Origin of the sequence: Amycolatopsis dongchuanensis, assembly GCF_039542405.1 — a bacterium.
In the GTDB taxonomy this organism is placed as follows: Bacteria; Actinomycetota; Actinomycetes; order Mycobacteriales; family Pseudonocardiaceae; genus Amycolatopsis_E; species Amycolatopsis_E sacchari.
On sequence record NZ_BAABIB010000159.1, the window covers coordinates 1 to 55,864 of the forward strand.

55 protein-coding genes are annotated in these 55,864 nt (G+C 71.3%); 30 read left to right on the forward strand and 25 right to left on the reverse strand.

What is annotated here, in order from left to right; all coding sequences use genetic code 11:
* Positions 1-35: 35 nt before the first annotated feature.
* From bcp to ABFX51_RS36355, 3 genes are all read right to left on the reverse strand, one after another.
* Complete coding sequence (bcp, locus tag ABFX51_RS36345; RefSeq protein ID WP_346056510.1) at positions 36-503, reverse strand: thioredoxin-dependent thiol peroxidase; 468 nt, start codon at positions 501-503, stop codon at positions 36-38.
* Positions 504-521: 18 nt separating this feature from the next.
* A complete protein-coding gene (locus tag ABFX51_RS36350) occupies positions 522-1,052 on the reverse strand; it encodes a hypothetical protein (protein WP_245783384.1) in 531 nt (176 codons plus the stop codon).
* Between the two features lie 197 nt (positions 1,053-1,249).
* Entirely contained in the window at positions 1,250-1,429 is a 180-nt protein-coding gene (locus tag ABFX51_RS36355) for a hypothetical protein (protein ID WP_143249994.1), read from the reverse strand.
* Positions 1,430-1,570: 141 nt separating this feature from the next.
* Between ABFX51_RS36355 and ABFX51_RS36360 the strand changes: the two genes are divergently transcribed.
* The 6 genes from ABFX51_RS36360 (at position 1,571) to ABFX51_RS36385 (ending at position 8,660) form a co-directional block, all read left to right on the forward strand.
* The gene (locus tag ABFX51_RS36360; protein WP_346056511.1) at positions 1,571-2,353 is read left to right on the forward strand and encodes a hypothetical protein; all 783 of its coding nucleotides are present in this window, start codon (positions 1,571-1,573) and stop codon (positions 2,351-2,353) included.
* A 105-nt stretch (positions 2,354-2,458) separates the two neighbouring features.
* Positions 2,459-3,745: an FAD-dependent oxidoreductase gene (locus ABFX51_RS36365; RefSeq protein WP_346056512.1), complete on the forward strand. Its 1,287-nt coding sequence runs from the start codon at positions 2,459-2,461 to the stop codon at positions 3,743-3,745.
* A 4-nt stretch (positions 3,746-3,749) separates the two neighbouring features.
* Positions 3,750-5,417 (forward strand): dihydroxy-acid dehydratase, encoded by a 1,668-nt coding sequence (gene ilvD / locus ABFX51_RS36370; protein WP_346056513.1) that lies wholly within the window; start codon positions 3,750-3,752, stop codon positions 5,415-5,417.
* Positions 5,418-5,552: 135 nt separating this feature from the next.
* Complete coding sequence (locus tag ABFX51_RS36375; RefSeq protein ID WP_346056514.1) at positions 5,553-6,827, forward strand: aconitase X; 1,275 nt, start codon at positions 5,553-5,555, stop codon at positions 6,825-6,827.
* On the forward strand, positions 6,824-7,237 hold the full coding sequence (locus tag ABFX51_RS36380; RefSeq protein WP_346056515.1) for an aconitase X swivel domain-containing protein: 414 nt from the start codon (positions 6,824-6,826) through the stop codon (positions 7,235-7,237). Before ABFX51_RS36375 ends, ABFX51_RS36380 begins: the two co-directional genes overlap by 4 nt.
* 31 nt (positions 7,238-7,268) lie before the next feature.
* On the forward strand, positions 7,269-8,660 hold the full coding sequence (locus tag ABFX51_RS36385) for an MFS transporter (RefSeq protein WP_346056516.1): 1,392 nt from the start codon (positions 7,269-7,271) through the stop codon (positions 8,658-8,660).
* On the opposite strand, the gene dprE2 is transcribed toward ABFX51_RS36385, so the two are convergent.
* From dprE2 to ABFX51_RS36410, 5 genes are all read right to left on the reverse strand, one after another.
* On the reverse strand, positions 8,614-9,354 hold the full coding sequence (dprE2, locus tag ABFX51_RS36390; RefSeq protein WP_346056517.1) for a decaprenylphospho-beta-D-erythro-pentofuranosid-2-ulose 2-reductase: 741 nt from the start codon (positions 9,352-9,354) through the stop codon (positions 8,614-8,616). The genes ABFX51_RS36385 and dprE2 overlap by 47 nt on opposite strands.
* A 24-nt stretch (positions 9,355-9,378) precedes the next feature.
* The gene (locus ABFX51_RS36395) at positions 9,379-10,005 is read right to left on the reverse strand and encodes a DUF4383 domain-containing protein (protein ID WP_346056518.1); all 627 of its coding nucleotides are present in this window, start codon (positions 10,003-10,005) and stop codon (positions 9,379-9,381) included.
* A 92-nt stretch (positions 10,006-10,097) separates the two neighbouring features.
* Positions 10,098-10,919, reverse strand: a complete 822-nt coding sequence (locus ABFX51_RS36400; protein ID WP_091515367.1) for an ABC transporter permease — start codon at positions 10,917-10,919, stop codon at positions 10,098-10,100.
* A complete protein-coding gene (locus tag ABFX51_RS36405) occupies positions 10,879-11,676 on the reverse strand; it encodes an ABC transporter ATP-binding protein (protein ID WP_091515369.1) in 798 nt (265 codons plus the stop codon). The genes ABFX51_RS36400 and ABFX51_RS36405 overlap by 41 nt, the downstream gene beginning before the upstream one ends.
* Complete coding sequence (locus tag ABFX51_RS36410; RefSeq protein WP_425425883.1) at positions 11,673-12,122, reverse strand: MarR family winged helix-turn-helix transcriptional regulator; 450 nt, start codon at positions 12,120-12,122, stop codon at positions 11,673-11,675. Before ABFX51_RS36410 ends, ABFX51_RS36405 begins: the two co-directional genes overlap by 4 nt.
* A gap of 102 nt (positions 12,123-12,224) precedes the next feature.
* Here ABFX51_RS36410 and ABFX51_RS36415 point away from each other — a divergent pair, with 102 nt between their 5' ends.
* The gene (locus tag ABFX51_RS36415) at positions 12,225-13,709 is read left to right on the forward strand and encodes an AMP-binding protein (RefSeq protein WP_091515371.1); all 1,485 of its coding nucleotides are present in this window, start codon (positions 12,225-12,227) and stop codon (positions 13,707-13,709) included.
* A gap of 7 nt (positions 13,710-13,716) precedes the next feature.
* Here ABFX51_RS36415 and ABFX51_RS36420 read toward each other — a convergent pair whose 3' ends face one another.
* Entirely contained in the window at positions 13,717-14,250 is a 534-nt protein-coding gene (locus tag ABFX51_RS36420; RefSeq protein WP_091515374.1) for a GNAT family N-acetyltransferase, read from the reverse strand.
* An 83-nt stretch (positions 14,251-14,333) separates the two neighbouring features.
* Here ABFX51_RS36420 and ABFX51_RS36425 point away from each other — a divergent pair, with 83 nt between their 5' ends.
* Positions 14,334-15,752: a plasmid pRiA4b ORF-3 family protein gene (locus tag ABFX51_RS36425; RefSeq protein WP_346056519.1), complete on the forward strand. Its 1,419-nt coding sequence runs from the start codon at positions 14,334-14,336 to the stop codon at positions 15,750-15,752.
* On the opposite strand, the gene ABFX51_RS36430 is transcribed toward ABFX51_RS36425, so the two are convergent.
* On the reverse strand, positions 15,716-16,180 hold the full coding sequence (locus tag ABFX51_RS36430) for a MarR family winged helix-turn-helix transcriptional regulator (protein WP_091515376.1): 465 nt from the start codon (positions 16,178-16,180) through the stop codon (positions 15,716-15,718). The genes ABFX51_RS36425 and ABFX51_RS36430 overlap by 37 nt on opposite strands.
* Before the next feature lie 150 nt (positions 16,181-16,330).
* Between ABFX51_RS36430 and ABFX51_RS36435 the strand changes: the two genes are divergently transcribed.
* A complete protein-coding gene (locus ABFX51_RS36435; protein ID WP_091515379.1) occupies positions 16,331-17,278 on the forward strand; it encodes an alpha/beta hydrolase in 948 nt (315 codons plus the stop codon).
* Here ABFX51_RS36435 and ABFX51_RS36440 read toward each other — a convergent pair.
* Positions 17,268-18,227 (reverse strand): nucleoside hydrolase, encoded by a 960-nt coding sequence (locus ABFX51_RS36440; RefSeq protein ID WP_091515380.1) that lies wholly within the window; start codon positions 18,225-18,227, stop codon positions 17,268-17,270. The two genes, ABFX51_RS36435 and ABFX51_RS36440, sit on opposite strands and share 11 nt — an antisense overlap.
* 54 nt (positions 18,228-18,281) lie before the next feature.
* On the opposite strand from ABFX51_RS36440, the gene ABFX51_RS36445 reads away from it, so the two are divergent.
* Both ABFX51_RS36445 and ABFX51_RS36450 read left to right on the forward strand, forming a co-directional pair.
* The gene (locus tag ABFX51_RS36445) at positions 18,282-19,037 is read left to right on the forward strand and encodes an acyltransferase (protein ID WP_091515383.1); all 756 of its coding nucleotides are present in this window, start codon (positions 18,282-18,284) and stop codon (positions 19,035-19,037) included.
* Complete coding sequence (locus tag ABFX51_RS36450; RefSeq protein WP_346056520.1) at positions 19,037-19,972, forward strand: DUF2332 domain-containing protein; 936 nt, start codon at positions 19,037-19,039, stop codon at positions 19,970-19,972. The genes ABFX51_RS36445 and ABFX51_RS36450 overlap by 1 nt, the downstream gene beginning before the upstream one ends.
* Positions 19,973-20,445: 473 nt before the next feature.
* Here ABFX51_RS36450 and ABFX51_RS36455 read toward each other — a convergent pair whose 3' ends face one another.
* Positions 20,446-21,552, reverse strand: coding sequence for a glycosyltransferase (locus ABFX51_RS36455; RefSeq protein ID WP_091515388.1), 1,107 nt, complete (start codon positions 21,550-21,552; stop codon positions 20,446-20,448).
* A gap of 494 nt (positions 21,553-22,046) precedes the next feature.
* Positions 22,047-23,471 carry a short-chain fatty acyl-CoA regulator family protein gene (locus ABFX51_RS36460; protein WP_091515391.1) on the reverse strand — a complete coding sequence of 475 codons (1,425 nt, stop codon included), beginning with the start codon at positions 23,469-23,471 and terminating at the stop codon, positions 22,047-22,049.
* A gap of 225 nt (positions 23,472-23,696) precedes the next feature.
* On the opposite strand from ABFX51_RS36460, the gene aceA reads away from it, so the two are divergent.
* From aceA to ABFX51_RS36475, 3 genes are all read left to right on the forward strand, one after another.
* A complete protein-coding gene (gene aceA, locus ABFX51_RS36465; RefSeq protein WP_091515394.1) occupies positions 23,697-24,977 on the forward strand; it encodes an isocitrate lyase in 1,281 nt (426 codons plus the stop codon).
* A 72-nt stretch (positions 24,978-25,049) separates the two neighbouring features.
* On the forward strand, positions 25,050-26,651 hold the full coding sequence (gene aceB, locus ABFX51_RS36470) for a malate synthase A (protein ID WP_091515397.1): 1,602 nt from the start codon (positions 25,050-25,052) through the stop codon (positions 26,649-26,651).
* Between the two features lie 181 nt (positions 26,652-26,832).
* Positions 26,833-27,288 (forward strand): nuclear transport factor 2 family protein, encoded by a 456-nt coding sequence (locus tag ABFX51_RS36475; RefSeq protein ID WP_091515399.1) that lies wholly within the window; start codon positions 26,833-26,835, stop codon positions 27,286-27,288.
* Positions 27,289-27,537: 249 nt separating this feature from the next.
* Here the strand turns inward: ABFX51_RS36475 and ABFX51_RS36480 are convergent, their stop codons facing one another.
* The 6 genes from ABFX51_RS36480 to ABFX51_RS36505 all read right to left on the reverse strand — a co-directional run bounded on the left by ABFX51_RS36480 (position 27,538) and on the right by ABFX51_RS36505 (position 33,257).
* Positions 27,538-28,788, reverse strand: a complete 1,251-nt coding sequence (locus ABFX51_RS36480; protein ID WP_346056521.1) for a glycosyltransferase family 4 protein — start codon at positions 28,786-28,788, stop codon at positions 27,538-27,540.
* Between the two features lie 9 nt (positions 28,789-28,797).
* Positions 28,798-30,261: a 1,4-alpha-glucan branching protein domain-containing protein gene (locus ABFX51_RS36485; protein WP_346056522.1), complete on the reverse strand. Its 1,464-nt coding sequence runs from the start codon at positions 30,259-30,261 to the stop codon at positions 28,798-28,800.
* Entirely contained in the window at positions 30,258-31,034 is a 777-nt protein-coding gene (locus ABFX51_RS36490; RefSeq protein WP_346056523.1) for a class I SAM-dependent methyltransferase, read from the reverse strand. The genes ABFX51_RS36485 and ABFX51_RS36490 overlap by 4 nt, the downstream gene beginning before the upstream one ends.
* Before the next feature lie 242 nt (positions 31,035-31,276).
* Complete coding sequence (locus tag ABFX51_RS36495) at positions 31,277-32,095, reverse strand: ATP-binding protein (protein WP_346056524.1); 819 nt, start codon at positions 32,093-32,095, stop codon at positions 31,277-31,279.
* Positions 32,096-32,180: 85 nt separating this feature from the next.
* Complete coding sequence (locus ABFX51_RS36500) at positions 32,181-32,348, reverse strand: hypothetical protein (RefSeq protein ID WP_177228966.1); 168 nt, start codon at positions 32,346-32,348, stop codon at positions 32,181-32,183.
* Between the two features lie 66 nt (positions 32,349-32,414).
* The gene (locus ABFX51_RS36505; protein WP_346056525.1) at positions 32,415-33,257 is read right to left on the reverse strand and encodes a DegV family protein; all 843 of its coding nucleotides are present in this window, start codon (positions 33,255-33,257) and stop codon (positions 32,415-32,417) included.
* 215 nt (positions 33,258-33,472) lie between these two features.
* On the opposite strand from ABFX51_RS36505, the gene ABFX51_RS36510 reads away from it, so the two are divergent.
* Together ABFX51_RS36510 and ABFX51_RS36515 are read left to right on the forward strand one after the other, a co-directional pair.
* Positions 33,473-34,258 carry an electron transfer flavoprotein subunit beta/FixA family protein gene (locus tag ABFX51_RS36510; protein WP_091515413.1) on the forward strand — a complete coding sequence of 262 codons (786 nt, stop codon included), beginning with the start codon at positions 33,473-33,475 and terminating at the stop codon, positions 34,256-34,258.
* A 14-nt stretch (positions 34,259-34,272) separates the two neighbouring features.
* Entirely contained in the window at positions 34,273-35,232 is a 960-nt protein-coding gene (locus tag ABFX51_RS36515) for an electron transfer flavoprotein subunit alpha/FixB family protein (RefSeq protein ID WP_091515416.1), read from the forward strand.
* Positions 35,233-35,245: 13 nt separating this feature from the next.
* Here ABFX51_RS36515 and ABFX51_RS36520 read toward each other — a convergent pair whose 3' ends face one another.
* A complete protein-coding gene (locus ABFX51_RS36520) occupies positions 35,246-35,767 on the reverse strand; it encodes a winged helix-turn-helix transcriptional regulator (RefSeq protein WP_091515419.1) in 522 nt (173 codons plus the stop codon).
* Positions 35,768-35,812: 45 nt separating this feature from the next.
* On the opposite strand from ABFX51_RS36520, the gene ABFX51_RS36525 reads away from it, so the two are divergent.
* Together ABFX51_RS36525 and ABFX51_RS36530 are read left to right on the forward strand one after the other, a co-directional pair.
* A complete protein-coding gene (locus ABFX51_RS36525) occupies positions 35,813-36,967 on the forward strand; it encodes an MFS transporter (protein ID WP_091515422.1) in 1,155 nt (384 codons plus the stop codon).
* A gap of 9 nt (positions 36,968-36,976) precedes the next feature.
* Positions 36,977-37,744: a class I SAM-dependent methyltransferase gene (locus tag ABFX51_RS36530; protein WP_245783389.1), complete on the forward strand. Its 768-nt coding sequence runs from the start codon at positions 36,977-36,979 to the stop codon at positions 37,742-37,744.
* Here ABFX51_RS36530 and ABFX51_RS36535 read toward each other — a convergent pair.
* The gene (locus tag ABFX51_RS36535) at positions 37,722-38,870 is read right to left on the reverse strand and encodes a mechanosensitive ion channel family protein (RefSeq protein WP_346056526.1); all 1,149 of its coding nucleotides are present in this window, start codon (positions 38,868-38,870) and stop codon (positions 37,722-37,724) included. The genes ABFX51_RS36530 and ABFX51_RS36535 overlap by 23 nt on opposite strands.
* A gap of 168 nt (positions 38,871-39,038) precedes the next feature.
* On the opposite strand from ABFX51_RS36535, the gene ABFX51_RS36540 reads away from it, so the two are divergent.
* The 8 genes from ABFX51_RS36540 (at position 39,039) to ABFX51_RS36575 (ending at position 47,878) form a co-directional block, all read left to right on the forward strand.
* Positions 39,039-39,809 carry a GNAT family N-acetyltransferase gene (locus ABFX51_RS36540; RefSeq protein WP_091515427.1) on the forward strand — a complete coding sequence of 257 codons (771 nt, stop codon included), beginning with the start codon at positions 39,039-39,041 and terminating at the stop codon, positions 39,807-39,809.
* Positions 39,806-40,657 (forward strand): lysophospholipid acyltransferase family protein, encoded by an 852-nt coding sequence (locus ABFX51_RS36545; RefSeq protein WP_091515429.1) that lies wholly within the window; start codon positions 39,806-39,808, stop codon positions 40,655-40,657. Before ABFX51_RS36540 ends, ABFX51_RS36545 begins: the two co-directional genes overlap by 4 nt.
* Positions 40,658-40,704: 47 nt before the next feature.
* A complete protein-coding gene (locus tag ABFX51_RS36550) occupies positions 40,705-42,060 on the forward strand; it encodes an MFS transporter (RefSeq protein ID WP_091515431.1) in 1,356 nt (451 codons plus the stop codon).
* 26 nt (positions 42,061-42,086) lie between these two features.
* Positions 42,087-43,289 carry a cysteine desulfurase family protein gene (locus ABFX51_RS36555; protein WP_091515435.1) on the forward strand — a complete coding sequence of 401 codons (1,203 nt, stop codon included), beginning with the start codon at positions 42,087-42,089 and terminating at the stop codon, positions 43,287-43,289.
* Entirely contained in the window at positions 43,289-44,380 is a 1,092-nt protein-coding gene (gene mnmA, locus ABFX51_RS36560; protein ID WP_091515438.1) for a tRNA 2-thiouridine(34) synthase MnmA, read from the forward strand. The genes ABFX51_RS36555 and mnmA overlap by 1 nt, the downstream gene beginning before the upstream one ends.
* A gap of 94 nt (positions 44,381-44,474) precedes the next feature.
* Positions 44,475-44,858 (forward strand): STAS domain-containing protein, encoded by a 384-nt coding sequence (locus tag ABFX51_RS36565; protein ID WP_346056527.1) that lies wholly within the window; start codon positions 44,475-44,477, stop codon positions 44,856-44,858.
* 42 nt (positions 44,859-44,900) lie between these two features.
* Positions 44,901-45,917, forward strand: a complete 1,017-nt coding sequence (locus ABFX51_RS36570; protein ID WP_346056528.1) for a chemotaxis protein CheB — start codon at positions 44,901-44,903, stop codon at positions 45,915-45,917.
* Positions 45,918-45,961: 44 nt separating this feature from the next.
* Complete coding sequence (locus ABFX51_RS36575) at positions 45,962-47,878, forward strand: CheR family methyltransferase (protein ID WP_091515445.1); 1,917 nt, start codon at positions 45,962-45,964, stop codon at positions 47,876-47,878.
* Here ABFX51_RS36575 and ABFX51_RS36580 read toward each other — a convergent pair.
* From ABFX51_RS36580 to ABFX51_RS36595, 4 genes are all read right to left on the reverse strand, one after another.
* Complete coding sequence (locus tag ABFX51_RS36580; RefSeq protein WP_091515448.1) at positions 47,802-48,590, reverse strand: ATP-binding protein; 789 nt, start codon at positions 48,588-48,590, stop codon at positions 47,802-47,804. The genes ABFX51_RS36575 and ABFX51_RS36580 overlap by 77 nt on opposite strands.
* 98 nt (positions 48,591-48,688) lie before the next feature.
* Positions 48,689-49,132 (reverse strand): GNAT family N-acetyltransferase, encoded by a 444-nt coding sequence (locus ABFX51_RS36585; protein WP_245783390.1) that lies wholly within the window; start codon positions 49,130-49,132, stop codon positions 48,689-48,691.
* Positions 49,133-49,341: 209 nt separating this feature from the next.
* Positions 49,342-50,382, reverse strand: a complete 1,041-nt coding sequence (locus ABFX51_RS36590) for an MBL fold metallo-hydrolase (RefSeq protein WP_346056529.1) — start codon at positions 50,380-50,382, stop codon at positions 49,342-49,344.
* Positions 50,383-50,440: 58 nt separating this feature from the next.
* Positions 50,441-50,971 carry an LURP-one-related/scramblase family protein gene (locus ABFX51_RS36595; protein ID WP_091515456.1) on the reverse strand — a complete coding sequence of 177 codons (531 nt, stop codon included), beginning with the start codon at positions 50,969-50,971 and terminating at the stop codon, positions 50,441-50,443.
* A 158-nt stretch (positions 50,972-51,129) separates the two neighbouring features.
* Here ABFX51_RS36595 and ABFX51_RS36600 point away from each other — a divergent pair, with 158 nt between their 5' ends.
* The 4 genes from ABFX51_RS36600 to ABFX51_RS36615 all read left to right on the forward strand — a co-directional run bounded on the left by ABFX51_RS36600 (position 51,130) and on the right by ABFX51_RS36615 (position 55,722).
* Positions 51,130-52,155, forward strand: coding sequence for a uroporphyrinogen decarboxylase/cobalamine-independent methonine synthase family protein (locus tag ABFX51_RS36600; protein ID WP_091515457.1), 1,026 nt, complete (start codon positions 51,130-51,132; stop codon positions 52,153-52,155).
* A 2-nt stretch (positions 52,156-52,157) separates the two neighbouring features.
* Positions 52,158-52,832, forward strand: coding sequence for a hypothetical protein (locus ABFX51_RS36605; protein WP_091515460.1), 675 nt, complete (start codon positions 52,158-52,160; stop codon positions 52,830-52,832).
* A gap of 36 nt (positions 52,833-52,868) precedes the next feature.
* Complete coding sequence (ligA, locus tag ABFX51_RS36610; protein WP_346056530.1) at positions 52,869-54,983, forward strand: NAD-dependent DNA ligase LigA; 2,115 nt, start codon at positions 52,869-52,871, stop codon at positions 54,981-54,983.
* 244 nt (positions 54,984-55,227) lie between these two features.
* Entirely contained in the window at positions 55,228-55,722 is a 495-nt protein-coding gene (locus tag ABFX51_RS36615; RefSeq protein WP_346056534.1) for a GNAT family N-acetyltransferase, read from the forward strand.
* Positions 55,723-55,864 lie beyond the last annotated feature (142 nt).

Sequence of the window (55,864 nt, forward strand, 5' to 3'; positions counted from 1 at the left end):
CACCCTCGGAGCCGCCATCACCTGCTACAAGAAACTCACCAAGTGAGACAAGCTCTTAGCAGTTTTGCTACGTGGCCTGTGGCTCGGACGTTGTAGAGGGCCTTCTCGATCTTTCCTTCGGCATCTACCACGAAGGTGGACCTGATCACGCCCTGGATGATCCTGCCGTAGTTCTTCTTTTCCCCGAAGGCGCCCCATTCGTTGAGCACCGTCTTCTCCGGGTCGGACAGCAACGGGAAGGTCAGCTGTTCCGCTTCGACGAACTTCGCGAGCTTTTCCGGCTTGTCGGGCGAGATTCCGAGGACCTGGTAGCCCGCGCCGTTCAGCTCTGCCAGGTTGTCCCGGAAGTCGCACGCCTGCTTGGTGCAGCCCGGGGTGCCCGCGGCCGGGTAGAAGTACACGACGACCCGCTGACCCCGGTAGTCACTGAGCGAAACCTTCTTGCCCTCGCTGTCGGGCAGGGTGAAGTCGGGAGCCGGATCGCCGGGAGAAAGTCGCTGCATACCGCGCAGCGTAACCGGTCAGGCGGCCCCGCAGTACACCGCGACGACGGCGCTCGTGGCGGTCGGCCGCAGCGACAGTTTCAGCTCGGCGGGCTCCACCGGCACGGCGAAGGCCAGCGTGAACCGCACGTCACGCCCCGTCGGCACGTCCTTGCCCGCGTCGACGATGCCGCTGTAGCCCTGCGTGGGGTCGACGAGCTGCTTCGCGCCGGTGCCGGCGACTGTGGCCGACACCGACAGGCCGGACAGGCGGTACGGCTGGGGCCCGTCATTGCGGACGGCGATCTCGAAGGCGGCCGCGCGGTCGCTGTGGGGGTACGCGCTGACGCTCGGCTGGAACGACTTGGGCGTGGACACCGAGATCGTGATCCCGTCGGCGAAGCGGTACTGGCCACCGAAGTCCAGCACCTGCTGGGCGGGCACCGGCGCCGCCTGCACGGCCGGGCTGCCCGCCTCGTTCCGCGCCACGGTGGCGGTCTGCGCGGGCGCGCCGCACGCGACCAGCCCGATGAGGGCGGCCGCGGCCAGGACGTGCCTCGGGGTGCGCACAGCGGCAACTTCCTTTACTCGTCAAAGTCGCCTCCGGCTGCGCCGTTCGGGGTAGGCACTTCTGCCGGGGGGACCCGTCCACTCTGGCCGGTCGGACCCGTCGCGGCGAGGCGTGGCACGGGGTTGAGGCGCACCTGGTGTAGGGCTGTGGCCGATCCGTGATCGGAACGGTACCGGCGGTGAGCGGCGTCACCGGGTCAGGTGGCGAGCGCGAAGAACAGGATGAAACCGCCGACCGCGAGGACCCACACGACGATCAGCCAGCCGAAGTCGCGCCACGGGTCCACCGTGTGGTTGTCCTCGCCGGGCACGTAGACGCCGCGCTGCTCGAACCAGTCGGCCCAGCGCGACATCCAGCCGAACGGGTTACGCCGCATGCCCCTACGGTACGGCCTCCCCGGTGGTTCCACTTCCGCTACCTCGACTTCACGGAGAGTCGAAAGTCGCCACCAAAGTCTGTGACGGTCGTCACGATGATGACAACGAACTGGTAACGACGGTTAAGTATGTTGCTGACAGTGACGAACGAGAGGGTCGTGAGTGTGCCGAGTAATGAGGTGAATTCCCGACAGGGTGACGACGGCGAGCAGTTGACCGTCGCCGAGCTGCTGCGGCGTGAAGGCGTCACGCAGGAGCTGCCCGTCGTGAAGGACCCCGTCGATGACGCCCCGACCGAACGCATCCCCGTGGCCGAGCTGCTCCGCCGCGAAGGCCGCTGGGACCGCCGGAAGGCCAGCCGCGTGGGCGTGCTCGCCGCCGGGGTCGCCGCACTCGCCGGGGTGGCCGTGACCGCGCTGAGCACAGGCCAGCTGCACGATTCGGCGGCGAACGCCGCGGGTGGCGCGGGAGGCCCCGTCGTGGGCCCCGAGCCCGTCACGAGCGTCGCCTCCTCGCCGAGCCTCGCCTCCAGCGAGACGACCACGGTCGACGGCACCACGGGCGCGTCGACGTCCGGCAGCACCGCCGGCACGTCGTCCTCCGGCACGCACACCGCTTCGACGGGCGGTCAGGCCCGCAGCGCGTCCAGCGGCCAGGAGAACACGTCGTCCGGTGGTCAGGCGCCGGTCGCGTCGCAGCCCGCCGGCTCGTCCACCGCCGACAGCAGCACGTCCGGCTCGACGGGCACGACGACCACGCGGTCCGACCCGCCGCCGCAGACGACCACCAGCAGCCCGCCGCCGCAGAACGTGCAGCCGCCCGCTTCGACGCCTTCCTCGTCGAAGCCCGCGCAGGAGCCGGAGAAGAACCCGGGCCTGCTGGGTGGCCTGCTCAACGCCATCGGCGGCCTGCTCGGCGGCTGAACCATAAACCCGGTCGATACCGACTAGCCGAAGGAGTTATTTCTCTCTGGCGCACAACGGTTTCTAGTGTCGACGTGAGTCCCGTCACCGTAGACAGGAGCGTCGATGCCGCATCCGTTGACCCAGCTCGCCGTGCACACCGTCCGCAAGCCGGCGGTCGCGCCGGCGCACGAGATCACCGCCGACGTGTGCGTCGTCGGCGCGGGTGTCGCCGGCACCTCCGCCGCCATCGAAAGCGCCAAGCTCGGGCGCGACGTCGTCCTGGTCGACGCGCAGCCCGTGCTCGGCGGGCAGATGGTCAACTCGCTGATCGGCCTGTTCTGCGGCGTGTTCGGCAACGCGCCCGAATACCGCCAGCTCACGCACGGCATGTTCGACGAGATCTTCGCCGACCTGGGGCCGACCGGCGACCTGCACTTCAACCGCGGCCACACGATGACCGTGCAGTACGACGAGGTGGTGCTTGGCCGCTGGATCGAGGAGCGGATCCGGCAGCTGGGCATCCGGGTGGTCGTCGGCGCGGTGATCCAGGGCGTCGAACTTCACGAGGGCCGCATCGAGACGGTGTCCTTCGCGACGCGCTACGGCACCGTCACCGTCCGTGCCACCGGTTTCGTCGATTCGACCGGTGACGCGGCCCTCGCGTGGGAGGCCGGGCTGCCGTGCCGGATCCCGGAACGCACGATCTACGGCTCCCAGCAGATCGTCCTCGAACACCTCGACGAGACCCACAAACCCGACGCGAAGGAACTCGCCGCACGGGTCGACGCGAAGGCCGAGGAGTACGGCCTGATGCGCCACGACGGGCTCGCGTTCTTCTTCCCCGGGCGCAACACCGCGGTCATGAACATGACCCACATCGAGGCGCCGCTCGACCCGGTCGCCGCCTCCGACGCGCAGCTGGAGGGCAAGGCCCAGGCCGACCGCGTGGTGCACTTCCTGCGCACCGAGTACCCGAAGGCGTTCGGCAACGCGAAGGTGCGCGCCTACGGCTTCCCCGGCCGCCGCCAGACCCGCTGGCTCGCCGCGGTGCACCAGCTGACCCTCGACGAGGTCCGCACGGGCCACCGCTTCGAGGACTCCGTCGCGCGCACGGCGTGGCCGATCGAGCTGCACGACCGGCCCGAGGGCTACGTGTGGGAGCTGTTCGAGGCCGACCACGTGCACTACGTGCCGCTACGCAGCATGCTGCCGCCCGACGTGCACAACCTCGTCGCGGCCGGCCGCTGCGTGGACGGCGACGCCGCGGCACTGTCGAGCATCCGCGTCATGGGGCCGTGTGCGGCGATGGGCATGGGCGCGGCGCACGCGCTCGACCTCGCGGGCAAGGAGAGCGTGCACGACGTGCGGCCGGAAGAGCTGCACGACCGGCTCAGCGAGAACCTGGACTGAAGCCGTGGAACTGCGGAGCAACTTCGAGAGGGGCAGCTCCCGGTGGGCCACCAGGCGCGCGCAGTGGCGGGCGCTGGGACTGTCCGATGAGGACATGGAGAAGCCCAAGATCGCGGTGGTGAACTCGTCCTCGGACCTGGCGATCTGCTACAGCCACCTCGACCAGGTGGCGCGCTGGGCGAAGGAGGCGATCCGCGCGGCGGGTGGCGTCGGGTTCGAGGTGCGCACCACGGCGCCGTCGGACTTCATCCACAGCGCGGGCGGCCGCGGCGGCTACATCCTGTCCAGCCGTGACCTGATGGTGAACGACATCGAGGCCGCGGTGGAGGGCGCGCTGCTCGACGGCATGCTGTGCCTGGCCTCCTGCGACAAGACCGCACCCGCGCACCTGATGGCGGCCGGGCGGCTGGACATCCCGACGGTCGTGGTGCCGTGCGGGTACCAGCCGTGTGGCACGTTCCGCGGCGAGCACTGCGACATCGAGGACGTGTTCCTCGCCGCCGGGCACGTCGCGCAGGGCAGGCTCGGGATCGACGAGCTGACCGAGATGAGCGAGCAGGCCGTGCGCGGGCCCGGGGTGTGTGCCGGGATGGGCACGGCGAACTCGATGCACATCGTGTGCGAGGCGCTGGGCATGGCACTGCCGGGCACGACTCCGGTCGCGGCGAACAGCCCCAAGATGTGGCAGGCGGTGGAGGACGCCGGGTACCGCGTCGTCGAGATGGTGCGGGAAGGGTTGAAACCCCGCGACGTGCTGACCCCGGCCGCGTTCGCCAACGCCGTGAGGGTGGTGCTAGCGATCAGCGGTTCGATCAACTGCGTCAAGCACCTGCAGGCCGTCGCCGCCGAGGCGGAGTCCGATGTGGACGTGTACCGGCTCTTCGAGCGGTACGCGGACGAGGTGCCTCCGCTGTCCGCGGTGCGCCCCAACGGCCCGCACTCGATCGAGCAGTTCGAGGCGGCCGGTGGTGCGGCAGCGGTCCTCAAACAGCTGGAACCCCTGCTGTACAGGGAAACCATGACGATCACGGGCCGCACGCTGGGTGAGAACCTGGCGGGCGTGGAGGTCGCTGAGCCGGACGTGATCAGACCGCTCGGCGACCCGATGGGCAGGCAGCCCACCGTGGTCGTGGTGCGGGGTTCCCTGGCGCCCGCCACCGGGATCGTGAAGCTCGCCGTCGCCGAGAAGCGGCGGTTGTCCTTCGAGGGCACGGCGGTCGTGTACGAGTCGCCGGAGGACGCCTTGGCCGGGCTGCGGAACGGCGAAGTCCGCGAGGGGAACGTCCTCGTCCTGCGCGGGCAGGGTCCGAAAGGCAGTCCTGGCATGGGAATGGCCTCGCGGCCGGTGTTCGCTTTGGACGGTGCCGGGCTGACCGGGAAGGTCGCCGTGGTCACGGACGGGCAGCTGTCCGGGCTGGTGAACAAGGGCATCGTCGTGGGTGAGGTGTCGCCGGAGGCGGCGGACGGCGGACCGCTCGCGCTCGTGGAGAACGGTGACCGCATCGCGATCGACGTCGCGGCCCGCACGGTCGATCTCGTGGTGCCCGAAGAGGTTCTGGCCGAACGGCGGGCGGGATCGGTGCGTGCACAGGACGGAACACGGGGCTGGCTGGCCCTCTACCGGAGCGCCGTGCGGCCGCTCCAGGAAGGTGCGGTGTTACGTGCTCGGTAAGACGTGGGTGAACGCAACATATGTCGCCTTGCTCGCACCAGGCGGCCCCGTGTTCACTGAGGATCTCGGTGATCGGCTTCGGAGTGCTGGGACCCGCCCCGCGGACAGAGGAGTACCGGAGAGGGAGTTGCAGCGGTGAACCTGACCGATGAGGAGAAGGCGATGATCGACGGGGCCGAAGGCCCCGCGGTGGCCGCCGCGATGGATCTGCTCGTCCGCTACGCGGAAGCCCTGGACTGCGAACGGTTCTGCGACGTGCGCAACGTCGCGGGCACCATGACGCAGCCGTCCCCGGCGAAGGCGAAGCTCGTCGCCGAGCACGGGTGGGACAAGGCGTACGCCGTGATCAACCTGGACTCGGACGGGGATTTCGAGGTCCCGGCGATGAAGGTGCCGACGTGCCAGCTGCAGCACGGGTTCAGCGACGACTCGGTCGGTGTCGCGCCGTACCCGAAGCAGTACGTGGAACTGCAGGCGGACGCGGAATCCTTCTACGGCCGCAAAGGCGTCAACATCCTCGCCACGTGCACGCCGTACCAGGTGGGCAACCTGCCGGTGCGGGGTGAGCACATCGCGTGGATGGAGTCCTCCGCGGTGGTGTACGCCAACTCCGTGCTGGGCGCGCGCACCAACTGCGAGGGCGGCGCGTCGACCGGCGCGGCGAGCCTGACCGGCAAGATCCCCTGCTGGGGCAACCACCACGAGGAGAACCGGCGCGGCACGCACCTTATCGATGTGCGCGTGCCGGTGAAGGACTTCCTCGACTGGGGCCTGCTCGGCTACTTCGCGGGCGACCTGGTGCAGGAGGAGCGCCCGGTCATCGTCGGTGACTTCGCGCAGCCGGAACTGGTGGACCTCAAGCACTTCGGCGCCGCGGCGGCGTCCAGTGGCGGCGTCGAGATGTACCACATCCCCGGCGTCACCCCGGAGGCGCCGACGGTGGAAGCGGCGTTCGGTGGTGCCGCGCTGCCCGAGGCTGTCCACTATGGACAACGCGAACGCCAGGCGGTGTACGACGACCTGAACTCGCAGGGCGACAACACCGACGTGGACTTCGTGCTGCTCGGCTGCCCGCACGCCTCGATCGACCAGATCTGGCGCGCGGCCCGCGCGCTCGAAGGCCGCAAGCTCAAGGCGCAGCTGTGGATCATGGTGCCACGTGCGCTCAAGGTGGTCGCGGACCGCAGCGGCTACACCGAGATCATCGAGCGGGCAGGCGGGCGCGTGCTGTCGGACTCCTGTCCTGCGATGTCCCGCTCGGCGCCTCCCGGCACGCGTGTTTTCGCCACGGACTCGGCGAAGCAGGCGCACTACCTGCCCGCCATCCTCGGCATCGAGGCGTGGTTCGGCACGCTGGAGGACTGCGTCGACGCGGCCGTCACCGGCCGCTGGCGGGGTGAGCTGCGATGAGCATCGTGTTGCGTGGCAGGGGAGTGGTACCCGGCGTCGTGGAGGGGGAGGCGCTCGTCTCGCACGAGACGATCTCCGGCTGGGGCGGGATCGACCCGGCGAAGGGCGTGATCATCGAGCGGCGGCACGAGCTGTACGGGGTGTCGTTCGCCGGGAAGATCCTCGTGTTCCCGGGCGCCAAGGGGTCTTCCGGCTGGTCGGGTTTCTTCCAGAGCACCCGGCTGATGGGCACGGCGCCGCTCGCGATGGTGTTCACCCACCTCACGACGAAGGTGGCACTGGGCGCGGTCGTCACGCGGGTGCCGAGCATGACGGGCTTCGACCGGGACCCGGTCGAGGTGATCACCACGGGGGACTGGGTCCGCGTCGACGCCGACGCGGGCGTCGTCGAGGTCAAACCGGCTCTGTAGTCCACACCTGAGCGCACAAGGGAGTGTGTCCATGTCAAGTCCCGCCGTCGACGTCCTGCCGATCATCGAAAGACAACGGGTGGGCCGGTTCTGGCTCGGCCTGTTCGCCGTGTCGTGGGGTATCACGTTCCTGGACGGGTTCGACCTGCAGATCCTGTCCTTCGCCGGGCGCTACATCAAGAAGGCGTTCACCCTCACCGACACGCAGCTGGGCACGCTGGGCACCATCGGCATCTTCGGCACGCTGATCGGCGGGCTGGCGATGGGCTACCTCGGCGACCGCATCGGCAGGCGGCCGTCGATCCTGGTCGCCACCACCGGTTTCGGCATCTTCATGATCCTGTTCGTCTTCGCGACGGACTACACGCAGCTCGCGGTGCTGCGCTTCGTCTCGGGCCTGTTCCTCGGTGGCGTGCTGCCGTTGACGTGGGCGCTGAACACGGAGTTCGCCCCCGCGCGGTTCCGGTCCACGTCCGTCGTGGTGATCATGTTCGGGTACAGCCTCGGCACCGCGGCGGGCGGCCCGGTGTCGAACCTGCTGATCCCGGAGTTCGGCTGGCAGTCCGTGTTCGTCGCGGGCGGTGTGGCCTCGCTGCTGATGGTGGTCCCGGTGGCGCTGGTGCTGCCGGAGTCGGTGAAGTTCCTGGCGCAGAAGGACCTCAAGCAGGACCGGATCGCGAAGATCCTGCGCCGCATCGACCCGTCGCTGCGGTTCGAGCAGGGCACGAGGTTCGTCGCGGGGATCATCGACAAGAAGCGGTTCACGCCGGCGCAGCTCTTCCGCGACCGGCTCAGGACGATCACCAGCCTGCTGTGGATCGCCTACATCTGCTCGTCCGCGGTCGTGTTCTACCTGGCGTTCTGGACCCCGATCCTCAACGAGCGCTTCGGGTTCTCGACCTCCGCCGCCGCGACGGTCGCGGCGGTGGCCTCGGTGTGCGGTGCGGTCGGGCAGATCCTGATCGGCCGGTTCATCGACCGGCGCGGGGCGGGCACGATCGCGTTCATGCCGCTGCTCGGCGTGCCGTGCCTGCTGCTGATCGGGCTCGCGCCGTTGGACAAGCCGCTGTACATCGTGGTCCTGCTGCTCGCGCAGCTGTTCATCGTCGGCGGGCACGGCGGGATGCACAGCATCTCGGGCATCTTCTACCGGCCGGCGATCCGCGCCAACGGCGCCGCGTGGGCGACCTCGATCGCGAAGTTCGGCGCGATGCTCGGTCCCTGGCTCGCGGGCGTGATCATGGACAACGGGCTGGGCGCCAAGGGCACGTTCTACGTGTTCGCCCTGTTCCCGCTGCTGATGTCCGGCCTGCTGTTCGCACTCGGCCGGGTGCAGAAGCGGCTGCCGGGCGACGCCGAGGGCGCGCTGGCGCCGGTCACCGAGGCAGCCGTCGCCAAACGGTCCGGGGAACCAGTCGCATAGCGAAGAAGACGGGGCGGAGCACGGCGGGGACCCACACCTCGCCGCGCCCGCGCCGCAACGCCGAGACGGTCGCGTCGGCGACCTGGCTGGGCGTGCTGGAGAACGGCGCCGGCGGCATGCCCGCGGTCATCCGGCCGATCACGAAGCCGGGCCGCACGAGCAGGAGCTTGACCGGGCCGCCGTGCAGCGCGTCGGCCAGGCCGCTGGCGAAGCCGTCGAGCCCGGCCTTGGCGGAGCCGTACACGTAGTTCGCCCGCCGGACCCGGATCCCGGCGACGGAGGAGAACACCACGATGCGCCCCGAACCCTGTGCCTTCAACAGGTTCACGAGTTCGGTCAGCACGTGGACGTGGGCGAGGTAGTCGGTGTGCGCGATGGCCGCGGCGTGCGCGGCGTCGGCCTCGGCGCGCCGCTGGTCGCCGAGGATGCCGAAGGCCACCACCACGACGTCGAGCGGACCGTGCTCGGCGGCGACCCGCTCGAGCACGGGCCGGTGGCTCGCGAGGTCGTCCGCGTCGAACTCGACGCGGACGACGTCCGCCGCACCGGCCTCGCGCAGCGCGGCCTCCTGCTCGCCGAGGTCCGCGCTGCGCCGTGCGGCCAGCACGATCTTCCTGCCGGGCTCGGCCAGCCTGCGCGCGACTTCCAGGCCGATCTCACTGCGCCCACCGAGGACGAGAACCGTTCCGCTCACGCGGAGCAGTCTGCCTGACGGGCGTCAGTGCGCCGCGGTGTGGCTCCGCCGCAGCCAGGATCCGCGCCGCCGCTCGCCCGGCCGGGCCTCGGCCTCCGCCTGCTCCGGGACGTCCGCGCGGGTGTCCCCGCCGGTCCGGATCGGCTCGGTCGGTGCGGTCGTGGTGGTGGTCGTGGCGGTCGTCGCCGGTTCGGGCTCGACGACGTGCACGACCTTGCGGGCGGGCATCACCGCGATGATGAGGCCCAGCACCGCCGTCCCGACGTGCAGCCAGTTGTCGGCGTTGTTGAGGTTGAGCGGGTTGCCCAGGTTCGCCACCGGGTTCGACGAGATCACGCCGGTGATCATCAGACCCCAGATGGCGATCAGGCCGTAGCCGACGAACAGCACCCAGCCGTACGTGCGGGCGAGCCCCGAGTACGTCGCGGTCAGCAGGCCGAGCACGCCGACCACCACGTGCACGAGGTTGTGCAGCGGGTTGATCATGAAGCCCAGCAGCATCTCGTGCTGGTTGCCCGCGAAGTTCCCGAGCCCGGTCCGCGCGAACCCGACGATCCCGGCCGCGAGGTAGACCAGCCCGACGAGCCCCGCGAGGACCTGCACGGGCTGCAGTCCCTGGACCCGGAGGTGTGCGTCTTTCGAACGAGCCATCATCTCGTCCCCTTTGTCGCGATGGGGCACCACACTGCTGTAGTGCCTCCGGTGCGCGCAGGGGTACCCGGTGGTGAATTCCGACAAACTCCTCAGCGCGCGAGGCGTCCCAGCAGCGCGGACGCGACGCCGATGGCGGCGAGCATCGCGCCGACGAGCACCCCGAAGTCGAGCCCGAGCCGTGCCGGGGTGCCGATGAGCAGGCCGCGCAGCGCCTCGACCTCGTAGCTGAGCGGGTTGACGTGGTTGACCACCTTGAGCCAGCCCGGCATCAGGTCCACCGGGTACAGCGCGTTGGAGCCGAAGAACAGCGGCATCGTGATGGCCTGGCCGATGCCCATCAGCCGGTCCCTGGACAGCACCAGCCCCGCGATCACGATCGACAGGCAGCAGAAGAACGCCGACCCGAGCACCAGCGCGACCGCCATCCCGACGAGCTTGAGCGGGTTCGGCGTGATCGACACCCCCAGCAGTGCCGCGAGGATCAGCACGATCACCGCCTGCACGAGTGCGCGCAACCCGGCCGCGAACGCCTTGCTCGCGACCAGCGCGGCCCGCGGGGTGGGGGTGACGAGCAGTTTCGCCAGCACCCCGGCGTCGCGTTCCCAGATGATCTGGATGCCGTAGAAGATCGCGATGAACAAGGCGGACTGGGCGAGGATGCCGGGCGCGAGGTAGTCGAGGTACGGCGTGTTGCCGGTGGGGATCGCGCGCAGCCGCGTGAAGGTCTCCCCGAAGATCAGCAACCACAACGCGGGCTGGATGGCCCGTGTGACGAGCTCGGTGCGGTCGCGGCGGAGCTTCTGCAGCTCCATCAGGCACATCGTGCCCATGCGCGACAGCAGCAGCCCGACCTGCCGGAGCGGACCGGGGCTAGCCCAGGCGGCGGGCGGTGCGGCGAGTGGCGCGGACATCGCGGATTCCTCCTCCATCGAGCTGGTCGCCGGTCATCGCGCGGAACACGTCGTCCAAAGTGGACCCCTCGCCGAGACCGGCTTCGAGTTCGGCGGGGGTGCCGAGTGCGCGGATGCGGCCGCGGTGCATGAGCGCGATGCGCTCGCAGTACTGCTCGGCCTCGTCCATGTAGTGCGTCGTGACCAGCACGGTCATGCCGGTCTCGGCGCGGATCTGCTCGATGCGCTCCCACACCGCGGAGCGCGCGACCGGGTCGAGGCCGATCGTCGGTTCGTCCAGTATCAGCAGCCGCGGCGAGCTGATCAGCGCCTGCGCCAGCTCCAGGCGGCGGATCATGCCGCCGGAGTAGCCCGAGGCCTGCCGGTCGGCGTCCTGCGTCAGGCCCACGGCGTCGAGCGCGCGCTCGACCTGCTCACGCCGGTGCGCGCGGGGCACGTCGAACAGCCGCGCGAACAGGGTGACGTTCTCCCGTCCGCTGAGCGTCGCGTCGGCCGAAAGCTGTTGGGGCACGTAGCCGATCAGCCTGCGGACGGCCATCTTCCTGCGCACGTCGAGCCCGAACACCTCGATGTGGCTTTCGGTGACGGGCAGCAGCGTGGTGATCATGTGGATGGTGGTGGTCTTGCCCGCCCCGTTCGGGCCGAGCAGGCCGAAGATCTCCCCGGCCGCGATCTCCAGGTCGAGCCCGTCGACCGCGGCCGTCTCGCCGAAGGAGTGCCGCAGCCCGGTGCACCTCACGGCGGGTGTGTCACTCATGTCTCCTCCTCGATCGCTTTGAGCAGGCGGTTGAGCGCGGGCAGGGCCGACTCGATCGCCTCACGGTCCACATCGGACAGAGCGGCCAGCCGTCCGGCGACGAACTCGGTCCTCGTGCGCCGCCAGGTGGCGAGCCTCGTGTGCGCGGCGGGCGTCAGCTCCAGCCGTGCCGCGCGCCGGTCCGCCGGGTCGACCTGGCGCTCCAGCATCCCCGCGTCGACGAGCTGGTTGACGAGCGTGCTGACCGAGTTGCCCGCGAGGTGCAGCCGCCGCGCGGCCGCGGCGACCCCGATGCCCGGCTGCTTCTCCACCACGCGCAGCAGCTCGATCTGCGCGCCGCGCAGGCGCGGGTCGAGCTCGGGCAGCCGGGCGGCGACGTGGCGGCGGACCAGCCTGCGGAGGCCGGCCACCGTCACCATCAGGTTCTCGGCGAGCTGGGCGGTCACGGCTCCGAATATAGCTCTCAATCAGAGTATTTAGCAATGCTCATATTCCGTGGGGCGAGAGGGCCCTTGTCCCACACCCACCGCGGGGCCAGGCTCGATCACGTGGACGGGAACCTCGCGACGGTCCTGGAACGTCTCGCCGACGAGCTGGGGGACCGGCTCGCCGTGGTGCACGGCGAAACCCGGCGGACCTGGCGCGAACTCGACGATCACGCCGCGCGGCTGGCGGCCCGGCTGGCAGCCGAAGGTGTCGGTCCCGGCTCACGCGTCGGCATCGCGCTGTACAACGGCCCCGGCTACCTCGAAACCGTGTTCGCGGTGACGAAGCTGCGCGCGCTGCCGGTCAACGTCAACTACCGCTACCGGGAGCGGGAGCTGGTCGAGCTGCTGGGCGGGGCCCGTGCGGACGCGCTCGTGTACGACCCGGACCTCGAGTCCCGGATGCGCCCGGCGCTGGACCGCCTGCCTTCGGTGAAGGCCGTGCCGTTCGGCGAGCTGACCCTGCCGCCGATGCCCCGCATCGACCGCTCGCCCGACGACGAATGGCTGATGTTCACGGGCGGCACCACGGGCAGGCCGAAGGGCGTCGTGGCGAGCCACCGGTGGCTGAGCGAGGTGGTCGGCGCCAACGCGGCGAAGATCCAGGGGCGGACCACGCTCGTGGCGCCGCCGCTGATGCACGGCACCGGGCTGTACCTGAGCCTCGGCTGCCTGACGAGCGGCGGCACGGTCGCCTACCTGCCGTCCCGTTCCTACGACCCCGGCGAGATGGCGCGCGAGATCGAGCGGCTGCGGGTGGCGGTGCTGGTGGTGGTCGGTGACGTGTTCGCCGGCCCCCTGGCCGACGCGCTCGACCGCGGCGACTACGACGTGAGCAGCCTGAAACGCGTGGTGAGCGCGGGTGTGACGTGGAGCGCGGCCGTCAAGGAGCGGTTGCTGCGGCACTGCGACGCCGAGCTGGAGGACGTGCTGGCCGCGTCGGAGGGCGGGCCGTTCGCCCGGTCGGTCACGGCACGCGGGCGGCGTGAGCGGTTCGAGCTGCTGCCGGGCTGCCGCGTGTTCGGCGACGACGACCGTGACGTCGAGCCCGGCTCGGGGCAGGTCGGCAGGCTCGCCGCGCCGACCCAGCCCGAGACCCGCTACCTCGACGACCCGGAGGCGAGCGCCGCGACGTTCCGCACGATCGACGGCGTCCGCTACGTCTTCTCGGGCGACCTGGTCACGGTGGAGGCGGACGGTTCGCTGACCCTCCTCGGCCGCGGCAGCCGCGTGATCAACACCGGTGGGGAGAAGGTGTTCGCCGAGGAGGTCGAGCAGGTGATCGCCGCCCACCCCGCCGTGGCGGACGTGATCGTGACCGGCGTGCCGGACCCGAGGTGGGGGCAGCGGATCGTCGCCGTCGTCGCACCGCGGGGAGAGCTGACGGCGGAGCAGGTCACCGACCACGTGGGGGCGGAACTGGCCGGGTACAAGCGCCCGCGCGAGGTGCTGTTCGTCCCGGAGATCCGGCGCAGCCCGGCGGGCAAGGCGGACCTGGCCTGGGTGCGGCGGCTCGTCACGGCGGCCCCGGTGTCCCAAGCGGGCTGAGCGGTCGTCAGTTGCCCGCCGCGAGCCCGGGCAAATCCAGCCGGTAGCCGAGCTGCCGGTGCTCCCCGATGCGCGGTCCGGCCGGCAGCTCCCTGCCGTCCTCGCGCCAGCCGTACTTGGCGTAGAAGGCGCGTGCCGTCACGTTGAAGTCCCACACCCACAGCCGTGCCGCGCGCACCCCGGCCGCCTGCCACAGGGCCACCGCTTCCGCGTGCAGCGCCGAGCCGACACCCTGCCGGAAGAACTCCGGGTGCACCTGGATCTGGTACAGCTGCGACGTGACCGCCGGATCGGGCTCGGGGTGGTAGCAAGGTCCGAGCACGAGGAACCCGATGACCTCCCCGTCCAGCCGCGCAACGCGGACTTGCCGGTCGAGAGCGCGGATGATCCCCCGGTACAGCTCGGAATCGCGCTCGTTCTGCTCCGCGAGGAGCTTCTCGGGCACGAAACCGCGGTAGTACGTGCTGCGAGCGGCGATGTGCACGGCGAGGATCTGTGCGGCGTCCGCCTCCCGGGCAGGTTCGACTCGCATCTCTGCCATGTAGCCAGGACGTTCCTTGATCACTCCGGTTGCTCCTCGGGCCGGTGCCGGTGTGCGCCGGCTGTGCTTCTAGTGTTCCGGGCGTGACGTCCCGGATCCCGAACTCGGCCGAGGAGGGACTGTCGCAGGCGGACAAACTCAGGAAATGGGTCGGTTCGGGAAAACCCGTTACGGCCAAAGGGGTGTTGAAGCCTGCGCAGTTGCCGTCGGCGGCAGCCGCGCTCGGCGTGCGGTTGCCGGCGAAGGTACGCACGGCGGCCGAGGTGCCCACGGTCCACTGGCCGTGGCTCGCCGCCGAAGCCGCCGGGCTGATCGAGATCGGCCCGGCCAAGGCGGTCGCGCGCGAGCCCGAGGGCGATCCCGCCGAACTGTGGCTGAAGGGGCTCGACGCCGTTCTGACCGCGGAGTCGCACGATCCGGAGCGCCGGGGCGCGCGCACGCTCTGCCGCGCCGTGCTCGCCGCCGCGGAAGGCGGGGACGTCGCAGAGATCCTGGCGGGCTACGAGGACGCGGCCGCCGCGTACAAGGCGTTCCGGCAGACCGGCGACCTGCCCGTCGAGGACGCGGTGGCGTTGCTGACCAGCTTCGGCGCGCTCGACGGCGGGCGGTTGACGGATCTGGGCCGGTGGGCGCGCGACCGGTTCGAGGCCCGCGCTCCCGAGTCCGTCACGCCTGAGCTGTCGGCGGGCGAACTGCTGACCCGGCTCGCCCCGCTGCCGGAGGACGAGACGTGGGAACTGGCGTTGCGCTGGTTCGGCGATCGCCGTCCGGTCTTCGGCGCGGCCCAGCTGCTGCACGCCGCGGACTTCGCCACCCCCGTCGAGCGGGTCGCGGCGGTGGACGTCGTCGCGGGCTTCGGCGCGGAGGTGCTGTCCGCCTGGCGCAGCGCCCTGCGGTACCGGAACCTGCGTGCCCACGCGATGGCCGCGCTGGCGAGCTGGGGTGAGGGCCGCGGCGTCGACGAGCTGCAGCGCCGCTGGCTCGTCACCGAATACGCCCTGGCCACGCGCGTCCGCCGCGGCCTCGAGAACGCCTTCCACTACGTCCGCGACAGCGGCGGCCTCGGCGTCCTCGCGGCCAGCGACCACCCCGACGCCGCCGGGCTGCACGACGCGCTGGTGAAGGCGAACTTCCGCGTCCGGGTGCACCAGCTCAAGGTCGAAGCGGGCACGGGGGAGTGGTGGCGGGTGCAGGTCCCGGCCGGCACCACCCTCGGCGCGCTGCACGAGGTCCTGCTGCCGCTGGCCGGGCACGACGGAACCGAGCTGCACGAGTTCACCGTCGACGGCGTGCGCTACGCCGACCCGCGCTCCGGCCTGCCCGGCCGCCGGGACGAGCACGAGCTGCGACTGTCCACAGTGTTCCCGCGCCGGGGCGGCGAGCTGCACTACGCCTACGACCTCGCCGGCCCGTGGACCTACCGGATCACCTGCGAGAAGGTGCTCGATCCCGACCCGGCGTGCACCTACCCCCTGGTCGTCGCCGACGGCGTGACGCGGTAGTTCGTCACGGACTCGGTCAGCGCGCGCAACGTCGTGCGCAGCTCGGCCAGCCCGGCGTCGTCGAGGCCCATCGCCTCACCGATCGTCGTCGGCAGCGGGATCGCCTTCTCCTTCAGCGCCGCGCCCTCGCCGGTCAGCGTGATGCTCACCGAGCGCTCGTCGTCACTGCGCCGTTCGCGCCGCACGAGCCCGAGCTTCTCCAGGCGCTTGAGCAGCGGCGACAGCGTGCCCGAGTCGAGGCTCAGCGCCCGGCCCAGCTCCTTGACCTGGCAGCTGTCGTGCTCCCACAGCACCAGCATCACGAGGTACTGCGGGTACGTCAGGTTCAGCTCGTCCAGCAGCGGCCGGTACAGGTTCGTCACGGCGCGGGACGCCGCGTAGAGCGCGAAGCAGACCTGATCGTCGAGCCGGGGTGCTTCTCCGGACATCTCGGTCACCTCCTGGCACCCATGGTGCCCGCACCTGGTCATGCGGGCAATTCAAGTGCTCTACATCTCATTGTGTCCAACTAAGTTGTGCACAACTGAATGGCGCGCTACCTTCATGTCATCCGGTTCGACCGACGCAAGGAGAAGGACATGACCGCGAACCCCCGGAACCTCGCTCTGGAACCCGCCGCGCAGGCGTTCGCCGAGGCCACCGCCAACCCGCCGTACCTGTACGACCTCGGCCCGGCCGAAGGCCGCAAGGCGGTGGACGAGGTGCAGTCGGGCGAGATCGCCAAGCCCGAGGTCGACATCGAGGACACGACCGTCGCCGACGTGCCGGTGCGCATCCTGCGGCCGAAGGGCGCGACGGGCGCGCTGCCGGTGGTCGTCTACATCCACGGCGCGGGCTGGGTGTTCGGCAACGAGCACACCCACGACCGCCTGGTGCGCGAACTCGCCGTCGGCACCGGTGCCGCCGTCGTCTTCCCGAAGTACAGCCTCTCGCCCGAGGCCCGCTACCCCGTCGCGATCGAGCAGAACTACGCCGTCGCGAAGTGGGTCGCCGAGCACGGCGCCGAGAAGGACCTCGACGCGAGCCGCATCGCGATCGCCGGTGACTCGGTCGGCGGGAACATGACCGCCGCCGTCACGCTGATGGCCAAGGAGCGCGGTGGCCCGTCGTTCCGGCAGCAGGTGCTGTTCTACCCGGTCACCGACGCGAACTTCGACACCGGCTCGTACGAGCAGTTCGCCGACGGGTACTTCCTGTCCCGCACCGGGATGAAGTGGTTCTGGGACCAGTACACGACCGACGAGAAGCAGCGCGCCGAGATCACCGCTTCACCGCTGCGGGCGAGTGTCGAGCAGCTCGCGGGCCTGCCGCCGGCACTCGTGATCACCGGCGAGGCGGACGTGCTGCGCGACGAAGGCGAGGCGTACGCAGCGAAGCTGCGCCAGGCCGGTGTCCCCGTGACGGCCGTGCGCTACCAGGGCGTCATCCACGACTTCGTGATGCTGAACGCCCTGCGCGAGACCCCTGCCGCCGGTGCGGCGATCGCTCAGGCTGTCGCGTTCCTCAAGGCCGCGCTCACCGCGTGAGCCTGCCCAGCACGAACTCCCCGAGGCCGTCCACGTCGGTGTCCACCGCCACCTGGACGGCACTCGGGGCGACGGCACCCTCACCCTCGCCGCGCATGCCGGCCCGCCGGCGGTCGACGAGGGTGGTGCCGCGTCCGGGGCCGAACGTGCAGTCCACGTCGACCGGGTAGGACTCGGTGCGCAGGATGCCGGGGCTGATCGCCTCGGCGACGGCGACGGCGTCGTGCAGCACGATCCCGTCCCAGCCGAGCGAGCGCCGGTAGGACGCCAGGTAGTCGGGGGTGAGCGCTTCCAGTGCGGCGCCGATCCGGCCACCGGCCGCGAGTTTCCCCAGCCAGGCGGTGGAAACGGCGCAGCGGTGCGTCAGGTCGAGCGGCACCATGACACACGGCACGTCCTCCTCGACGAGCACGCGCCGGGCCGCTTCGGGGTCGCTCCAGATGTTGAACTCGGCGGTCGCCGTGCTGTTGCCGCGGCCGACGCCGCCGCCCATCAGCACGATCCGGCCGATCTTCTCCTTGACGTGCGGGTGCGCCGCCAGGAGCAGCGCGATGTTGGTGAGCGGCCCGATCGGCGCGATGGTCACCGGCTCGTCGGCCGCTTCCAGCAGCGACACCAGCAGCTTGACGGCGCCGCCCGGCTCGGGTCCGCGCTCGGGCTCGGGCAGCGCGGCGGAGCGGCCGGACAGCCCGTCCTCGCCGTGCACGTGCCCGGCCCGGGCGGGCTGCGGGTGCACCAGCGGGCGCGCGGCCCCGGCGGCGACGGGAACGTCGGGGCGGCCGCAGAGTTGCAGTACGCGCAGGGCGTTGCGCGTGGTGGCTTCGAGCGAGACGTTGCCGAACACCGTCGTCACCCCGAGCAGGTCCACGTCGTCGCTGAGCGCGGCGAGCGCGATCGCGAAGGCGTCGTCCACGCCGGGGTCCGTGTCGATGATCAGCCGTGTGCCCATGGCCAGCCCCTTCCCCGCCGCCGCCCTTGAGGGAGGCAGTTACCCTTCCAACCTATGACATCCATGTGGGGATCGCCGGTGCTGTCGAGGGTGGGTGCGTGGCGCCGGGCGCGGAAGGACCCGCGGCAGGCGAAGTTCCTGACCGCCGATTCGCTGCGCTGGCTCCTCCGGAACCGGGCGTACACCCCGTGGTACCTGGTCCGGTACTGGCGGCTGCTGAAGTTCCGGCTCGCGAACCCGCACATCATCCTGCGGGGCATGGTGTTCCTGGGCAAGAACGTCGAGATCCACTGCCGTCCCGGTTACGGCAGGCTGGAGATCGGGCGCTGGGTGCACATCGGTGACGGCAACGCCATCCGTTGTCACGAGGGTTCGCTGCGCATCGGCGACAAGGCCGTGTTCGGGCGGCAGAACGTCGTCAACGGCTACCTCGACATCGAACTCGGTGCGGCGACGCTGGTCGCGGACTGGGTCTACATCTGCGACTTCGACCACGTGACGAGCGACATCACCCTGCCGATCAAGGACCAGGGCATCGTGAAGTCGCCCGTGCGCATCGGGCCGGACACGTGGATCGGCACGAAGGTCTCGGTCCTGCGCGGCACGCGCGTCGGGCGCGGCTGCGTGCTCGGCGCACACGCCGTGGTGCGCGGGGACATCCCGGACTACGCCATCGCGGTCGGCTCCCCGGCCCGCGTCGTGCGCGACCGCCGAGCCGACTACGAAGCCGACGCGGCCCGCCGCGAGGCGATCAAGGACATGGCCCGCAAGGCGGACAAGGCACTGCAGAAGACGTTGGAACAGGGCTAGTGCCCGGCGTCGCGGAGCTGTACCGCCGCTTCGCCGAGCACGAGACGGCGGGCCGGTCGCAGGTGTACACCGAGATCTGCACGCGCATCGCCGAAGACGCGGAAGTGCTGGCGTTCCTGGAGGAGCTGCCGCAGGCGAAGCGGCAGCCGAACCTGTTCCTGGCGGCGGTGCAGTACCTGTGTGGTCCGACGCGGGATTGGGCGTCGTTCCGGGAGTCCTTCGCCGAGCGCCGTGGTGACATCCGCGAAGTGATCGTCAGCCGTTCGACGCAGACCAACGAACCCGCGCGGTGCGCGACGCTGCTGCCCGCGCTCGCGGCTCTGCCGCAGCCACTCGCGTTGCTGGAGGTGGGCGCGTCGGCGGGGCTGTGCCTGCAGCCCGATCGGTACGGCTACGACTACGGCCGCGTGTCCCTGCCCGGCGAGCCGGTGCTTCCCTGTCGGGCGAACGACGCCACGCCGCTGCCGTCGCGTGTGCCCGAGGTGGTCTGGCGGGCCGGACTCGACCTCAACCCGCTCGACGTGCGTGATCCCGCCGAATGCGCGTGGCTGGAGGCCTTGATCTGGCCGGGGGAGGAGGAGCGCCTGCCCCGGCTGCGGGCCGCGCTGGAGGTCGCCCGCCGGGACCCGCCGCCGGTGCACCGCGGGGACCTGCGAACGGACTTCACCGCGCTCGCGGCGCAGGCCCCACCGGAGGCGACGCTCGTCGTGTTCCACACCGCCGTGCTGGCCTACGTCCGGGACGCGGGCGAACGCGCCGCCTTCGCCGACGCGGTCCGCGCCACGGGCGCGGTCTGGCTGGCGAACGAGAACGCGGCCGTGATTCCCGGTTGTGAGGTCTCTGCTGTGCCCGGCACGTTCACCCTGGCCCGCGACGCCCAGGCCATCGCCCGCACCGACCCACACGGTTCGTGGGTCGAGTGGCTACCGGCGTGATTTCCTGTGCTGCTTCGCTGCTACGACGGCACTCCGCCCGGGCGGCGCCGCGGGCAGTCGAGCCGTGCCCCGGCTCGCGGTCGCTTCCCCGCGCTGCTTCCCCGCTGCGCGATCCGGGCCAGCGCCTCCGCCCAGGCGGCTTCCGGTGCGGGCGGCTGCGCGACCCGCGCCGCCGCGTCGCGGGTGGCCGAGCCGTGTCTGGCTCGCGGTCGCTTGTCGCCCGGTTGTGCCGCTGTCCCCGCGCCGCTTCCCCGCTGCGCGATCCGGGCCAGCGCCTCCGCCCAGGCGGCTTCGGGCGTGGGCAGCTGCGTGATCCGTGCCGCCGCGTCGCGGGCGAGCCGTGCCCTGGCTCGCGGTCGCTTCCCCGCTGCGCGATCCGGGCCAGCACCTCCGCCCAGGCGGCTTCGGGCGCGGGTAGCTGCGTGATCCGTGCCGCCGCGTCGCGGGCGAGCCGTGCCCCGGCTCGCGCCGCTTCACCCCTGCGCGAGCCGCGCCAGCACCTCCGCCCAGGCGGCTTCCGGCGCGGGCAGCTGCGCGATCCGCGCCGCCGCCTCGCGGGCAGTCGCGCCGTACTCCGGCTCGCCGAGAACCGTCGCCACCGCGTCCGCCAGCCGGTCCTCCGCCTGCCGCGGGTCCACGACCGCCGCCGCGCCCAGCGACGCCGCTCGCTCGGCGAGCAACGGCTGGTCGGCCACCATGGGCAGCGTCACCATCGGGATGCCGTGCCCCAGCGCCGCGATGAGGGTGCCCGCGCCGCCGGTCGTGATCACCACGTCCGTGCCTTCGAGCAGGTCCGCCAGCGGGGTGAACCCGACGAACCGGACGGCGTCCGGCGCGTCCGGGACCGGATCGGCGGTGACGACGACCTCGACGTCCAAAGCGGACAGTGAAGCCAGCAGCCTGCCCGTGACCACCGACATGTCCCCCGTCGTGCCGAGGGTGAACAGCACCCGCCGCCGCTCGCCCCGCGCCAGTGGTGCGGGCGCGCTGCCCGGCGGCCGGTAGGGCAGCGGCCGCACCGGAACCAGGTCGGCGGGCGGGCGGTAGCCGTCGAACTGCAGGAACGACGGCCACAGGTCCAGCAACGCGCTCCGCGGCGACACGCGCAGGCCCCTCGCCTCCGCCTGCCGCCGCACCTCCTCCTCGAACAGCCGGGCCAGCGGCTCGGGGAACGCGGCCGAGATGCTGTGCGCCACCCACGGCACCCCCAGCGCCGCGGCGACGAGCGGGGCGACCAGGTCGGCCACCTCGGCGACGACCAGTTCCGGCTGGAACGCCTTCGCCGCCGCCAGCGCCGCGTCGAACGTCAGCCCGATGCGCACGTCGCCGAAGAAGGCCGTCACCGCCGGCAGGTCTTCCGCGCGCCGGGGATCGCGGGACCCCGGCCGTCGCGCCTGCTCGGCGAACAGCTCCGGCATCTCCGGCCCCGCGGGCAGGAACCGCAGCTCCCCGACCACCTCACGCAGCGAGGCGCCGGTCGACACGGCGACCTCGTCGCCCGCGGCACGGGCGGCGCCCGCGGTGGGCAGCAACGGCAGCACGTGCCCGTGCGTGGGCATGCTGCTGAACAGGACGCGCATGCCGCCGACGGTAGCCACGCCCGCGGCGGTCGAGCGGGGACGTTGCCCGGTCAGCTCTTCGGTACGGCCGGATGGGGCACGAATGTTCTCGTCCGCCGTGGGACCGCAGGCTGACGGTAGCCGCGCCCACGCCGGTCACACCGAGAGGTTGCCCGGTCAGCTCTTCGGCACGGCCGGATGGGGCACGAATGTTCTCGTCCCGCCGTGGGACCGCAGCCTGACGGTAGCCGCGCCCCGCCGGTCACACCGAGGCGTTGCCCGGTCAGCTCTTCGGCACGGCCGGATGGGGCACGAATGTTCTCGTCCCGCCGTGGGACCGCAGCCTGACGGTAGCCGCGCCCCCGCCGGTCACACCGAGACATTGCCCGGTCAGCTCTTCGGCACGGCCGGATAGGGCACGAAGGTGCTCGTCCCGCCGTGGGCTGCTGACCGGTCGTGGGACCGCGGACTGACGGTAGCCACGCCCCCGCCGGTCACACCGAGACATTGCCCGGTCAGCTCTTCGGCACGGCCGGATAGGGCACGAAGGTGCTCGTGTTCTCATCCACCGTCAACTGCTTGCCGATCGTGGGGAACGCGCGCTGCGGGCAGGCCGGCCGGTCGCACACCTTGCAGCCCATGCCGATCGGGGTCGCGGCGGCGCGGTCGTCCAGGTCGAGGCCCGTCGAGTACACCAGCCGCCGCGCGTGCCGCAGTTCGCAGCCGAGGCCGACGCTGAACATCTTGCCCGGGCTGCCGTAGCCGCCGATGTTGCGGGCGACCGTGCGCGCGATCCAGAAGTAGCTCTTGCCGTCGGGCAGGGTCGCGATCTGCGTGATGATCTTGCCCGGCTGCGTGAAAGCCTCGTAGATGTTCCACAGTGGACACGCCCCGCCCACGCGCGAGAAGTGGAAACCCGCCGCCGACTGGCGCTTCGACATGTTCCCCGCCCGGTCCACCCGGACGAACGAGAACGGCACCCCGCGCATCTTCGGCCGCTGCATCGTCGACAACCGGTGGCAGACCGTCTCGAAGCCGACCCCGAAGTGGTCGCACAGGCGCTCGATGTCGTACCGGAACCGCTCGGCCTGCGACAGGAACGGCCCGTACGGCAGGATCAGCGCGCCCGCGAAGTAGTTCGCCAGCCCCACCCTCGCCAGTGACCGCGCGGCCGGCCCGGAGAACGCCCACGAGTCGGCCAGTTCGGTGATCAGGTCGTCGTACTCCAGCAGCGCGATCTGCGAGGCCATCCGGAACGACCGCTGCCCGATGCGCAGGCTCGGCGCGAGCCGCAGCACGCGGGCGACCGGTTCGTACCGGTGCTGCTGGCCGCGGGCCTCGTCGATGCCCTCGGTCGTCACCTGGACGCCGTAGTGCCCGGTCAGCCGGTCCTGCAACGTCCGGTGCACGCTGCCGGGCCGCAGGTCCATCGCGACGGCCATCTTCTCGGCGCGTTCGTCCAGCTCGGCGACGTAGTTCTCGCGCTCGTAGAAGAAGTCGCGCACCTCCTCGTGCGGCAGGGGGGCGGCGGCGCTGCCGTGCAGGCCCATGCCGTTCTCCGTGACCAGCGCGGCCGTCGTCTCGACGGCGTTGCGGTAGCTGCGGTGCAGCTTGACCAGGGCCTGCGCGACGGCGGGCAGGTTGGTCGCCAGCTCGTTCAGCTCGCTGGTCGTCGCCTCGACGCCGACGGCCTCGTCGAGGAGGGCTTCGCGGACGTCCGCGACCAGCCGCGCGGTGTCGTTGTTGGCGAAGAACTCGGTGTCGACGCCGAACGCCTCGGTGATGCGGAGGAGCACTGGAACGGTCAAGGGACGGGCGTTGTGCTCGATCTGGTTGAGGTAGCTGGGGCTGATTTCCAGCAGACGGGCGGCGTCCGCCTGGCTCATCGAGCGGCTCTCGCGCAGGTGCCGCAGTTTCGCGCCGGCGAAAGTCTTGTCCATTCCGGGCCTCCCGGTCGGAGATCTTCCGTGCCTGACCGATCAAGAAACCGGTTCAGTCACGAAACTTTCTGGTGGCTGCGAACACAGCGTTCGCAACCTTCACAACATGCTACGGAAAATTCGCAGAAATTGGCAAATTGGAGCGCTGGCGCTGTTTCAGCAGGTCATGTCATCGTCAATGGCATCAGCGAGTCATCGCAAAGTTTGCAAGGGTGGAGACATCTCATGACACAGAACTTCGAGCAGGCGGCCGCCGAGCTGGCCAAGCAGTGGGAGACCGACCCCCGGTGGAAGGGTGTCAAGCGGTCCTACAGCGCGGCCGACGTGATCAAGCTGCGTGGCAGCGTGGTCGAGGAGCACACGCTGGCCCGCCGCGGCGCGGAGAAGCTGTGGGAGCTCCTGCAGACCGAGGACTACGTCCACGCGCTGGGCGCGCTGACCGGTAACCAGGCCGTCCAGCAGGTCCGCGCGGGCCTCAAGGCCATCTACCTGTCGGGCTGGCAGGTCGCGGCCGACGCCAACCTGGCGGGCCAGACCTACCCGGACCAGAGCCTGTACCCGGCGAACTCGGTCCCGGCCGTCGTGCGGCGCATCAACAACGCGCTGGGCCGTGCGGACCAGATCAACTGGGCCGAGGGCAACACGGACATCGACTGGTACGCCCCGATCGTCGCCGACGCCGAGGCCGGCTTCGGTGGCCCGCTCAACGCGTTCGAGCTGATGAAGGGCATGATCGCGGCCGGTGCCGCGGGCGTGCACTGGGAGGACCAGCTGGCGTCCGAGAAGAAGTGCGGTCACCTCGGCGGCAAGGTCCTCATCCCGACCAAGCAGCACGAGCGCACCCTCAACGCCGCCCGCCTCGCCGCGGACGTGCTGAACGTGCCGACCCTGGTCGTCGCCCGCACCGACGCGCAGGCCGCGACGCTGATCACCAGCGACGTGGACGAGCGCGACCAGAAGTACATCACCGGCGAGCGCACCTCCGAGGGCTTCTACAAGGTGCGCAACGGGATCGAGCCGTGCATCGACCGCGGTCTGGCCTACGCCGAGTACGCCGACCTGCTGTGGATGGAAACGTCCACTCCGGACCTCGAGGTCGCCCGCAAGTACGCGGAGGCCATCAAGGCCAAGTACCCGGACCAGATGCTGGCGTACAACTGCTCGCCGTCGTTCAACTGGCGCAAGCACCTGGACGACGCGACGATCGCGAAGTTCCAGCGCGAGCTCGGCCACATGGGCTACAAGTTCCAGTTCATCACGCTGGCCGGCTTCCACGCACTGAACTACTCGATGTTCGACCTGGCGCACGGCTACGCCCGCGAGGGCATGACCGCCTACGTCGACCTGCAGGAGCGTGAGTTCGCGGCCGAGGAGCGGGGCTACACCGCCACGAAGCACCAGCGCGAGGTCGGCACCGGCTGGTTCGACCAGGTGTCCACCGCCCTGAACCCGGAGAGCTCGACCACCGCGCTCACCGGCTCCACCGAGGAAGCCCAGTTCCACTGACCGGTTGAGGGGGGCCGGTGCGCCGCACCGGCCCCTTTCCCGTTCGCGCCGAAGAGCCGAAGAGAGGTTGTCATGTCTGCACGCTTCACGTCCCGGATCGAAGTCGCCGGTCCCCGCGGGGAAAGGTTCGACGAAATCCTCACCCCGGCCGCGGTGGACTTCATCGCGAAGCTGGACAACGCCTTCGCCGGCCGCCGGCGCGAACTGCTCGACGAGCGGCGCCGCCGCTGCGAGGAACTCGCCGCGGGGGAGCGCACGCTGGACTTCCTGCCCGAGACGCGCTGGATCCGCAACGACCCGTCGTGGCAGGTCGCGCAGCCCGCGCCGGGGCTGGAGGACCGCCGCGTCGAGATCACCGGCCCGACCGACCGCAAGATGACGGTGAACGCGCTGAACTCGGACGCGAAGGTGTGGCTCGCGGACTTCGAGGACGCCACCTCGCCGACGTGGGCCAACATCATCGGCGGCCAGCTGAACCTCTACGACGCGATCCGCCGCAACATCGACTTCGAGTCGAACGGCAAGCAGTACCGCATCGGCGACAACCCGGCCACGATCGTCGCGCGGCCGCGGGGCTGGCACCTGGTGGAGAAGCACATCCGCATCGACGGGCGGCCGGTTTCGGCGAGCCTGGTGGACTTCGGGCTGTACTTCTTCCACAACGCGCGCCAGCTGATCGCGCGGGGCAGCGGGCCGTACTTCTACCTGCCGAAGCTGGAGAGCCACCTGGAGGCCCGGCTGTGGAACGACGTGTTCCGCATGGCGCAGGACGAACTGGGCATCCCGCAGGGGACGATCCGCGCGACCGTCCTGATCGAGACGATCCCCGCCGCGTTCGAGATGGAGGAGATCCTCTACGAGCTGCGTGAGCACGCGGCCGGGCTGAACGCCGGGCGCTGGGACTACATCTTCTCGATCATCAAGAACTTCGCCGACGCCGGTGCCGACTTCGTGCTGCCGGACCGCGCGGAGGTCACGATGACCGTGCCGTTCATGCGGGCCTACACCGAGCTGTTGGTCAGCACGTGCCACAAGCGCGGTGCGTACGCGATCGGCGGGATGGCGGCGTTCATCCCGAGCAAGGACCCCGAGGCCAACGCCGTCGCCTTCGAGAAGGTCCGGCAGGACAAGGAACGCGAGGCGAACGACGGCTTCGACGGTTCGTGGGTCGCGCACCCCGGGCTGGTCCCGGTGTGCGACGAGGTGTTCACCGAGACGCTCGGCGGCTGGCCGAACCAGCTGGGCCGCCTGCGGGACGACGTGTCGGTGACGGCCACCGATCTGCTCAACGTGGCCAGCGCGGGCGGCGACGTCACCGAGGAGGGTGTCCGGAGCAACATCAACGTCGCGCTGCGCTACGTCGACTCGTGGCTGCGTGGCACCGGTGCGGCGGCGATCTTCAACCTCATGGAGGACGCCGCGACGGCCGAGATCGCCCGGTGCCAGGTGTGGCAGTGGGTCCGCAACGGCACGAAGCTGGGCGACGGCACGGCGATCACGCCGGAGCTGGTGCGGCAGTGGCTGGACGAGGAGCTGGCGTCGGTCCGCGCCGAGCTGGGCGACAGCAGGCTGGACGACGCCCGGGAGATCTTCGAGGAGACCGCCCTCGGCGAGAAGCTGCCGAGCTTCTTCACGACGTGCGCGTACGCCCGGTACCTGACGGACGTGCGGTGAAGCGCTTTCCGCCCGAGGGGCTGGTGAGCTGGTCGCCCTCCTTACCTCCTGACGGGGAGGGCGACGTGCGCTGATCTCTGGCCGGACAGCGCGCGGGAAGACCCGGTGGGAAGTCCCCAACCTTCCTGCCGGGTTCTTTTCGCACTAGCGAGGAGAACGCGCGTTCTCTAGGCTGGCCGACATGAGCCGACCCCCGTTCCCGCCGTTCGACGAGACCACCGCCGCCCAGAAGGTCCAGGCCGCCGAAGACGCCTGGAACACGCGAGACCCGGGGAAGGTCGCGCTGGCGTATACGGAGGATTCCGTGTGGCGCAACAGGGACCGGTACATCGTCGGCCGAGAGGCGATCGTGCGTTTTCTGACGGAGAAGTGGGAGCGTGAGCTGGATTACGCGCTGCGCAAGGAACTCTGGGCGTTCGGGGGCAACCGCATCGCGGTCCGCTTCCAGTACGAGAGCCACGACGCGGCGGGGCAGTGGTACCGCAGCTACGGCAACGAACTGTGGGAGTTCACGGAGGACGGCCTGATGCGCCGCCGCGAGGCGAGCATCAACGACGTCCCGATCACGGAAGCGGAGCGGCGCATCTTCGGCTCCCGGCCGGAGGAGGAGCGTGGGGTGGGGTTTCCGGTTTTCTGAGTTCGACGGCACTGGGGTCCACCGGGCGCTGGGCGCCCTGCTCCGGGGCCCACCCCCGCCCCGATCCTTGAGTGTTCACGGCCGCTCGGGGCGCGTAAAGGGCGCCTTCGGCGTCGCTGCGCGATGGGCTTCGCCCACCCTTGACACGCCGGAGCGGCCGTAAGTGCGGCTGGGGATCGGGGCGGGGGTGGGTGTGGGCGTTGGCCCCTGCTCGCTTCCCGTTGCAGGGTCACTGTTCGGGGCTCGCCTTCACGCGAAGGCGTTCCCCGTCGGGATCTTCGGGCGCGGGAGTTCGCCGTGGTCACCGGCCTTCGCGCGGCGGTAGACCGCCGCCGTGGCTTCCGCGATCCTCGCCCAGTCGAAATCCTCCGCGAGGCGGGCGCGTGCGGTCCTGGCACGGCGCTTCGCCGCCTTGCGGTCCCGCAGCACGGAATCCACCGCCGAGCGGATCGCCGCGCTGTCGCCCGGTTCGAAGGCCAGGCCGGTGATCCCGTCGATCACCACCTCGCCCAGGCCACCGGCCGTCGAGGCGATCAACGGCGCCTCCGCGGCCGCCGCTTCCAGCGCCACGATCCCGAACGGCTCGTACCGGCTCGGCAGCACCACCGCGTCCGCCGCCGCGAGTGCCGCGCGCAGTTCCCGGTCCGGCAGGTGCCCCGTGAAGTGCACCGCCCGCCGCACCCGCAGTTTCCGCGCCTGCGCGACCAGTTCGTCCAGGTGCCGCCCCCGTCCGGCCACCACCAGCCGCGTCCCGGGGTGGTCACGGCGGATGGCGGGCAGCGCGGCGAGCAGGTCCTGCACGCCCTTCTCCCACTCCAACCGTCCGAAGTAGAGCAACAACGGCTCACCGCCGGGCGCGTACTCGGCGCGGGCCTTCGAGACCTCCGCCGCCGGCACGCGCCAGCCGCGTTCCTCGATCCCGTTGTGGATCACCGTGATGTCGTCGGCAGGCACGTCGAACAGCCCCGCCACCTCGGCGCGCATCGCCTGCGAGCACGTGATCAGCGCGTCGGACCGGTTCGCGAGCCACCACTCCGCCGAGTGCACCTGCTGGTTGAGCGGGTACGACAACCAGCCGGAATGCCGCCCGGCCTCCGTCGCGTGGATGGTGCCGACCAGCGGTTTGCCGGACGTCTCCGCGAGCGTGATCGCCGGGTGCGCCACCAGCCAGTCGTGGGCGTGCACGACGTCCGGCTGCCACGTCCGCAGCAACGCCAGGCCGTGCCGCACCATGGCGTGCCCCATCGCGAGCGTCCACGCGATCAGGTCCTGCTCGAACGTCACATGCATCGGGTCCTCGGCGACGCGGATGACGCGCACGCCGTCGACCACGCGATCGGTGGTCGGGTGCGTCTGCGCGTCGGTTCCCGCCACGTGGCGGCACAGCACCACGACCTCGTGCCCGTCCTTGGCGAGGTGCCTCGCCAGCGCGTGCACGTGACGCGCGAGCCCGCCGACGACGACCGGCGGGTACTCCCAGGACAACATCAGCACGCGCATGAGGCGAGGTTACTCGCGAGTCAACAACCGCGCGTCGAGGTGCCCGAAGACGCGGTCTTCCAGCGGCAACGGGCCCCGGCCCGCCACGAGCGCGTCGAAGCGGTCCGTGTGCACGCGCGCCCGGCGCCGGGCGTAGTCGGCCGCCGAGTCCTTCGTCACCATGAACGCCCAGTCGCTCGACAGGGCCAGCATCGCTTCGCCCACGGCCAGGTCCAGCACCGGATTCCGCACCGCCCCGGGCCGCAGGGCCAGCAGCCGCCGCTGCAGCGCCGCGTTCGCCTCGACCATGTCCGCGACCTGCTCGCCGTCCCACACGCGCCAGTCCTTGCCCGAGCCCCACGACGACGCCGGCAGGTCCACGGGTCCTCGCACGTGCCCGGCTTCGACCGCGCCACGCAACGTCGTCACCCGCACCCCGGCCTCCGGCAGCGCCCGCAGGACCCCTTCGAGCCACGCCGGGCCCTCGTGCCACCAGTGCCCGAACAACTCCGTGTCGTACGCGGCGACGACCAGCGCCTCCCGCCCGTCACGCTCCCGCAGCTGCCGCAACCGCGTCACGACGGTGTCCACGAAGTCCTTCACGTGCTGCCGCACCGCGTCCGCCGCCAGCGCCGGGTCGTAGGGCGCCTTGTGCTCCGGCGCGACGTGGTGCCCGGTCACCCGCGACGGCTTGACCCCGACCTCGTGCGCCCACGTGTGGAAATCCCGGTAGTGCGCGTGCCCCGGGTAGCCCGACTTCGGCGACCACACCCGGTACGTGACCTCAAGATCACGCCCGAAGCACACGACGTCCGACGAGCCGACCGTGCGTGCCCCCGCGGTGTCCCCGCGCAGCGACGGTCCGTCCACGAGAAAGCGCTTCACGCCCGCGGCCGCGTACCCATCCTCCATGCCCGGCGCGTAACCGCACTCCGGCGCCCAGATGCCCTCGGGCCGGTGCCCGATCCGCAGCCGCGTGTCGTCCAGCCCGGACCGCAGCGCGAACGAGCGGATCCGTTCGTGCAGCAGCGGCTGGAACGGGTGCGTGAGCGGCCCGCCGAGCAGCTCGATCGTCGAACTGTCCACAAGGGACCGCAGAATCGGAGAAAACCCGTGCCGCCACCGGGTTTCCAGCTCCTCGGTGGCGTGCACCGCGGCCCGGTGCTCGGCCGCGCCCAGCTCCCGCAGCAGCGGGTCGTCGCGCCACAGCGTGCTCGCCTGGAGTGCGCGCAGCTGCCAGTGGCCGAGCCACTCGTGGAAGGTCCGCAGGCTGTACGGGTCGTCGAGCTGCGCGGCGAGCACCGGCGTCACGCCGAGCGTGAGCACGTCGCGCCTGCCCTCGTCGGCGAACCGGCGCAGCAGGTCCACCACCGGCAGGTACGAATGCGCCCACGCCTGGTACAGCCACTCCTCGCCGACGGGCCAGGACCCGTGGTGCGGCAGCCACGGCAGGTGGCTGTGCAGGACGAGGCAGAACGTGCCCTCGGTGGTCACGGGCGCACCGCCACGGCGATCAGGTCGAGGCTTTCGTCCAGGCGCCCGGCGGAGATCTCGAACCCGGCGGCCTCGATGGCCGCGATGTCGGCGAGCAGCTCCTCCGGCCACTCGGCCTGCCCCGGCAGCTGCCCCATGACGACGTCGAGCTGCGCGTCGATGATCGACCCGCCGTACCGCTCGTCCAGGGCGCGCACGGCGGGACCGTGGTGCAGCCCCCGCAGCGACTCGACCTCGAACCCGGCGTCACGCAGCAGCGAGTCCAGTTCGGACGGTGCGAGTTCCCTGGTGTGGTACGGGTTGAGCGGGGTGTCGCTGTCGGGCGTGAACGTCAGGCGGTTCGGCGTGGTCACCAGCAGCCGCCCGCCCGGCCGCAGCACCCGGCGGCACTCGGCGAGGAATCCCGCCTGGTCCCACAGGTGCTCGATCACCTGGAAGTTCGCGACGACGTCCACAGTGGACGCACCGAGCGGCAGGTACGCGAGATTTCCCCGCACTGTCCCCAGCTGTGGATAACGCCGGGCGACGTGCGTGACGGTCGGCTCGTCGTAGTCGAGCGCCACCACACGGGCGGCCCGCTCGGCGATCAACGCCGCGCCGTACCCCTCACCGCACCCGGCTTCGAGGACGGTCGCGCCCGCGCAGAGCGGCAGGAGCGCGAGGTAGGCGGCTTCGTGCCGGCGGAACCAGTAGTTCTCGCTCGGGACGCCGGGCACCGTGCGCTCGCCCGTCAGGTGCAACGCAGTGCTCCTGCCTGCGACTTCGACGTCCACTCGGCCTCCCGTCCGCTGTGCCCGGTTCCCCCTACGCTAGCGTCCGGCGTTTCCCGATCTTCATCCGATCCGGCGACGTTCGGGAACCGGTGGGCGGATATGCGCGACCCTCTATGCGTTGGTTCCACCGACGACGGGAGAACGATCATGGCGCACGAAGAAGAGGTCCCGGCCCCCGGCTGCTGCGGCAACAGCTGCGGCAAGTGCACCGGCCCGGGCTGCGGCTGCTGCTCCAACTGCGGTTAGGGCCACTTCCGCAGGACCACGCACCACGAGGAGTCGTCGACGCGGAACTCGGGGACCGGGTTGCCCGCCCTCGCCATGGCGGACCGGATGCGCCAGATGCCGCGGCCGAAGCGGTTGACGTATCCGAGCGCCTTCATCGCCCTGGCGAGCCCCGGGTTCCGGTAGTCCTGCACGCGGTCGAAGTTGTCCACCCGCACCTGGCCGTACGGGCCGCCCGGGTTGGTCACCTCGATCCGGTCCTCGAACCACGCGATGCGCACCGGCGCGTGGGAGCGCTCGTAGTCCCGGTGCATGACGGCGTTCATGCACGTCTCACGCAGGGCCTCGGGCGGGTAGTCGGGCAGGGCGTCTTCCCGGAAGAGGCCCTCGCCCTCCTTCAGCTTCGTCCGCAGGTTCGCGCCCACCAGGGCGCTGAGCCGCGTCGCGGTGTGGACCAGGTTGCCGCGGATCTCGTGCTGGTCGACGACGGGCGCGTCGAGGTCCAGGCCCTGGTACCGGATGAACTGCACGTACGCGCCCGGCACGTGCGCGCTCGGATCAGCGCCCACGGCGAGCACGCCCAGGTTCGTGGGCGCGCCGCCGGGCGTCGTGAGGCGCAGTCGCGCCAGTTCCGCCTCGACCGGCCGCGACGTCTCCTCCGGGGACTCGAACGCGGGCAGGTAGGTGGAGCTGAACAGCCGCAGGTCGAGGTCGTCCACCCGCGCCGTCTGCGCCGGCCTGGCGTCGAACGGCGCGGCCGCGAACCGCCTGATCTCCGCGACGAGCCGTTGCTCGTCGTCGGCCGCTTCACGTGTGGTCGTCGTCCCCGTCAGCACCCGCGGCTCCCTCGGCTCGTCCGGACGGGGGTGACCCTATCGGGTGATAACGGCCGAGTGTTACAGCTTCACGGGAAGTTATCGATCAGTGTCCGCGTCGGCGGTTCGCCAGCTGCCTGCGCACCTTCTCCACCGCGTCCTTGGCCTGCTGGCGGCGGCGCGGGTCGTTGGCGAACTGCTTCGCCTGCTGGATCGCGCGACGGCCCTGCGGGCTGTTGGCGAGCCGGGCGATGCGGTTGAACAGCGAGGCCACGGTTCCTCCCGTATGTCGGTTTCCGCTACCGCTCCAACGGCGGCGGCACAGGGGGAGTTCCCCAGGTCAAACCGGAGAAACCGTCACACTCATCGCACCGGGCCCGACATGGGAGCCGACGACCACGCTCGCCTCGACGATCGAGAGGTCGCGCAGGTTCGGGATGCGCTGCCGCAGCTGGCCCACCATCGCCAGCTCGCGCTCGGTGGGCCGGAAGCACGAAACCGCCACCTCGCTCGGGTGCGAACCCGCGCGTTCGGCCGCGAGGTCCACCAGCTTGTTCAGCGCCCGCTTGGCACCGGGGACGCGGGCGAGCGGCGCGACCTCGCCGCTCTTGACGGTCAGCAGCGGCTTGATGTTCAGCGCGGTGCCCACCATCGCCGAGGCGGCGCCGATCCGGCCGCCGCGGCGCAGGTATTCGAGCGTGTCCACGTAGATCAGCTCGGACGTGCTGGTGAAGCGCCGCTCCGCCGCCTCGATCACGCGGTTCACCTGCGCTCCGGCGGCCGCGGCGCGCGCGGCCGACAGCACCGCGAAGCCCAGGCTCATCCCGACCGTCCCGCTGTCCAGCGTGTAGACGGGGATGCGCACCTGCTCGGCGGCCTGGCGGGCGGCGTGCACGGTGGCCGACATCCGGCCCGAGATGTGCACGCTCACGATCGCGGCGGCACCCGCGCTCGCCGCGTCCTGGTAGGACCAGAAGAAGGCGCCCGGATCGGGCGGGGCGGTCGCGACGTGGCGGCCGGCCCGCAGCGACTCCACGAGCTCCCCGCGGTCGAACCGGTTCTCGTCGTCGATGCGGTCCTCGACCTGGAGCTGCAGCGGGATCACCTTGATCCCCCATTGCCGCACGAGCTGCTCCGACAGCGAGGCCGTCGAGTCGGTCACTACCGCCACGTGAGGAGACACGGTCAGTGAGGTTAGCCCGAAAGGTCTACGACGTGTAGCCCATCCGCCGACAAGGCCACTCGGAGTAGCGCGATAGGGTGGACAGAAGTATTGGGACCATCGTCCTAGTAAATTGCGATTCTCGGTGAATGGCATCACCTCAGCGCGCCAACGCCGCCGAACCTCCCTACGCTACCGACGAGTAGGGCTGGAATCCGGGAGGTCGAAGGGGACCCATGACGAAGATTGTCGTTCTGGTCAAGCAGGTGCCAGACACCTATTCGGAGCGGAAGCTCTCCGACGCTGACCACACGCTGGACCGCGAGTCCGCCGACGCGGTGCTCGACGAGATCAACGAGAAGGCCGTCGAAGAGGCCCTCAAGATCAAGGAGGCCGGGGAGGGCGAGGTCACCGTGATCTCCGTCGGCCCCGACCGCGCCACCGACGCCATCCGCAAGGCGCTGTCGATGGGTGCCGACAAGGCCATCCACGTCTCCGACGAGGCGCTGCACGGCTCCGACGTGATCGCCACCGCGAAGGTGCTCGCCGCCGCCATCGGCAAGGTCGAGGGCTACGACCTGATCATCGCCGGCAACGAGGCCTCCGACGGCCGCGCTGGTGCGGTGCCCGCGATCCTCGCCGAGCTGCTGGGCCTGCCGCAGCTGACCTACGTGCGCCAGCTGACCGTTGACGGCACGACCGTGAAGGCCGACCGCGAGACCGAGGACGGGCTGACCCACCTCGAGGCGAGCCTGCCGGCGCTGGTGAGCGTCAGCGAGAAGATCAACGAGCCGCGGTACCCGTCCTTCAAGGGCATCATGGCCGCGAAGAAGAAGCCCGTCGACACGCTCACGATCGCCGATCTGGGCATCGACGCGGGCGAGGTGGGCCTCGGCAACGCGTGGTCGCAGGTCACCGAGGCGGCGCCGAAGCCGCCGCGGCAGGCCGGTCAGCGCGTCGAGGACGAGGGCGACGGCGGCACGAAGATCGCCGAGTTCCTGGTCGGCCAGAAGCTCATCTGAGAGGAGAACGAACAATGGCTGAGGTTCTGGTTCTCGTCGACCACTTGGGCGGCGAACTGAAGAAGCTGACCTTCGAGCTGCTGACCGCCGCGCGCGAGCTGGGCGAGCCGTCGGCCGTCGTCGTGGGCGCCCCCGGCACCGCGGGCAAGTTCAAGGAGCAGCTGGCGCGTTACGGCGCGGCGAAGGTGTACGTCGCCGAGTCCGACGACGCCGACAAGTACCTGGTGACCCCGAAGGTCGACGTGCTGGCCAAGCTGGCCGAGCAGGTCTCCCCGGCCGCGGTGCTCGCCGCGGCGACCGGTGAGGGCAAGGAGGTGACCGGCCGGCTCGCGGTACGCCTGGGCAGCGCGCTGCTCTACGACGTGGTCGCCGTCAACTCCGACGGCACCGTCGAGCAGTCCATCTTCGGTGGCGCCTACACCGTGAAGTCGAAGGCGGGCAAGGGTTTCCCGGTCATCTCGGTCCGCCCCGGCGCGGTCGAGGCCAGCGAGGCCGAGGGTGCGGCGGCCGAGGAGTCCGTCGAGGTCCCCGCGACCGACGCGGCGAAGGCCGCGAAGATCACCGGCGTGGAGCCGGTGGTCGGTGGCGACCGGCCGGAGCTGACCGAGGCGTCGATCGTCGTCTCGGGTGGTCGCGGTGTCGGTTCCGCCGAGAAGTTCGAGGTCGTGGAGAAGCTGGCCGACTCGCTCGGCGCGGCCGTCGGCGCGTCGCGCGCCGCGGTCGACTCCGGCTACTACCCGGCGCAGTTCCAGGTCGGCCAGACCGGTAAGACGGTTTCGCCGCAGCTGTACGTCGCGCTGGGCATCTCCGGTGCGATCCAGCACCGCGCCGGTATGCAGACCTCGAAGACGATCGTCGCGGTCAACAAGGACCCGGAGGCGCCGATCTTCGAGATCGCCGACTTCGGTGTCGTGGGCGACCTGTTCAACGTCGCCCCGCAGCTGACCGAAGAGGTCGCGAAGCGCAAGGGCTGAGCCTCGCGCTCGCTCAGGGGCCATCGCCGTTCCCACGGCGGTGGCCCCTTTCCTTGCGCACGGTCGTCGTGTCCGGGTCCACCGGTTCGCCGCGCGAGTCCGTGGGGCGCAGCTCGGGCAGCTGGTGACCGCGGTGGTCCACGAGAACCGAGTGGTCCTCGCCTTCGGTGAACGCGTGCCGCTCACCCCACTGCCGCAGGGCCACGACGACGGTGAAGAGGTCGCGCCCGGCCGCGGTCAGTGTGTAGACCTGCCGTTTCCCGGATGGCGCCGTCTCGCGGTGGAGGATGCCGCGCTCGGTCAGGCGGCGCAGCCGGTCGGTGAGGATGTTGCGCGCGATGCCGGTGCGCTGCTGGAAGTCGGTGAAGGCACGCGCGCCGTCCATGGCGTCGCGGACGATGAGCAGGCTCCACCGGTCGCCGACGAGGTCCACGGTCCGGGCCACCGGGCACGTCGGGTCGGTCCAGGTCACGTCCTCGGTGCGGATGTCCGGCTGTGCCACCACGCCTCCAGAAGAGTTGCTGATTGAAACCATTCTGCCGTACGGTACGAATAGTTGCAATTTGCTACTGATCGGAGGATGGGCATGACCCGTGGCCGCACCGTGCTGTTCGCCTTCGTCTGCGCGGTCGCCGTCGCGACGCTCTACGCGGCACAGCCCGTGCTCGCGCAGGTCGGGGGAGACCTGGGCGTGCCGGACGCGGGGCTGGGCTGGATCGTCACCGCCGGGCAGCTCGGTTACCTGGTGGGACTGGCCTTCCTCGTCCCGCTGGGTGACCTGACCGACCGGCGCCGGCTCATCGCCGTCCACCTCGTGCTGGCCGGGGCCGGTGCGACGCTGGCCGCGGTCGCCGGCCGCCCGTGGCTGCTGCTGGCCGGGCTCGCCCTCGCCGGCCTGTTCGCGGTCGTCGTCCAGACGACGGTCGCCTACGCCGCCGCGTTGTCCACGCCCGAGGCACGTGGACGCACCCTCGGCACGGTGACTTCCGGCGTCGTGGCCGGCATCCTCGGTGGACGCGTGCTCGCAGGTGGTCTCGCCGCGGTCTGGGGCTGGCGCAGCGTCTACGGCGCGCTCGCCGTGCTGCTGCTCGTGCTGGCGTACCTCGTCATGCGGCTCCTGCCGCCCGACCCCCGCACCGACCGGACCACCTACCGGCAGGTGCTGACGTCGCTCGGGCGGCTGTTCCGGGAACGCCTGTTCGTCTCGCGCGGGCTGATCGCGTTCTTCCTGTTCGCCTCGTTCGGCACGCTGTGGAGTGGGCTGGCGCTGCCGCTCGGCTCGGCCCCGTGGCACCTGAACACCGCGCAGATCGGCTTGTTCGGGATCGCGGGCCTCGCCGGGGCGCTGGGTGCCGCCCGGGCCGGACGGTGGGCCGATGCGGGATTCGTCCGTGTCGTCACGGGCGGGGCGCTCGTGCTGCTCGCCGCCTCGTGGGCGGCCACGGGTCAGGCCTCGTGGTCGCTGTGGCTGGTCGGCGCCGGGGTGGTCGTGCTCGACTTCGCCGTGCAGGCGGTGCACGTGAGCAACCAGCACCTGCTCGTCACCGCGTACCCGTGCCGCACCAGCAGCGTCATCGGCGGCTACATGATCTTCTACTCGCTCGGCTCGGCTCTCGGAGCGACCGCCACGACCACGGCGTTCTCCCTCGCGGGGTGGACCGGGTCCAGCGCGCTCGGCGGCGCCTTCGCCCTTTGCGCGCTTCTGGTCTGGGCCGTTTCCGGCCGAACCGCCTAGGGTTTTCCCGTGGACGGCTGGTGGGGCGGCGATGCCTACGAGCGGTACATGGGCCGCTGGAGTGCGCGGGTCGCGGAGGTGTTCCTGAAGCGCCTCTCCGTGCCCCGCCGCGCCCGGTGGCTGGACGTGGGGTGCGGGACCGGCGCGTTGACCGGTGCCGTCCTCCGTTACCGCGAGCCCGGGCTGGTGCTGGCCGTCGATCCGTCGGAGAGGTTCCTCAGCACCGCGCGGACCCGCTCCGGCCGCGCGGGGTTCGCGGTCGCGGACGCACGGGCGCTCCCGGTGCCGGACCACGCCTTCGACGCCGTGGTGAGCGGGCTGGCGCTCAACTTCGTCCCCGAGCCCGCGCGCGCCGTCGCCGAGTTCGCGCGGGCCGCGCGGCCCGGTGGTGTCGTCGCCGCGTACGTGTGGGACTACGGCGGAGGAATGGCGATGCTGCGCGCGTTCTGGGACGCCGCGGCGGAGCTGGACCCGGCCGCCGCCGAACTGGACGAGGGCCGCCGCTTCCCGTTGTGCCGCCCCGGACCGCTCATGCGCTTGTGGGCCGACGTCGGCCCCGTTTCCGTCGCACCGCTCGAGATCACCACGCGGTTCGCGGACTTCGACGACTACTGGACGCCGTTCCTGGGCGGCCAGGGACCCGCCCCGGGGTACGTCGTGGCGTTGCCGCGGGACCGCCGGGAGCGGCTGCGGAACCTGCTGCGCGAACGCCTGCCCTCGGGGCCGTTCTCCCTGCCCGCGCGGGCCTGGGCGGTCACGGCGCTTCCGGTCCGTTGAACGTGTGCACCCGCTCCCGCCCGTCCGGGCTGTCGCCGAACAGGCGGGCGTCGTCGCCCGGGGCCTCTTCCGGTTGGTGCGACGCGGGAATCGTCGGGACGCGTTCGGCGCGCAGGCGCGGCACCGCGTACGGGTGCTTGCCCCGGACCCACTGCACCAGCTGCTCACGCACGAGGCAGCGCAGGTCGAACAACGTCGGCGCGTCCACGGCACTCACCAGCGCCCGCACGCGCACCAGCGTGTTCGTCGCGTCCGTCACCTGCAGCACCGACACGCGGCCGTCCCACAGGTCCGTCGACTCCAGCACCCGGCGCAGCTCCTCGCGCATCTCCTCGACCGGCATGGTCCAGTCGACGTCCAGCTCCACCGTGCCGAGCAGTGCCGCGTCCCGGCGCGTCCAGTTCTCGAACGGCTGCGACATGAACTGCGCGGTCGGGATCACCAGCCGCCGGTCGTCCCACAGGTGCACCACCAGGTAGGTCAGCGTGATGTCCTCCACGCGGCCCCACTCGTTCTCCACGATCACCACGTCGTCGAGCCGGATCGCGTCGCTGAACGCGATCTGCAGCCCGGCGAACACGTTGCCCAGCAACGACTGCGCCGCCAGCGCGGCGATCGCGCCGATGACACCCGCCGACGCGAGCAGGCTCGTGCCCGCCGTGCGCAACCCGGGGAACGTCATGAGCATCGCGCCCAGCGCGAGCACCGCGACGGCCGCGACGATCACCCGTCGCACCAGCCGGATCTGCGTCCGCATGCGCCGCGCGTGCCGGTTGTCGCGCACGTCCACGTCCCAGCGGGACAGCATCGTCTGCTCGACCGCCGTCAGCACCCCGGCGAGCAGCCACGCGCCGGTGCCGATGAGCGCGAGGGTCAGCACGTGGGACGTCGCGTCCCGCCAGCTTCCCACTGGCAAGGCGACGAGCACCGTGATGCGCAGGACCACCATCGCGCCGAACCAGCGCAACGGCCGGTGGACGTGCACGGCGAGCTCGCCCAGCAGCGTGGCCCGTCTCCCGAGCCGCCGGAGGACGCGCCGCAACACGTACTCACAGGCCAGGAACACGCCGAACACCACCGCTGCCGTGCCCAAGGCCACCACGATCCGCAACCAGCTGCCGGACATCCCTCTCACTTCCCGGTCGGCTCCACACTCCCCTGAGGCCGTACCCCCTTCCGGGTGGGGCCATGTCGTCGAATCGATCACGTCGCCGTCAACGGTTCACGAAACGTGCACGAGGTGGTCACCCGGAGCACCTCCTGGTGGTTCCCCGCCCGCCGGTACACCTGAGGCATGACGCGGTCACAGCTACTCGTCAGCACCGACGCGCAGCAGGGCGGGGCGCCCCGCTACTCGCTGCTCGTCGCCTCCGACAGCGAAGAAGTCGTTGCGGCACAACGACTTCGCCATGACGTCTTCGCCGGCGAGATGGGTGCGGAACTGCACTCGCCGGTGCCGGGGCTCGACGTCGACCGGTTCGACGAATACTGCGACCACCTCGTCGTGCGTGACGACGACTCGGGCGAGATCGTCGGCACCTACCGGATGCTGCCGCCCGAGCGCGCGGTCGCGGCGGGCGGGCTGTACTCCGACACCGAGTTCGACCTCGCCCGGCTCGCCCCGCTCCGGCGTTCGCTCGTCGAGACCGGGCGGTCGTGCGTGCACCCCGACCACCGCAGCGGCGCCGTCGTGAGCCTGGTGTGGGCGGGCATCGGCCGTTACATGCTGCTGGCCGGGCACCGCTACCTCGCGGGCTGCGCGTCCGTGCCGCTCGCCGACGGCGGGAGTTTCGCGGCCGGGGTGTGGGACACCATCCAGGCCAGGCACTACGCCTCCGACGACCTCCGGGTTTCGCCGCTGCGGCCGTGGGAGAGCGACGGCATCGCGCGCCCGCCGCGCTCGGTGCTGCCGCCGCTGCTCAAGGGCTACACGCGGCTGGGCGCGAAGGTCTGCGGCCCGCCCGCGCACGACCCGGACTTCGGTGTCGCGGACTTCTTCACGCTGCTCGACCTGCACGAAGTGGACGCACGGTACCTGAAGTTCTTCCTGGGAGCCGGGGCGTGAGCCACGCGTGGATGCCGGTCTCGCCGTGTGGTGAGGGCTGCCTGACGCCGGGCGCGCCGACCGTGGCGCGTCCCCGGCAGCTGCTGCGCATCGGCGCCGCGTGCGCCGTGGTGCTGACGGCGCTCGCCGCCAGCCCGCTGCTCGCACTGCGGCGCGTGCGGGAACCGTTGGCGCGCTTGATCTTCCGCTCGGTGCTGCGGGCGTTCGGCGTGCGGTTGCTGGTGCACGGCGGCGAGGAGTTCCGCCGCGCCGCGCCCGGTCGCGGCGCGCTGGTGGTGAACAACCACATCTCCTGGCTGGACATCGTCGCGGTGAACGCGGTGCGGCCGATGCGCGCGCTGGCCAAGCGGGAGGTCGGCGAGTGGCCCGTGCTGGGCGGGCTCGTCGCGCGCGGCGGCAGCATTTTCCTCGACCGCGAAAGGCTTTCCACGCTTCCCGGCACGGTCGGCGAACTGGCCGCCGCTCTGCGGGGCGGCTCGCTCGTGAACGTGACGCCCGAGGGCACGACGTGGTGCGGCCTGGCCTCCGGCCGCTTCGCGCCGGCGTCGTTCCAGGCGGCGATCGACGGCGGTGTGCCGGTGCGGCCGATCGCCTTGCGCTACCGCCTCGCCGACGGCCGCGAAACCACGCAACCGGCGTTCATCGGGCCGGAGTCGCTGGTCGACTCGCTCCGGCGCGTCGCGCGGCTGCGCGGGCTGGTGCTGGAAGTGTTCGTGTGCGAGGAGATCGCGCCGGGCAAGGCCGCCGACCGCCGGGAACTGGCGGCGCTGGCGGAATCCGCGGTGCACTCCGCGCTCGGCACGGTCCACGCGCCCCGCCGCAGGCTGCCGGTTCCGGTCGCCGCCTGAGGAAACGCGATTGACCTCCACCGCGGTGGAGGTTGCAGTATCGAGCGGTGATCGTCGCCGACCGGGGGCGCGGGGTGCTGTGGACCCCGGCGCACCGGACCACCACCGTCGCGAGCCTGCTCGTCGTCACGTTGATCGCCTTCGAGAACATGGGCGTCGCGACGGCCATGCCGACGCTCGTGCCCGCGCTGGGCGGGCAGTCCCTCTATTCCTGGCCCTTCACGGCATTCCTCGTCGCGAGCGTCGTCGCGACGGTGCTCGCCGGGCGGTGGTGCGACCGCCGTGGCCCCGCGCTGGCGCTCGTCGCCGGGCCCGCGATCTTCGTAGCCGGGCTCGTGCTGTGCGGGACCGCGACGGACATGGCGCTGTTGCTCGCGGGCAGGGTGTTGCAGGGACTGGGTTCCGGCGCCGTGCTCGTCGCCATCTCGCTGCTGATCGCACTGGTCTACACCGATCGCGAGCGGCCGGTGATGTACGCGGCGAACGCGGCCGCGTGGATCCTGCCCGCCGTGGTCGGGCCGTCCGTGGCGGGGCTCGTCACCGAACGGTTCGGCTGGCGCTGGGTGTTCCTCGGGCTGGTGCCGCTCGCGGTGCTGGGGTTGCTCCTGCTGGTGCCGGTCGCCCGCCGCCTCGGCCCGCCCGAACCCGGCGAACAGCAACGGCGGGCCGGTGTTCCCGCCGCGATCGCGGCCGCGGTCGGCGTGGCCGCGCTGACGTGGGCGGCGCAACACCCGTCGTTCCTCGCGCTCGGCTACGGCGCGGCCGGTGCCGTCGCGCTCGGTTTCGCCCTGCGCTCGCTGTTGCCGCCCGGCACGGTGACGGCGCGCCCCGGACTGCCCACCGTCGTCGCCGCGCGTGCGCTCCTCGGCGGCGCCTTCGCCGGGATGGAGGCGTACCTGCCGCTGACGATGAGCACCGTGCACGGCTACTCGCCCGCGCTCGCGGGACTGCCGCTGACCGTCAGCGCGCTCGGCTGGTCCGCCGCCTCGGCACTGCAGGGCCGCCACCCGGACTGGTCGCGGGAGTCCGCGCTGCGGGCGGGTTTCGGCCTGGTGACCGTGGCACTGGTGCTGTTCGCGTTCGTCTCGCAGGCCTGGTTCCCCGGTTGGGTCGCGTTCGCCGCGTGCGTGGTCGGCGGGGCGGGGATGGGCACCGCCTACCCCGCGATGACGTTGCTGCTGTTCCGCTTCTCCCCGGTCGCCGAGCGCGGGTACCACACCTCCGCGCTGCAGCTGGCGGACTGGGTGGGCTCGGCGCTCACCGTGGGGCTCGGCGGCGTCCTGCTGGGACTGCTGGCCTCGGCGCGGCAGCCCTCGGGCGCGGTCGTGGTGCTGGCCACAGTGCTCGCCGCGTTGGCGCTGCTCGGCGTGGTCATCACGCGGCGGTGGCCCACGCAGGGGTGAACGGCACGGTCTACCCTGGGAGGGCGATGACTTATCTCGACCACGCGGCGACAACCCCCATGTTGCCCGAAGCCGTAGCGGCGATGAGCGAGGCGCTGTCCACCGTGGGCAACGCCTCCTCACTGCACTCCTCCGGGCGGCGGGCGCGGCGCACGGTCGAGGAGGCCCGCGAGACGATCGCGGAGGCCATGGGCGCCCGGCCGTCCGAGGTGATCTTCACCGGCGGCGGCACGGAAAGCGACAACTTGGCCGTGAAGGGCATCTTCTGGGCGAGGAAGGCCGCCGATCCCGCCCGCCGGCGTGTGATCACCAGCGTGGTCGAGCACCACGCCGTGCTGGACGCCGTGCAGTGGCTGGAGGAGCACGCCGGCGCCGAGGTGACCTGGCTGGAGGTCGACGAGTACGGCCGCGTGCTGCCGGAGACGCTGCGCAAGGCCGTCGAGCAGGACCCGGCCGACGTGGCGCTGGTCAGTGTCATGTGGGCGAACAACGAGGTCGGGACCATCAACCCGCTGCCCGAGCTCGCCGTGATCTGCGCCGAGCACGGCATCCCGCTGCACAGCGACGCCGTGCAGGCGGTGGGCGGCGTGCCGATCGACTTCGCCGCGAGCGGCGTCAGCGCGCTCACGCTCACCGGGCACAAGGTCGGCGGTCCCTACGGCGTCGGTGCGCTGCTGCTGGCGAGGGACACCGAGTGCGTGCCACTGCTGCACGGCGGCGGGCAGGAGCGTGACGTGCGCTCCGGCACGCTGGACGTGCCCGCGATCCACGCGTTCGCCACCGCCGTGCGGGTGACCGTCGCCGAGCAGGCCGAGCGGTCGGCGGAGATCGCGCGGCTGCGGGACGCGCTGATCGACGTCATCCGCCGCGAGGTGCCCGACGCCGTGCTCAACGGCGCGCCGCCCGGCGAGGGCCGCCTGCCGGGCAACGCGCACTTCACGTTCTCCGGCTGCGCGGGCGACAGCCTGCTGATGCTGCTGGACGCCAAGGGCATCGAGTGCTCGACGGGCTCGGCCTGCACGGCCGGGGTCGCCCAGCCCAGCCACGTGCTGCTCGCGATGGGTGCCGACCCGACGGACGCGCGGTGCTCGCTGCGGTTCTCGCTCGGGCACACCTCGACGCAGGAGGACGTGGACGCGGTGGCGCGCGAGATCGCCGCGGTCGTCGCACGGGCCCGGCAGGCGGGCCTGACCGGCATGCGCAAGCACGCGAGCAAGCAGGAGGTGTGATGCGGGTACTGGCCGCGATGAGCGGGGGAGTGGACTCGGCGGTCGCCGCCGCCCGCGCCGTCGACGCCGGGCACGACGTCGTCGGCGTGCACCTGGCGTTGTCGGCGAAGCCCGGCACGCTGCGCACCGGCGCGCGTGGCTGCTGCACGCTGGAGGACTCGAACGACGCGCGCCGGGCCGCCGACATCCTCGGCATCCCGTTCTACGTCTGGGATTTCGCGGAGCGGTTCACCGAAGAGGTGATCGACAGCTTCGTCGGCGAGTACGCGGCGGGCCGCACGCCGAACCCGTGCGTGACGTGCAACGAGAAGATCAAGTTCGAGGCGTTGCTGGAGAAGGCGGTCGCGCTCGGCTTCGACGCCGTCGCGACCGGGCACTACGCGCGGCTGTCCCTTGTGGACGGTGTGCCGGAGCTGCGCCGCAGCGCCGACGAGGGCAAGGACCAGTCGTACGTGCTCGCGTCGCTGACCCCCGAGCAGCTGCGGCACTCGCTGTTCCCGCTCGGCGACTCGCGCAAGTCCGACGTGCGGGACGAGGCCGAGCGCCGCGGGCTCGCCGTCGCGCGCAAGCCGGACAGCCACGACATCTGCTTCATCCCCGACGGCGACACGAAGAAGTTCCTGGAGCGCAGGCTGGGCGAGCGCCCCGGCGACCTGGTGGACGCCGAGACCGGTGCGGTGCTGGGCAGGCACACCGGCGTGCACGGCTTCACCATCGGCCAGCGCAAGGGCCTTGGTCTCGACCACCCCGCCGCCGACGGCAAGCCGCGGTACGTGCTCGCGCTCGAACCCGTGTCCGGCACGGTGAAGGTGGGGCCCGCCGAGCGGCTCGCGGTCCGGCGGATCTTCGCGGACCGGCCGATCTGGCCGGGCGAGCGCCCGCTGGACGGGCCGACGGAGTGCGTCATCCAGGTGCGGGCGCACGGCGGCACCGCGGACGCGGTCGCCGAGGTCGTCGGCGGCGAGGTGCGGATCGAACTGCGTGAGCCCCTCCGCGGGGTCGCGCCGGGGCAGGTCGTCGTGCTCTACCGGCCCGACGCCCGCGGTGATCTCGTGCTCGGCAGCGCGAAGATCGCGCGTACCGGGGATTGACCTTCCGGGTAGGGGGTACTCGCCTGCGGAGGGCGTAGGCTGGGTGGCCTAGTGTGATGGCAGACACAACCGTCCGAGCGCGGGGAGCGAGCGCGTGTCCGAGCACCCGATGGTCCGGCCCGTCGGTTCGACCGCCGACGAGGTGATCGAATTCCGCACCCGTGAGGAACGGGACGCGGTGGTGGTGGAGGTCCTGGGCGAGGTCGACCTGCTGACAGCACCACACCTGACCGCCGCCGTGGCGGATGAGCTGGACGGCCGGGCACCGGTCGTGGTGGCCGACCTCTCGCGCGTGGACTTCTTCGGCGCCGCGGGGCTGGAAGCGCTGTCCCCGTTGCGGGCGCGTGCCGAACGCGCCGGGGTCGCACTGCGGCTGCTCGCGAGCCCGGCGGTCCGCCGCCTGCTCGTCCTCACCCACACGGAGCAGGAACTGCCCGTGCACGACGACCTGGCCACCGCGATCGCGCGGCCGGGGTAGCGGAGGCAGATTCACGTGAGCGAGCAGGTCAGGGACCTTGTCGTGGTAGGAGCTTCGGCCGGTGGTGTCGAGGCGCTGCGGGACCTGGTGGCCGGCCTGCCGGAGGACTTCGCGGGCGCGATGCTCGTGGTGCTCCACCTGCCGCCGGGAGGGGCGAGCTCCCTGCCCGCGATCCTCGACCGGGCGTGCCGGCTGCCCGCCGAAAGCGCGCGCCACGGGGGGAAACTGCGGCCCGGGCACATCTACACCGCGCCGCCGGACCACCACCTCCTCGTGGACGACGGCCGCATGATGTTGTCGCGGGGGCCGACGGAGAACGGGCACCGGCCCGCGATCGACGCGACCCTGCGGTCGGCGGCGCAGGCCCGCGGCGCCGGCGTGATCGGCGTGATCCTGTCCGGCTCGCTCGACGACGGCACCAGCGGGCTTTCGGTCGTGAAGGCGCGGGGCGGCCTCGCCGTCGTGCAGGACCCCAAGGAAGCCATCTACCCGGGGATGCCGGCGAGCGCGCTGATGCGCGTGGACGTGGACCTCGTGCTGCCCGCCGCGCAGATGGGTGCCGAGCTGGCCCGGCGGGTGCGCGAATCCGTCGAAGGGGGCGATGTCCCCCCGCTCTCGCTCCTCGACGAGGTGGAGGCGAGGGCCAGCAGGGCCGAGGACCTGGCGGTGACCAGCCGTCCGGAGGTGAGAGACGTGACGAGGCCTTCCGAGTTCGCGTGCCCGGACTGCCAGGGCGTGTTGTTCGCGCTGGACGAGAACGGCACGCGGTTCCGCTGCCGGGTCGGCCACGCGTGGACCGCGCAGGCGTTGTTCCAGCAGCAGTCGCAGGAGATCGAGCAGGCGCTGTGGGCGGCGCTGCGGGCGCTGGAGGAGAAGCGCGACCTGGCCCGCCGGATGGGCCGGGACGCCGAAGAGCACGGTTTTCCGTTGGTGGCCAACCGTTATCGACGGCACAGCGAGGAGACGACGCGGGCCGTCGAGGTGCTGCGCGAGTTCCTCGTGGAGGGGCTGACCGGGCTGGAGGACCCCGGTGACGAGGTGCCGGGGGAACCGGCGTGAGGTGAACTCGTGCGCACCGGACCGGGACGGGTAGTGTCCGCGCTGTGAGCGAGCAGACCGGCCCCGAATACGATCAGGGGTTCGAGGAGATCCTCGAATACCTGAAAGAGACTCGTGGGTTCGATTTCACCGGTTACAAGCGCAGCAGCCTCATGCGGCGGGTGTCGCGGCGGATGGCGCAGGTCGGGATCGAGAACTACGTCGACTACCTCGACCACCTTCAGGCCAACAGCGACGAGTTCGCCGCGCTGTTCAACACGATCCTGATCAACGTCACCGGTTTCTTCCGCGACCCGGACGCCTGGGACTACCTGCAGGCCGACGTGGTGCCGATGCTGCTGGCCGAGCGCAGCCCCGACGACTCGGTGCGGATCTGGAGCGCGGGCTGCTCCTCCGGCGAGGAGGCCTACAGTCTGGCCATCGTGCTGGCTGAGGCGATGGGCGTGGAGCAGTTCCGGCAGCGCGTGAAGATCTACGCGACCGACGTCGACGAGGAAGCGCTTGCCCAGGCGCGCCAGGCGACGTACGGCGAGAAGGAGATCGAGGCGCTGCCCGAGGCGTACGTGCAGAAGTACTTCGAGCGCGTGGGCGGCCGCTACATCTTCCACAAGGACCTGCGCCGGTCGGTGATCTTCGGTCGCAACGATCTGGTGCAGGACGCCCCGATCTCCCGGATCGACCTGCTCGTCTGCCGCAACACCCTGATGTACTTCACCGCCGAAACCCGGGCGAACATCCTGCGCAAACTGCACTTCGCGTTGCTGCCACGCGGGGTGCTGTTCATGGGCAAGGCCGAGATGCTGCTGTCCCACAGTCGCCTGTTCGACCCGCTCGACCTCAAGCACCGCGTGTTCCGCAAGGTCGCGACCACGCAGGTTGGCGCCTCGGCGTTCGGTGCCTCGTTCACCCACGAGCCCCGCTCGACACTCGGTGCGGTCGACGAACTGCGGTCCCTCGCCTTCTCGTCGAGTCCGGTGGCGCAGATCGTGGTCAACAGCGATGACCTGGTCGCGCTGGCGAACCAGCAGGCGCACCAGCTGTTCGGCTTGTCGGACCGGGACCTCGGCAGGCCGCTGCGGGACCTGGAGCTGTCCTACCGGCCGGTGGAACTGCGCGGCTACATCGAGCAGGCACGGGCGGAGCGGCGGGCCGTGCGGGTCAAGGACGTCGAGTGGCAGCGGGGACCCGGTGAGGTCGTCGCGCTGGAGCTGCACGTGAGCCCGCTGATCTCACTCGGTGACGAGGTCATCGGCGTATCCGTCGTGTTCCACGACGTGACCACGAGCCACCGCCTCCTGACCGAGCTGGCGAGCGCGAACCGGGCGCGGGAAAACGCTTACGAGGAGCTGCAGTCGACGACAGAGGAGCTGGAGACGACCAACGAGGAACTCCAGTCGACCGTCGAGGAACTGGAGACCACCAACGAGGAACTGCAGTCCACCAACGAGGAACTGGAGACCACCAACGAGGAACTGCAGTCCACCAACGACGAACTGCAGACCATCAACAACGCCCTGCGCGATCGCACCAGCGAGCTGGACGACGTCAACGAGTTCCTCGAATCGATCCTGACGTCGCTGCGTGCCGGCGTCGTGGTCGTCGACCACCAGATGCGCGTGGTCGCGTGGAACGCCGGCGCCGAGGACCTGTGGGGACTGCGGCACGACGAGGCCGAGGGGGAGCACCTGCTGAACCTCGACATCGGGCTGCCGGTGGCGGAGCTGCGGCCGGTCGTGCGCCCCGCGCTCGCGGACCCGGCCTACGCCGAGGAGGTCGTGCTGTCGGCCGTGAACCGGCGGGGCCGTGCGATCACCGTGCGGATCGCGTGCGGAGCGCTGCGGAACCGGCGCGGCGATTCGACCGGGGCGATCCTGGTCATGGAGACTACGGACGGGACGGAGCCTGCCACGCGGGGAACTTCTCGAACCAGCGAGGACCGGTCGTCAGGACGGCCCAAGTGACCTTGCCGCCGCGGAGGTCCGGGGCGCAGCCCCAGACCTTCGCGAGGTCGGCGATGATCTGCAGGCCGTAGCCCACCGGCTGCCCCTGGTTGCCCTGCCGCAGCACGGCCTCGGCCGGGCTGCCGTCACGCACCGCGATCGTCAGCATGCCGCGGCGCAGCTCCAGCCTGAGCTCCAACTCGGTGCCCGCGTGCTCGATCGCGTTCTCCACCAGTTCCGAGGCGATGCACAGGGCGTCGGAGGTCCAGGCATCCAGCTGCCAGTCGCGGCAGGTCTCGCGGACGAAGGCGCGGGCGGCGGCCGAGCACATCAGCACGGGCGGGTACACGGCGCGGCGGCGCTTGCGAGCGGGCCCCTTCTCCGCCGCGCCGACCGCTTCGACCGTCGTGGCGTAGACGGGCACGAACTTGCTGACGGCACTGCCGGTGATCGACCGGCGCTTGGCGGGGTCGGTGGCGACGAGGAAGACCGGCACGTCGGGCCAGTGGTTCACCCGCAGCCAGACGGAGGAGAACACGCTCAGCAGGGGCTCACTGCGGATCTGGAGGTCGTCCACCTGCGCCACCACGGCCCGTGGTTCTTCGAGGGCGAGTTTCAGCAGGGAGTCACGGATGTGACCGTAGGTGTGCGTGTCGAGCACACCGTCGAGGTTCGCGACGAGACACCCGTCCAGTTCTTCGTGCGCGACCTGGATTCGGTCGGCTTCGTTCATGGGGTCACTCCCCGGCTGGAGTCGGATGCCGTTGTAGGTACCCACATCTTTGCGGGTTCATGCGCTGCGGGAAGGGTCTTTGTACCCGGTGCAACGGTTCACAGCGCGAGCTTGAACCCCAGGTGGCTCTGTTCGAAGCCGAGCCGCAGGTAGAAGCGGTGCGCGTCGGTCCGCGCCGCGTCCGACGTCAGCTGCACCAGTGCGCAGTTGCGTCGCCTCGCTTCGTCGATCGCCCACTTCACGAGCACCCCGCCGAGCCCCCGGCTCCGCCGGTCGGCCCGGATCCGGACGGCTTCGACGATCGCGCGCGTGGCGCCCCGGCGGGACAGTCCAGGAACGAACGTCACTTGCAGCGAGCCCACGACGTCCCCGGCCTCCTCCGCGACGGCGAGGAACTGGTTCGGGTCGGCGTCGATGCGGGCGAACGCGTCCCGGTAGGGCGCGAGATCCGCGGGCGTCTCCCGTCCCCGGCCGAGGTCGTCGTCGGCCAGCATCGCGACGATCGCCTCGATGTCCCCGGCGGTCGCCCGCCTGATGTCGATCTCCTCCACGGGCGAAGTATGGCAGGGCCGGCCGTGGCGTCCAGCGGAACTCGGGCGGCGGGGTCCGGGTGAGCCGGGACAGCTCGTTGTCCCAGGGCGGCGGTGGATCGCTTCCGGCGCCGCGAGGAAAGCGCTTCCAGACCACTCACGCACCGGCGAGAGACGCGCGCAGCGCGTCGTCACCCCGCTCCGCCGCTTCGCCCAGCCGCCTACGGCGCCGTGTAGTGCCGCACTCCGTCCACTTCGGACACCGAGATCTTCCCCTGGTGCGCCAGCAGGTCCAGGTGCGCCTTGGTCTCCGTGACCGCCAGCATCTGGTTGAACGGGTCGAGCTCGGCCAGCTTGCGCTGCCGCCGCGTCCAGCCCAGCTTCAGCGCGGCCTCGTACGCCGTGGTCGCGCCCTCGGAAAGCGCTTCCGCCGTCCGCGCCAGCCGGTCCTCGTGGTGGGCCAGCAGCTCGTCGATCCGCGCGTGCACGCTCGGGGACACCGGGCCGTGCGCCGGCAGCATCCGCCGGTCCGGCAGCCCGCGCACGAGGCGCAGCGAGTCGAGGAAGTCGCGCAGCGGCAGCTCCACCGCCCCCGGGTGGAACCCGATCGACGGGGTGATGTGCGGCAGCACGTGGTCACCGGTGAACATCAGCCCGGCGGCCCCGTCGTCGAACACCACGTGCCCGGCGGTGTGGCCGGGCGTGTGCACGACGTCCAGCGCGCGCCCGCGCAGCACCGTGCGGCGGCCCTCCGCGAGCCACTCGTCGGGCATCTCCCAGATGTCCGCGTCCGCCCGCGGCGCGTTGCCGAAGAGCTTCCGCAGTTCCTCGACCACGGGATCCGCGCCCGCCTGCCGCAGCTGCTCCAGCTGCGTGCCGACGGGGAAGCGGTCGGGGTTCGCGGTGATCTCCAGTGCGGTCCGCTCGTGCTCGCCCAGCGCGATCCGGTTGCCGAACTCGCGCCGCAGCACCACGGCCTGCGTGTAGTGGTCGCGGTGCACGTGCGTGACGAGGAACTGCCCGACGTCGCCGAGTTCGGCGCCGATGGCCTTCAGCGCGACCTGCAGCTGGTCCCTGGCCTCCGCCAGCGCCCAGCCCGAGTCGATCATCGCCAGCTCGGTGCCGTCGATGATGGCGTAGACGTTGACCGCGCGCAGGCCGTCGTTCGGCAGGGGCAGCGGGATCCGGTACACGCCCGGCGCCACGGTGTAGACGCCCGGCTCGGTCCACGCCCGTGCCGCGTCGTCGGCGACTGGTTCCACCCGACCACTTTGGGGCGATCGAGGGCGAATTGTCCACACAAGCGTGTTGAGACAACGATCACGTGTTGAGTGCGGTGTCCACGGTCAGCGCCGCCGCGACGACGAGGCTCGCCAGCGGGTCGGACAGGTGGCCGGGCACCTCGACGACGTAGTTGTCCGCCGCGAGGCCACCCCTGGCGACCTCGGCGCCGGTGGCGTCGCTGATCGTGAACCGCCGCGTCTGCCCCGGCTCGGCGCGCAACCGCCCCAGCGGGGCACCGTTGGCCGCCAACGTGAAACCGTCGCTCTCCGGCAGGATTTCCCCGATCGGGGAACCGTCGGCCCGGGTGACGAGAAATCGCGTTCTCGCGTGCCGCAGCACTTTCAGCACCACACTCCCGCCGGAGTCGCGAACGTGGTACTGACCGTCGCCCGAGAACCAGCGCAGCACTTTGCGGAAGACCGTGCGCCCCACCTCGACCACGGCGCCCAGCGGCCGCCCTTCCTGGTCGAACACGCCGGACCCGGCCGGGGTCGCGTTCTGGTGCACCACCAGCACGGGTTCGGTGAACAGCGTGCCGCCGCCCGCCCGCCGCGAATGGCTCGTCATGCACCCGAAGGGTAGCTCCGGAAATGGGTGCGCGGGAGCGGCCCGGCGAATTGCGGAGGAATGTCGGGATTATCGGCGTGCGGTTTTCCCGGGACCTGCCTTTTCGTCCCCGGGCTCCCCGGCGTGGCGCACCCGCCCGGCGCGGCACAATGGCACCCGTGAGCGAACGTGCCTGGCCCGCCGGTGCCGCGACCGGTATCGGATCCCTGCCGGGGACCGACGCGGGCGAAGCCGCCGCGGTCGTCTTCGGTGAGCTGCCCGAGTTCCCGCACCTGCCCGAGCTGCCCGCCCGCGGGGTCGGTGCCGACCTGATCGGCCGCACCGCCGGCCTGCTGGTGGACCTCGCGGTGGAGGAGGTGCCCAGCGGCTACCGCGTCGCCGCCCATCCCGGGCGCGATCACCGGCGCGCGGTGGACCTGCTGCGCTGGGACCTCGACGCCGTGCAGGAGGCCGCGTCCGGGGCGAAGGTGATCAAGACGCAGCTCGCCGGGCCCTGGACGCTGGCGGCGGGCATCGAGCTGCCGCGGGGGCACCGCGTGCTGACCGACCGCGGCGCGGTCCGCGAGTTCACCGAGTCGGCGCTCGAAGGGCTCGCCGCGCACGTCGCCGAGCTGAAGTCCCGCACCGGCGCGGAGGTCGTGGTCCAGTTCGACGAACCGTCGCTGCCCGACGTCCTCGCCGGAGCCCTGTCCACTCCTTCGGGTTACGGCACCGTCCCGGCCGTCGCGGAGCCCGAAGCGCGCGAGCTGCTGTCCACCGCGATCGAGCGCGCGGAGAAGATCACCGGGCAGCCCGTCGTCGTGCACTGCTGCGCGACGCGGCCGCCCGTGGGCCTGCTGCGGGAGGCGGGCGCGGGCGCGCTCGCGCTCGACGCGACGCGGCTCGACGGCTCGCCCGCGAAGCTGCTCGACGAACTCGGCGAGGCGTGGGACGGCGGGGTGCACCTGTTCCTCGGCCTGGTGCCGGCGCTCGACCCCGGCAAGCCCGTGACGCTGAAGGAGGTCGCCGAGCCGGCGCTGCGGCTCACGAGCAGGCTCGGGTTCAACCGCTCGATCCTCGCCGAACGCGCCGTGCCGACGCCGACGTGCGGGTTCGCGGGTGCGACCCCCGCGTGGCTGCGCCGTGCCCTGTCGCTCACCCGGGACCTGGGCAAGGCGTTCGTGGAGCCCCCGGAAGGCTGGTAGACATGCGCTGGTTCCGCCGCCCGCGCCGGGAGGACGAGGTCCACGACCCGCGCACGCCCTGGCCGCGGCAGGAGGTGCCCGAGGACCCGGAAGCCGCCGCGGCCGCGTTCTGGGAGCGCTGGTTCGAGCTGCTGCCGGAGATCAACGCGGCGCTCGGCGACCGCGAACCGCAGCGGGTCGAGAACGAGCTCGCCTCGGCCGTCGCCGGGGTGCACCCGGACCTGCACTTCTCACTCGAACGAGGGCAGCGGGCGATCTACGCGCTTGTGGTCAGCGGGCAGGAGGACCCCGCGCTGCGGCCCTACACCGACGCGTGGCGCCGGGCCGCGCCGGAGGAGGACGCCATCTGGGAGTACCACGATTCGGTGCCCCCGGTGCCGGACCCGACGGACGTGACGGTCAACCTCGGCGCGCACCGGATCCGCCTCGGCGATTTCCGCGTCGCCGCAACGGTTTCCGACGGGCTGGTGGACGTCGAGGTCTACCACCCGCGGCTGGCGGAGCTGGACGAGGCGTCCCGGTCGGCCCTCACGTTCCTCCCACTGGACGCCACGCTGGGCGAGCGGCTGGCGGGGGAACGGCTACGGAGAGTGGAGGCGGCGGAGGCCGAACCCGGGGAGTCGATGTCCCTGCTGGAGCTCCGTGACCTGGTCCGGGGGCTCGGCGGGGCGAACTGAGAATTTTGTCGGTGCCCCCGGCTACTCTTACCGGCTGTGAGTGAAGTTCCCGCAGTCCAGGAAGAGACCGACGTGCCCGCCGAGGTGCGCGAGCGGTACGGCGCGCTCGCGGACGAGGTCCGCGGTCACCAGTTCCGGTACTACGTGCTGGACTCGCCCACGATCTCCGACGGCCAGTTCGACGAGCTGCTGCGGCAGCTGCAGGAGATGGAGGAGCAGTACCCGGGCCTGGTCACGCCCGAGTCCCCGACGCAGAACGTGGGCGGCACGTTCTCCACGGAGTTCGCGGCGTACGACCACCTCGAGCGCATGCTCAGCCTGGACAACGTCTTCGACCGCGACGAGCTGGTCGCCTGGATGGAGCGCGTCGAGCGCGAGGTCGGCGGCTCGACGCAGTACCTGGCGGAGCTGAAGATCGACGGCCTCGCCATCAACCTGCTGTACGAGCGGGGGAAGCTCACGCGCGCGCTCACCCGCGGCGACGGGCGGACGGGTGAGGACGTCACGCTGAACGTGCGCACGCTGGAGCAGGTGCCGGACCGGCTCACCGGCACCGACGAGTTCCCGGTGCCCGAGCTGATCGAGGTGCGCGGCGAGGTCTTCTTCCGGGTGGAGGACTTCCTGGACCTGAACGCGAAGCTCGTCGAGGCGGGCAAGCCGCCGTTCGCGAACCCGCGCAACACGGCGGCGGGTTCGTTGCGGCAGAAGGACCCGCGGGTCACGCGCAGCCGCAACCTGCGGCTGATCTGCCACGGGCTGGGCAGGCGCGAGGGCTTCGAGCCGCAGCGGCAGTCCGAGGCGTACGAAGCGTTGCGGGCGTGGGGGCTGCCCGTGTCGTCCTACACGAAGGTGTTCGACACGACGAAGCAGGTGCTCGACCACGTCGCGTACTGGGGCGAGCACCGGCACGACGCCGAGCACGAGATCGACGGCATCGTGATCAAGGTCGACCAGGTGGCGCTGCAGCGGAGGCTGGGCACCACGTCGCGGGCGCCGCGCTGGGCGATCGCGTACAAGTACCCGCCGGAAGAGGCGATCACGAAGCTGCTGGACATCCAGGTGAACGTGGGCCGCACCGGCCGCGTGACGCCGTTCGCGGTGATGGAGCCGGTGAAGGTCGCGGGGTCCACGGTGGCGATGGCGACGCTGCACAACGCCGAGGAGGTCAAGCGCAAGGGCGTGCTCATCGGCGACCGCGTGGTGATCCGCAAGGCCGGGGACGTGATCCCGGAGGTGCTCGGCCCGGTCGCCGACGCGCGAACGGGTGACGAGCGCGAGTTCGTCATGCCCACCCGGTGCCCGGAGTGCGGCACGACCCTGGCACACCAGAAGGAGGGCGACGTCGACATCCGCTGCCCGAACGCGCGGTCCTGCCCCGCGCAGCTGCGGGAGCGGCTGTTCCACCTCGCCGGGCGCGGGGCGTTCGACATCGAGGTGCTGGGCTACGAGGCGGCGACGGCGCTGCTCGAGTCCGGTGTGGTCGTCGACGAGGGCGACATCTTCGACCTCGACGAGGAGAAGCTGGAGCGCGTGGAGCTGTTCCGCACCAAGGCGGGCGGGCTGTCGGCGAACGCGCGGAAGCTGCTGGCCAACCTGGACACGGCGAAGGACCGTCCACTGTGGAAGGTGCTGGTGGCGCTGTCGATCCGGCACGTGGGTCCGACGGCGGCGCAGGCGCTGGCGCGGGAGTTCGGCTCGCTGGAGGCGATCGAGGGGGCGACGGAGGAGCAGCTCGCGGACGTCGACGGCGTGGGCCCGACCATCGCGGCGGCGGTGACGGAGTGGTTCACGGTCGACTGGCACCGCGAGGTCGTGGCGAAGTGGCGCCGGGCCGGGGTGCGCATGGCGGAGGAGCGGGACGAGTCGATCCCGCGCAACCTCGAAGGGCTGTCGATCGTGGTGACCGGCTCGCTGACGCGCTATTCGCGGGACGAGGCGAAGGAAGCGATCATGGCGCGCGGCGGCAAGGCGGCGGGCTCGGTGTCGAAGAAGACGGCGTTCGTCGTGGTGGGGGACGCGCCGGGGTCGAAGTACGACAAGGCGGTGCAGCTGAAGGTCCCGGTGCTGGACGAGGACGGTTTCGACGTCCTGCTGACGCGCGGCCCCGACGCGGCGGCGGAGGTGGCCCTCCCCGCGGGCGAGGAGGAGTGACGAGCGGAGGTGCGGACGTCGGCCGCGTGACGGTGCGGGCGGCTGCGGGCTGCGTGATGGCGGGGGTTCGAGTGTCTGGAGGAGCGGGTGTTGGGCCGCGTGACGAGGGGGATGGAGCGGTTGTGGGCCGCGTGATGGCGGGGGTTCGAGTGTTCGGAGGAGCGGGTATCGGCCGCGTGACGAGGGGGATGGAGCGGTTGTGGGCCGCGTGATGGCGGGGGTTCGAGTGTTCGGAGGAGCGGGTATCGGCCGCGTGACGGTGCGGGCGGCGCGCCCGGAGGAGTACGCCGAGGTAGGCGCCCTGACGCTGGCGGCCTACGAGGCGGACGGCCTGCTGGTAGCGGACCCGGACTACGCGCACGAACTCGCCGACGCCGCCTCCCGCGCGTCACACGCGGACCTGCTGGTAGCGGTGACGGAGGCCGGTGAGCTGCTGGGCACGGTCACGGTAGTCACGCCAGGCACCCCACTGGCCGAGATCTCCCGCGAAGGCGAAGTGGAGTTCCGCATGCTGGCGACGGCGCCGCACGCCCGCGGCCGCGGCGTCGGCGAAGCCCTCACCCGCGCCGTCCTGGCCCGCGCTCGTGAACTGGGCGCGCGGCGGGTGGTGATGAGCAGTCTGGACAGCATGAAGTCGGCACACCGCCTGTACGAGCGGCTGGGCTTCAAACGCCTCCCCGAGCGGGACTGGGAACCGGTGGCAGGCTTCTGGCTCCGCGCGTACTCGGTCGATCTCTGATCCCTCCGGGGGAGGGTGTGGCGGTCGAGGATGGGTTTCGTCGTGGTCTCTTGCGTCGGGTAGGTCGATTCGCCTGTTGCACGGCTCGCGCTCGCCGCCGCGGCATTCTTTTGGCCGTCGCACCTGTCCCGCGGGAGGCTTT

Bases quoted from the DNA above. Each gene is read 5' to 3' on its own strand.
- bcp (WP_346056510.1), bottom strand. From the start codon at position 503: ATGCAGCGACTTTCTCCCGGCGATCCGGCTCCCGACTTCACCCTGCCC.
- ABFX51_RS36355 (WP_143249994.1), bottom strand. From the start codon at position 1,429: ATGCGGCGTAACCCGTTCGGCTGGATGTCGCGCTGGGCCGACTGGTTC.
- ABFX51_RS36365 (WP_346056512.1), top strand. From the start codon at position 2,459: ATGCCGCATCCGTTGACCCAGCTCGCCGTGCACACCGTCCGCAAGCCG.
- ABFX51_RS36380 (WP_346056515.1), top strand. From the start codon at position 6,824: ATGAGCATCGTGTTGCGTGGCAGGGGAGTGGTACCCGGCGTCGTGGAG.
- ABFX51_RS36385 (WP_346056516.1), top strand. From the start codon at position 7,269: ATGTCAAGTCCCGCCGTCGACGTCCTGCCGATCATCGAAAGACAACGG.
- ABFX51_RS36395 (WP_346056518.1), bottom strand. From the start codon at position 10,005: ATGGCTCGTTCGAAAGACGCACACCTCCGGGTCCAGGGACTGCAGCCC.
- ABFX51_RS36400 (WP_091515367.1), bottom strand. From the start codon at position 10,919: ATGTCCGCGCCACTCGCCGCACCGCCCGCCGCCTGGGCTAGCCCCGGT.
- ABFX51_RS36405 (WP_091515369.1), bottom strand. From the start codon at position 11,676: ATGAGTGACACACCCGCCGTGAGGTGCACCGGGCTGCGGCACTCCTTC.
- ABFX51_RS36420 (WP_091515374.1), bottom strand. From the start codon at position 14,250: ATGGCAGAGATGCGAGTCGAACCTGCCCGGGAGGCGGACGCCGCACAG.
- ABFX51_RS36430 (WP_091515376.1), bottom strand. From the start codon at position 16,180: ATGTCCGGAGAAGCACCCCGGCTCGACGATCAGGTCTGCTTCGCGCTC.
- ABFX51_RS36435 (WP_091515379.1), top strand. From the start codon at position 16,331: ATGACCGCGAACCCCCGGAACCTCGCTCTGGAACCCGCCGCGCAGGCG.
- ABFX51_RS36440 (WP_091515380.1), bottom strand. From the start codon at position 18,227: ATGGGCACACGGCTGATCATCGACACGGACCCCGGCGTGGACGACGCC.
- ABFX51_RS36445 (WP_091515383.1), top strand. From the start codon at position 18,282: ATGACATCCATGTGGGGATCGCCGGTGCTGTCGAGGGTGGGTGCGTGG.
- ABFX51_RS36455 (WP_091515388.1), bottom strand. From the start codon at position 21,552: ATGCGCGTCCTGTTCAGCAGCATGCCCACGCACGGGCACGTGCTGCCG.
- ABFX51_RS36460 (WP_091515391.1), bottom strand. From the start codon at position 23,471: ATGGACAAGACTTTCGCCGGCGCGAAACTGCGGCACCTGCGCGAGAGC.
- aceA (WP_091515394.1), top strand. From the start codon at position 23,697: ATGACACAGAACTTCGAGCAGGCGGCCGCCGAGCTGGCCAAGCAGTGG.
- aceB (WP_091515397.1), top strand. From the start codon at position 25,050: ATGTCTGCACGCTTCACGTCCCGGATCGAAGTCGCCGGTCCCCGCGGG.
- ABFX51_RS36475 (WP_091515399.1), top strand. From the start codon at position 26,833: ATGAGCCGACCCCCGTTCCCGCCGTTCGACGAGACCACCGCCGCCCAG.
- ABFX51_RS36480 (WP_346056521.1), bottom strand. From the start codon at position 28,788: ATGCGCGTGCTGATGTTGTCCTGGGAGTACCCGCCGGTCGTCGTCGGC.
- ABFX51_RS36510 (WP_091515413.1), top strand. From the start codon at position 33,473: ATGACGAAGATTGTCGTTCTGGTCAAGCAGGTGCCAGACACCTATTCG.
- ABFX51_RS36515 (WP_091515416.1), top strand. From the start codon at position 34,273: ATGGCTGAGGTTCTGGTTCTCGTCGACCACTTGGGCGGCGAACTGAAG.
- ABFX51_RS36520 (WP_091515419.1), bottom strand. From the start codon at position 35,767: ATGGTTTCAATCAGCAACTCTTCTGGAGGCGTGGTGGCACAGCCGGAC.
- ABFX51_RS36525 (WP_091515422.1), top strand. From the start codon at position 35,813: ATGGGCATGACCCGTGGCCGCACCGTGCTGTTCGCCTTCGTCTGCGCG.
- ABFX51_RS36535 (WP_346056526.1), bottom strand. From the start codon at position 38,870: ATGTCCGGCAGCTGGTTGCGGATCGTGGTGGCCTTGGGCACGGCAGCG.
- ABFX51_RS36540 (WP_091515427.1), top strand. From the start codon at position 39,039: ATGACGCGGTCACAGCTACTCGTCAGCACCGACGCGCAGCAGGGCGGG.
- ABFX51_RS36555 (WP_091515435.1), top strand. From the start codon at position 42,087: ATGACTTATCTCGACCACGCGGCGACAACCCCCATGTTGCCCGAAGCC.
- mnmA (WP_091515438.1), top strand. From the start codon at position 43,289: ATGCGGGTACTGGCCGCGATGAGCGGGGGAGTGGACTCGGCGGTCGCC.
- ABFX51_RS36580 (WP_091515448.1), bottom strand. From the start codon at position 48,590: ATGAACGAAGCCGACCGAATCCAGGTCGCGCACGAAGAACTGGACGGG.
- ABFX51_RS36595 (WP_091515456.1), bottom strand. From the start codon at position 50,971: ATGACGAGCCATTCGCGGCGGGCGGGCGGCGGCACGCTGTTCACCGAA.
- ABFX51_RS36605 (WP_091515460.1), top strand. From the start codon at position 52,158: ATGCGCTGGTTCCGCCGCCCGCGCCGGGAGGACGAGGTCCACGACCCG.